Below are 57671 nucleotides of genomic sequence, written 5' to 3'. Positions count from 1 at the left end.
GATTTCTTTATTTCTCCAGCATATTGAGTTCCACCTATTAATATTATTTTTTTATCAAAATTAATAATTACAAAAGCTTCAGAATTCACCCCATCTTCCTTACCTTTAGCTTTACATCCTGGGGCAGCAATAACTGTAAATTCAGGACTAAAATTTTTAAGTTCTTCACTACTAGGTCTTATGAATAATTGATGAACAAATAAGCATTCATAAGCATATTCACATATTATTCTTGTGTGCATAGTATGTTCTCTCATTGCTCCTACAAGTCCATCAAAAATAAATAGCTCCTTATTTTCTAAATATTCCAACACCTTATTGTAAAGCGAATCAAAAACTTGCTCATTAACTGGTTTATTAACCTTTCCCCAGTTTATTTTGCCCTCTGTACTCTTCTGCTTTACTATAAATCTATCTTCTGGCGACCTTCCCGTATACTTACCAGTATTAACTACGATAGCTCCATTTTCGCAAAGTACTCCTTCTTTTCTTTCTAATGACTTTTCTACTAGGGTAGATACAGGAAGATTCCTATATATATCCTTATATTTTTTCATACCCAAGTACTCTAAGTTTACACACATAATAAATCCCCCCACTTTTTTATTCAAAACAATTACTTAACTTCTATTTTATACCATGGCATATTAAAATTAAAGTTCTAAACTATTAACATTTTTTAACTTTTATATTAACATTAGTAAGCTAATTAAATAAAAAAATATACATATAAATTAATCCAACCACTATCTTCTGTTCGTGATATTATGGTGTCTTCTGTAGGTTTTATTATGAGACAGTCAAAAGAATAATTTTATTATATAAAATATATTTTACTTTAACATCTATATTCCTTAAATAATATTTACGAAAGTCAAAAATAGACTTATCCCTAAAGACAAGTCTATTTAACATTTATACATAATATTTAATTCATCATAGTTTTAATAAAATAATATTAATTCAGGAATTTTTAGTTTTTCATTTCCTTTTGACTTTCTATAAACTTCATAAAGTTTCTTAGTTTTTTCGTAGTTTTCTTTTATAGTCTTTTTAGTATACTCATCCATATTACTATCTATAGCCTGATAAGCTGCTTGAAGATTATAAACTCCCCTTTGTAAATCTACGGGAACCATTATATAATAGCACCCTGCATTGTTTAATGTTAAAGGATCATTTTTATCCGCATCATAAGCAAATCTTATTTCTTTTATAGCTTCTTTTGTTTTGCCTTGAAGAAAATATATTGTTCCTAAAGTTCTATGATATTTAGGCACATCATTTCTTAATTTTATACATTCACCTAAAACTTTTATAGCCTCAGTGTCTTTTTTATTTGAAAGATAAATTAAAGCAATATTATATTTTATTTCTGCATCATCAGGTTTTACTATTTGAGCAAATTTATAATATTCTAACGCCTTATTTATATTATCTGTAGTATTACTATAATAACTAGCTATATTTAGCATAATATTGTAATTATAAGGTTCTTTTAACATAGCAGTTCTAAAATAAGGCTCTCCCTCTATACCTTTTCCCTTTTGTCTAAGTATTTCTGGCATTAAAAATGCATAATTATCCGGATATTCCTGGTTTTTATATAGAGACTTTTTACAATATTCCTGAGCTTTATCTAAATCTTTTTTATTCAAATAAAACCAAGCCACTGTATGCAATATTCTATAATCATTCTTATTTTCCTTAAGGATTTTATTTATAGTTTCCTGAGCCTTATCCCCTTGTTTAGTATTATCATAAATTGATGCTTCAATTACATATCTTTCTATTTCACCTAAATCCTTATCCTTTATGGACTCCATAATTTTTGAAGCCTCTGATGCTGTATCCTTTGACATAGAATATATTTTAGCTTGCCACATTTTATAGGCTACATCTTGAGGATTTTTAGAAGAAAGTTTATTAATATCTTGAAGAATTTGATTCTTATCGTACATAGCAATCTGCACTAATGCATCATATATTTTATATTCATCTTTATCTATATCCCAAGCTTTTCTAAGATTTTTAAATCCCTTGTCCTTCTCACCTATTACCATCAACATTCTTCCATATTCTGCTACATCGTAAGACGATTTTTCATCCACAGGATAGAAAGTTAATAATTTTTTAGCTTCTTCATATTTATTATTTGCCATATATACAGCAAACATAGTCTTTATCAAACTTTTTTCTTGAGGATTATCTTTTAATGCCTCTTGTCCATCTTTTAAAGCTTCTTTAAAATCTTTATTCATATATTCTGTAAAAACTATATAATTTAATACTTCTGGCGTTTTTTTGTCTAAACCTTTGCATTCATTAATATATTTTCTCGAATTCTCAATATCACCCTTTACCGAATACACTTGAGCAATCTTTGCCTTCCATAGTGGAGACTTATCTTTATTATAAAGAATAGTATATTCTTCTATAGATTTATTAAAATCTGCAGCATAAAAATACTGTTCGCCTTTGTTTGTTGCTATGCTATATTTATTTTTTGATGTTATTTTATATCCTATCAGTCCTCCACCTATAACCAAAGCTACTAAGACACCTAATATTACATTTTTATTTTTGCTCACAAAAGATTTATATGGAAACTTTTTCATACTATCTATTAATTTATTAGAAGCCTGTCTTAAATTCATTTATAAGTCCTCCTAATCTATTTTAGAACTTTAATTATATATTAATCGTATATATAATTGGCTATAAAAAATAATGAAACCCATTTTTTCTGATTTTTCACTATTTTTTTATCAAATATGATTTTATCAGATATAATAGAAAAAAGCCACAGGTTTTAATTGTATTAAAAAGATAAAATATATTTGAAAATATAACATAATCAAGTATAATTTAAAGTTAAGAGTATAGAATTAGTAATTATAATTGCTAACTTTGGGGGAGGTTTATTATGAGTAAAAAGTTAAAATCAAAAAACATAGCACTTTTATTTATATTGGTAGGGTTACTTATTATGACTGCTACTATTTCTTATGTAATATATTACTCTAAAAACAATTTAAAGAATTCTACAAAAGAAAAAGAAGTAACTGTATCTAAAACTGAGAAAAAAGAAGTCAAGGAGATTCCTAAAAAAGAAGAGCCTAAAAAAGACTTATATTCAGAAGTACTTTTAAGCTTTGCAGGTGACTCCACTATTGGACATGATACTAAATTTGCTTTTGCTAATAGCCTTCCTGATGTTTTAGGGAAAAATAACAATGACTTTTCATACTTTTATAAGAATGTATCGTCAATCTTCAAAAATGATGACATAACCGTCGTAAATTTAGAAACTACCTTTACTAATTCAAACGATAGAGCAGAAAAACAATTTAACTTTAAAGCAGATCCTTCTTATGCTCAAGCCCTACCTTTAGGTAACATACAAGCGGTAAATATATCAAATAATCATATTTATGATTATAAACAAAAAGGTTTTAACGATACAATAGAAGCCCTCAAAAATAATAATATAGGTTATTTTGGAGAAGGTAATGTATGGGTTAAAGAAGTAAAAGGAACAAAATTTGGATTTTTAGGCTATAATGCTTTTAATGATTATGATGAGTTTAGGCAAAAATTAGAAAATGATATAAAAAAATTAAAAGATACTGGATGTATTGTTATAATCAATTTTCATTGGGGAATAGAAAGCAATTATTATCCTATAGAAACTCAAGTAAATCTAGCTCATTTTGCTATAGATAAAGGAGCTGATTTAATCATAGGGCACCATCCTCATGTGATACAAGGTATAGAACAATATAAAGGAAAAGTAATTTGCTACAGTTTAGGTAATTTCTGCTTTGGTGGCAACTTTAATCCAAAAGATAAAGATAGTTTTATATTTCAAGCTAAATATAAGATAAAAAATGGCAAACCTGAATCATATGCAGTAAAGATTATTCCTTGCAGTATATCTTCTGTAAATTATATAAATGACTACTGCCCAACACCATTAGCAGACAAAAATAAAGAGCGTGTCCTAAAAAAATTAAATGACTTATCAAAAGATGCAGGTTTTAAAATATCTGATGAATTTTATAATATAGATGTAAAAAATTAATCTTTTGTATTATAATTATTAAATGTAATGACATTACTCTATACGAAGGATGTGTTTAAAATTAATATAAAATCTTATATTAGTATTATTAGTTCAAAATTAGTAATGAGACTTTCAAGGACTTTATTTAAAGGGGGTACAAATTTCCCAGGAAAAGTAGCATTAAAAATAGATAGGGATATTTTAAAAGTTATAGCTAAAGACTATAAAGTTATATTAGTAACAGGAACCAATGGAAAAACAACAACAACTAGTATGATATATAACATGTTAAAGGACAGTGGAAAAAAAGTCATTACAAATAATACAGGTGCTAACATGTTACCAGGGATCGTATCCTGCTTTATTGAGAATTACAAATTTAATGAAGCTAATACTGGAGAAAAATATGCTGTAATTGAAACTGATGAAGCAAATGTAAAACTAGTAACTGAATATATATCTCCAGAAATTATAACCGTTACAAATTTGTTTAGGGATCAATTGGATAGATATGGTGAAGTATATACTACTTTAAATAAAATACTCGAAGGAATAGAAAAGGTACCCTTCTCTAATTTAGTTTTAAATGGTGATGAATCTCTACTTGGAGATTTACCATTGCCAAATAGGGTAGTATATTACGGCTTCAATTATGCTGTAGAGGAAAATGGTAAAATAGATGTAAATGCAGATGCTAAATTCTGCAAAAAGTGTAAAAACCCTTACAAGTATAATTTTTTAACCTATAACCATTTAGGAGATTTTTACTGTGAGAACTGTGGGTATAAAAGACCTAAACTTAATTATACCTTAGATGAAATAACAGAGCTTACTCCTGAAGGTTCACATGTAATAATTGATTCTCAAGAGTGTTATATAAACCAACCAGGAATATATAATATATACAATGCACTATGTGCTTATTCTATAGGAAGACAACTTAAAATTAATAAATCTGTAATATTCGAATCATTAAAACGCCAAAAAAGTAGTTTTGGAAGGCAGGAAGAGTTAACTATAGACGGTAAGCAAATTAAAATAATATTAGTAAAAAACCCTGCTGGCTATGACCAAGCTATAAATACTATAACATTAGATAAGAGAAATATAAATATTGCTACATTATTAAATGATAACTATGCAGATGGACGAGATGTTTCATGGATATGGGATGTTAAATTCGAAAAGTTATCCTTATTGCAAATAGACAAAATAATGATTTCAGGTATTAGACTTTATGATATGGCAGTTAGACTTAAAATAGCAGGACTACCTTATGAAAAATTCTCTTTATGTGAAACTTATGACGGGCTTTTAAAAGAAATTAAGAACTGTGAAAGCAATACTATATATATTCTTGCTACTTATACTGCTATGATTGATTTTAGAAAATACTTACACAGTAAAAATTATATTAAAGAATTATGGTAAAGGTGGTGAAATAATGGAACTTAATATATGTCACTTATATCCAGATTTATTAAATGTGTATGGAGATATGGGTAATGTATTAATATTAAAATATAGATGTGAACAAAGAGGCATAAAAGTAAATATATTAAATGTCTCCATTAATGAAGATTTTAATTATGAAAACTATGATATTGTGTTTTTTGGTGGTGGTCAGGATTACGAACAATCTATAGTTTCTACAGATTTAATGGAAAATAAAAAAGAAAATATAAAAAAATATATAGAAGATGAAAAAGTTTTTCTTGCTATATGTGGAGGATATCAGCTTCTTGGAAAATATTACACTACACCTAATGGTGAAAAGTTAGAGGGCTTAGGTATTTTAGATTTATATACAGAAGCCGGAAACACAAGATTTATAGGAAATACAGTTATTAAAAATGAAGATTTTAATGAAACTTATGTAGGCTTTGAAAATCACTCTGGTAGAACTTATATTGGTGATTTGAAGCCACTGGGTAAAATTATACATGGTTATGGCAACAATGGTGAAGATGGTAATGAAGGCTGCGTGTATAAAAACACCTATGGAACATACTTTCACGGTTCCTTATTATCAAAAAATCCTGAATTAGCAGATAGACTTATAAAAGTTGCTCTAGAAAAAAAATATGGAGAAGAAATAACTCTATCTCCTCTTGTTGATTCTTTAGAATTTAAAGCTAAAGAATTTATAGTAAATAGAAATAATAATTAAAAACATCAAATTTTTTAATACAGTATTTTTAATTAATTATATTACTATTTTACCTTATGATAAAAAAATTAGAAAGGAAATTTCTTAATGCAGGAAATTAGAAGAACCAATACAAACAATACAATTTTAGGTAACATTACTGCTGGAATTGTTAAATTTCTTAAATATAATTGGCTATTTATGCTAACTGTTCTTTCTCTTTATTTAAAATCTTTAGCTTTTGTAGGATACATTGCTTCTTCCTCTGGAAACTTTATTGCAATAAGTAAAATTCCAATGTATTTAATAAGTTTTATTCTTTATATAAGCATTATAATAGCTTTTGTTTCTTTGGGATATATGTTTAAAGGAAGGAGTCAGTACATTGCCTTTTGGTGTATTAATTTAATATTATCATTATTCATGTTTTTTGACATAATATACTATAGGGGGTTTCAAGGACTTATATCTCCTTATAATTTATCCCAAAAAGGTAATTTAGGTAATTTAGGTGATACAATCATATCAATGATAAGATCATGTGATATTGTATTTTTCATAGATATAATTCTTTTAGCTTTTGTATTTTTTATAGGTAAAGATATCTATAAAACGACTAAAAGAAAAATTATACCTTTCATCTTGATCATGCTAATTGGTAGTGGAACAGCTTTTTATTATCATTATCGTTATGATATTTTAGAAGATGGTAAAAACAAAAGATATTTCTTTATATATTGGGCTCCTATTTATAATGTATCTAATATGTCTCCTTTAGGATTTCATATTTATGATAGTTATTTATATGTTCAGAATTCAAAAAGACTTGTTCTTAATGAAAAAGATAAGAATGAAATAAAAGAATGGTATAACAACAAAAAGGAAAATATACCGGATAACCAATATAAAGCTCTCTTAAAAGGCAAGAATTTAATAGTTATTCAAGTAGAATCTTTAGAAAACTTCTTAATTGGCCAAAAGATTCAAGGACAAGAGATTACACCAAATTTAAATAAACTATTAAAAAACAGTTTATACTTTTCACAAATATATGAACAAGTAGCTGGTGGTAATAGTTCTGATTCAGATTTAATGATTAATACTTCCACTTATCCTGTAAGAAGTGGATCTACATTTTTCCGTTTTCCAGACAACCAATATAATTCTATGCCACAACTTATGAAAGGATTAGGCTATTATACTTCTGCTTTTCATCCTGATGGAGGTGGGTATTGGAATTGGATGCCAGCATTAAATTCCATGGGCTTTGATAAATGTACTGATGTTACTGGATTTAAAGTTGATGAAACCGTAGGTTTAGGACTAAGTGATGGAAGTTATTTAAGACAGTTAGGAGATAAAATCGGTAATCAAAAGCAACCATTTTATTCATTCTTTGTAACATTAACTAGTCATATGCCTTTTAACCTTGAGAAAAAATATAGAGATATGAAACTCACAGAAAGTATTGATAAAAGTGTAGTAGGAGATTATTTTCAAAGCATCCACTATACGGACAAGCATCTAGGAAACTTTATAGATACCTTAGATAAAAAAGGCATACTTGATAATTCTGTAGTTGTAATATATGGAGACCACTGCGGTGTTCATAAATATTATAAAGACAAATTAGGTAATATTCAACCTAGAGAAAATTGGTGGTATGAAGATAATTTACGAATTCCACTTATTATTTATTCAAAAAATATTACTGGTAAAGAACTAAAAACCATAGGTGGACATGTTGATATTATGCCAACAGTTGCTTATCTTATGGGAATAGATGAAAAAAACTATATAAATACTGCTATGGGTAGAAACCTACTTAAAACAAATAAAAGCTTTGTAGTTTTAAGCAACGGAGTGTATATCGGAAAATCCACTAGTGAAGAAGATAAAAAAAGAGCTATTGATGGACTTAATATTTCCGACAAATTGCTTCGAAGCAACTATTTTAAAGATAACAACTAGGTACAGTTCATGAATTTTTGCTAAAAACAGTTCTTCAATTTTAAAAATTGAAGAACTGTTTTTAATATAATTTTAAAATAGATTTATCCATAATAAAATTATCTTCTATTCATTATTCCTGTTTTAATCATAGTACCTCGTTCAAAAGCATTTAAGTCTTCAAATGTTTTAAATTGAAACCCTTTATCCTTTAAATATCTTATTGTATAATTTAATGATTCCACTGTGGTTTTCTTATAGTAGCTATCATGCATAAGCATTACCACAAAATTCTTTTCTTTGCATTGATCAAATATATTATTTTCTATAGTACTAGCAGGTACAGTATCTGCTGTTGCATCTCCAGAACTAACATTCCAATCTACATAGTCTATTCCTTTGGCATTTAATCTGTTTCTTATTGTTCGTAAACTTTCTGGCTTAGAAACTAAATTATCTGATCCACCAGGCATTCTAACATAGGATTGTGGAGTTTTCTTTGTGATTCTTTTTATAACACCTATACACTTATTTAGATCATTAAAGTAACTATCTGGAGTGTTATAAATTGTTTCATAACTATGGGAATAGCAATGTGGCAAAATGCACATTCCACTTCTACTCATTTCTTTTAATATTTCAGAATTAGCTTCAGCCTTTTCACCTACAATAAAGAAAGTAGCTTTCACATTGTTTTCTTTAAGTATCTTTAATATCTGCCTAGTATTATTTGGAGATGGTCCATCATCAAAAGTTAAAAATGCTACTTTGGGTTTGTTAGTGGAATTAATAGCTACCCCATCTCCAGAATCACCTGTTAATGAATTACTATCTAATTTATTACTTTCACTAAACACATTTTGACTAATAATGTTAGTATCTATAAAAGGAGTAGAAAATATAAAAATACAAAAAAAGAGATAAAGGAAATTAACTATTATTTTGTGTAAAGACAACTTTTTCATAAAAAGCACCTTCTTTTATAATTTAAAATATATATCCTTACACTATATAGATTAACCTTTATCTTTTCATTAATTCTTAAAATTATGAGGAAATTTCATGAACTGTCCCCATATTTTCTTTAATTTCCTACATCATACAAACATTTTTCATGAACTGTCCCCTATTTATTTACTCTTTCAATGACTATATTATCACCTTTCATATCTACTCCAACAGTACATCCCTCATAGATATCGCCTTTTATAATTTTCTTAGCTATTTCTGTTTCTAAGGCATTTTCAATATATCTCTTTAGAGGTCTAGCCCCATATACAGGATCATAACCTTCCTTTGCCATAAGTTCCTTTGCAGCTTCTGTTACTATTAAAGAAATATTTCTATCCTTTAGTCTATTAGTTATATCTCTTAAGAATATATCTATTATCTTGGTTATTTCTTTATTTGTCAGTGGCTTAAACATTATGACATCATCTAGTCTATTTAAAAATTCTGGCTTAAATCTACCCTTTAATTCATTCATTACTCTATTTCTTATATTATCATCTACACCTGATTCACTAGTATTTTCTAAAAGATAACTACTTCCTATATTAGATGTCATTATAATTATACAGTTTTTAAAGTCTACAGTTTTACCTTTATTATCTGTAAGCCTTCCATCATCTAATATTTGAAGAAATACGTTAAATACATCCTCATGAGCCTTTTCTATTTCGTCAAAAAGTACTACTGAATAAGGTTTTCTTCTAACAGCTTCTGTTAATTGTCCTCCTTCTTCATATCCTACATATCCTGGAGGAGCTCCTATAAGTCTTGATACTGAATACTTTTCCATATACTCTGACATATCAATTCTTATAATATTTTCTTCACTATCAAAAAGATCTCTTGCCAAAGTTTTTGCAAGCTCTGTTTTACCTACTCCTGTTGGACCTAAAAATATGAATGAACCAATTGGCCTTCTTGGATCCTTCATACCTGCCCTTGCCCTTATTACTGCATTAGATACAGCTCTGACTGCTTCTTCTTGACCTATTACTCTTTGTGATAGTTCTTCTTCTAATCTTAGCAGTTTTTCTTTTTCACCTTCCACAAGTTTTGCTACAGGTATTCCAGTCCATTTTGAAATAATTTCTGATATTTCATTTTCTGTCACTTCTTCTTTAAGCATATTGCCTTCTTGATTTTCATTTATTAAAACTTCTTTTTCTTTTATTTCACTTTCTATGCCTGGAATTACACCATACTTTAACTCAGCTACCTTGTTTAAATCATATTCTCTTTCTGCCTTTTCTAGCTGTCCTCTTACCTCATCTAATCTTTCTTTTAGATTTCTTACTCCTACTATTTGACCCTTTTCCTTTTCATACTTAGCTGTCATTTCTTTATCTTTTTCTTTTAAGTTACTTAATTCCTTTTCCAAACCCTTTAATCTTTCTTGAGACTGAATATCTTTTTCCTTGGATAATGCTTCTTTTTCAATTTCTAACTGAAATATCTTTCTCCTAATCGTATCCATCTCTGTAGGAAGACTGTCTATTTCTGATCTTATCATAGCACCTGCCTCATCAATAAGATCTATAGCCTTGTCAGGTAAATATCTGTCTGTTATATATCTGTGTGAAAGCTTTGCTGCTGCTACTATTGCTGAATCATGTATTCTTACTCCATGATGAATTTCAAATCTTTCCTTAAGTCCTCTAAGTATAGATATACTATCTTCTACTGTAGGTTCTTCTACTATTACAGGTTGGAATCTTCTCTCTAACGCTTTATCTTTTTCTATATACTTTCTATATTCATCAAAAGTAGTAGCACCTATACAATGTAATTCTCCTCTAGCAAGCATAGGCTTTATAAGATTTCCTGCATCCATAGCTCCTTCAGTTTTTCCTGCTCCTACTATAGTGTGAATTTCATCTATAAATAATATTATTCTTCCATCACTATTTTGTACTTCTTTTAAAACCGCCTTAAGTCTTTCTTCAAATTCTCCTCTAAATTTAGCACCTGCAATTAATGCCCCCATATCTAATGAAAAGATTATTTTATTTTTTAGTCCTTCAGGTACATCTCCTCTTACTATTCTTTCTGCTAATCCTTCCACTATTGCAGTTTTACCTACTCCAGGTTCTCCTATAAGCACCGGATTGTTTTTAGTTCTTCTAGAAAGTATTCTTACTACTCTTCTTATTTCTTCATCTCTTCCTATGACAGGATCAAGTTTATGTTTTTTTGCATCTTCAACTAAGTTTCTTCCATACTTAACTAAAGCTTCATAAGTTCCTTCAGGATCTTGAGTATCTACTCTTTGATTTCCTCTAATCTGAGCCAAAACATTTAAAAAAACTTCCTTTGATATACTAAATTTTTTAAGTATATCTCCTACTAATCCTCTTTTATCTACATCCATTACGGCTAACATAACATGTTCTACACTTATATACGAATCTTTGAAATCCTTAGCTATATTCTCTGCCTTTAAAAATACTTCCTCAAATCTTCTAGTTGCATAAACTCCTCCGCTTTGTGCACCTTCCCCTAATACCTTTGGCATCTTATCTAATTCCCTGTTTGTTTCTTCATTCAATAATCTTACACTAATATTCATTTTTCCAAAGATGTTTGGAATTAATCCGTCATCCTGTGATATTAAAGCTGAAAAAAGGTGAATTATATCTATCTGCTGATGATTATATCTTACTGCCACTAGTTGAGCGTCATTTATACATTGCTGAACCTTTAATGTTAATTTTTCTACATCCATTTATATGCACCTCCAATTAATATCTTATATCTTTTTGCATTTTCTTTTGCATATGTAGATATCTAACTTATGTAAGGCATATCTAAGTTAGATGATGCTTTATAGAATATATATTAATACATTGGTCAAAGAAAGTCAAAGTCTATAAAACTTAAATTATTGGAGAAATTTTATCCTTTAAAGAGCAATTTAACAATAAATTATTTTACCGTCCTACAATCCATTTTTTTGTACAATTTTAACCTTGATAAATATATTATTGGCCATATTGATTAATTCATTTATATTTTTATATAATAAATTTAAAACTATTTTCATTTAGGTATTTATTTTGCACAATATAATCATAAATAAAAAATCCTACACTTCTTAAGTATAGGATTTCTTTATTTATATTTTATTATAAAAATTTATTAGTTCGATTAAATTTTCTTTGATAAATTTATAGCTAGATTAAAATATTTTATTGCTTCTCCCGTATTATTCATTTTATAATACATATTGCCCATTTCTAAATATCTTTCATATATTAATTTTTTACTTCCAAATTTCATTAAGGCATCTAAAGATAAGTTCATGTACATTTCTTCTGACTGAAATTCATTCTTTTTTCCTAAAATTAAAGCTTTGCAATGATATGCCTTTTCTATATATTTTATATCATCTAAATCAATAGAATAATTTATAGCTTCATCACTTATTTTTTCTGCTTCATCTATAATATTATTTTTTATTAACTCCTTGATACACGTAATCATAAAACTCGCTAAACTTTCCTCTTTTTCTTTCGGATGACATTTTAAAGCTTTCTTTATATACTCTACACCTTGTTCTTTAAGTCCTACATTAAACATTGCCTCAGCATAAGTATATATTGCATTTGCTTTGCAAATTTTATTTTTGCCATATAAACTATAAGATTTTTCTTCATAATCTTCAAAATAATCTTTTTTCATTTTCAAGGATAATACAGCCATCATACGGTATGAGTCTGCCTTCTTTATATCATCTTTAAAATAATCTACTAATCCTATAAGATATTGAGCTATTTCATAAGCTTTTACATATTCCTCCATCATAATATAGCATGCACACTCATTAAAAGTAGCTTTAGCAAGCACCTCATTTTTCTCTATCTTCTGGGATTCAACTATTACAGTATTATAATAACCAGCAGCTTGACTATATTCATTAGAATTATATAAGTATGTTCCTATATCCATATAATATGTTAGCTGATTTTCTGACACTTTAGATTTTAAACAAATATCATAATACTTAGGAATTAATATTTGAAGTTTCTCAAACTTCCCTTTATCTATATTATGTTTAAAAATCATATGCATTATCTTAAAAGCTTCATCATAGTAACAATATTCCTCTGCAAAAGCTAAATTGTATTCTAAGTCCTCTTCATAAGTTGACTTCTTATTACTTTTCTTTAGAATTTCTATGTTATTTCTGATTTGACTTTTTACATCATTTCTTAAATAATCTATATCTAAATCCAGCTTTTCTGCTATAAATTCTAATATCCAATCTTCTGGTATTACCTTACTATTCTCTATACAACTCATTTTAGAAACTGATATTTTATCTTCACATATACATTTCAATGTATATCCTTTATATATTCTCGCTCTTCTAATTTTCTCGCCTGTAGAAAGTATCTCCATAATTCTTCACCTATCCTAAGACTCCTTTAATATGCCTAATTTCTTAAATGCCTCAACACCATTATTTAAATACTGTGCTGCTTCATTCTCTCTTCCATTATCCATATAGAACTTACCTATCATAATGGATATTTCTGCCGCTTCCTTCAAGTAGTCCATGTTTCTCACAAAATTTAACGCTAATAATAAAGTACCTTCAGCCTCCTTTAAATCTCCTTCAAGCATATGCACCCTATATTTTAAAAGATAATATTGAATTAAAGCTTCATGATCTCCATCTTCAATACTATCTATAATTTCTTCAAGAATAGCTTTTGATTTTTCTACATCTTTTAGCTTTATATAATTTTCACAAATATTTACTAAAGTTTCTATTAACTTTGAATCCTTTATGCTTTTTCTTAATTCCTTAGCTTTATTTAAATGAATAAAAGACTCTTCTATATTCTCAAATTCATAGAAAAGCTTGCCCAAATTATTTTCAATTTGAGCTACATATACCTGATCATCCATCTCTTTAAACAAATTTAATGTCTTTTTAGAATATTTTATAGCATTATCTATATCACCTTTTTTACTATACTGTTCAGCAATCATAAGAAGGGTATTGGCATACTCTTTTTTATTATTAATTTGTTTAAACTTTTCTTTTGCAAGGAATGAATAATTTATAGCCTTATCTAAATTTTCTAATTTAAAATTGGTATAAGCCATATAATAATATATTTCACCTATTAAAAAATCATTTCCTATATCATTATCATTATATACCTTTTCTGCCTGCTGAAAATAACTAGACGAAGAATGATAAGCTTTAAGTTCTAAAGTTATTTTACCAAGATTAACAAAAGTATTTATGGTTTCTTCGTGCTTATTATCCTTTATAAATATTACATTGGCAGATAAGAAAAATTGTTGAGCTAGTGGCATTTCACCTTTTATCATATAGGTTGTGCCCCTTAAATATAAGTTCCTTGCCTTTCTATATTCCAAATTATATTTTTCAGCATAATATAACGCCTTTTCTATATATTGTTCTCCTAAGGAAAGGTCCTTATTCAATGTATATGATTCTGCTATAGTCTCAAAATAGGTGCATATTTTTTCTGCCTGACTTTCCTCAGACTCCATCAAATACTCTACTGATGTATTCAATGCCCCTGCTAAATATTCTAATAAGTCCATACTTGGATTTGATTTTCCTGATTCTACAAGGCTTATCTGCCCAGGAGTAATTCTTTCTCCTGCTAAATCCTTTAAAGTCATATTTAATTCTTTTCTTCTTCTTTTTATCTTTTCACCTAGAGACAATATTTCCATAGTCACTCTTCCTTTACTCTTTAATTCAAACAGTAAACTAAATATATATACTAAATTTAATTGCATTATAATTATTTCATAAATTCTTAATATATTATAACATATTTTTTACTATGTATATTAAAATTTTCAAAATTAATATAAATAATACGTAAATAAATTGAATATATACCAAAAATGGACAGATTATGCTCATCTGCCCATTTTCTATTATTTTATTTATATATTCATTTTTACTTCATCCATCTTAATATATTGTCATAAGTATCTCCTGCCATATTTCTCATTTGCTTATTTGCCCTTTTTATTCTCCTTTGAGTACTTCTATCCATTTCAGGAAGAACTAACATGGTAGCTGCTGCTCCTAAAATCATCCCTGTTAAAAACCTCTTTTGCATAAAATATTCACCTCTCCTAATTTATTCTTATAAATAGATTATGCAATTTAATATTTTTTACTCAAGGAACTTTCCCCAACAAATTCATATAAATTCCTTAATAGAATTTATTATGTAATGAAGTTATTTTCCCAAAATTTCGTCCATAGCTTCATTGGCAAGTGCATCACATCTATTATTATATTCATTATCAGAATGTCCTTTAACCTTTATAAATTTTACTTTATGAACTTTTAGCACTTCTATTAAACTTTCCCAAAGTTCCTTATTTTTGACGGGTTCTTTTGAAGAAGTTCTCCATCCATTTTTTAACCAAGAATCTATCCATTTATTGTTAATAGCGTTTACTACATATGCAGAATCACTATAAAGCTCTACTTCACATGGTTCTTTAAGAACAGATAGAGCTTCTATTACTGCTGTTAATTCCATTATATTATTAGTGGTATTTAAAACAGCTTTTTTTATTTCTTTTTTTACTCCATTATACATAAGTACTATACCATAAGCTCCAATGGTATTTTCTTTTCCATTTCCTCTACAAGCTCCATCGGTATATACAATGACCTTTTTCATCAACCCTTAATCCTCCCTTTTATCCCATTATATTAACATTATCCACATTTACATTATTTATACATTCTTATCTTTACAAGTACCTTCATTCTTATCAGTGCTTGTACACTCTTTATCTTTATCCGTATCTGTATTTAATTCATTACTCTCTTTAACTATTTTCTTTTCTTCTTTATTATTTGGTTTGGACAAGCTTTTAATAGTACTAAGCAACTTAGCCACATTTTCACTTCCAACTATTTGTGATATATATTTTACTCCTTCTCTTACAGTAAGTATAATATTTTTATCTCCTTGCCAGTTTTCTAGTATTATCTCTTCAGGTATATCATTTATTATGGAATTCAAGCCATAAAAAGCTATTGCCACATCATCAATTTTACCTATAAAAGGAATAAAATCCGGTATTATATCAAAAGGCATTGCTAAATAACCTATTACCCCTACAGCCTTTCCCTTGGCAACAACACTTACCCTATTATCTTTAAATATTCTCCATAATAAAGCAATAATATCGGGTATAATCATAGCATACTCTACAAGCATTTCATATTTGTCTGGCACCTTTTCTTCTATATTTTCTCTAAGCTTAGTATAGCAATCTTCTGGAACCTTATATTCCTTATCTTTTTGTTTTATATCAACAGTCTCTTTATCCTCTGCATATACTATATTCTCTATTTCTGCTTCTAATGTTCCTTTATTTATAGTTATTTTATTTAAATTAAAGTAGAAGAATGGTACAAATCTTGAAACCCCATTGAGATCTAAAGATACAGTTTCCTTTTCTACCTTTACACCATACTCTTCAAATTCCTTTAACAATTTTTTCAAAGCAAAATTTTTAATTCCTTTTAAAATACCTAATTTAGCTATACTAACGCTAAATATTTTTACATTTAATATATTATCTTTTATATTTCCAAGTCCTAACTTTACTTTAAATGGTATGTTAATTGCCTTTTTATATGTTCCTTCCAAAATTATAAAATCATCAATAATTAAATTCTCAAAAGACAATCCTTCTACTTTTATATATTCTTGCATTATTCCTAATATATCTTCTTGGGTCAAAACAGTTTTTACTGCAGATATTCTCATAAAATTCCCTCCATTTCTTATATTTAAAGTATACAGTAAAAAATAATTTCTGCAATATAGTTTTTATATCCTTGTTCTGTCATTGGATACCTTTAAATATTCTATCTAATTTTTAATTACCACTTATAATACACTTTCTCAGAAATTACTATAGCAAAATTTATGATTTTTATTGGACTAAGATAAAAGATTATTATAATATTATTGTACACAATAATTACTATTAACTAATCAGCATTTAAGAGTTCGAAAAAATATAAAATTTTGTTTATAATCTTCGCTTTTATTTTTTTAATATTAAATAAACTAAATTTATGGGGGTTAGTTATATGAATAAAATAAAGAAAAAACAAATTTATATTCCTATCATTACAGCAGTAATTTCTTTAGTTTTTCTATTAGGAATAAATTACAATTTCATGGGAACAAAAGATAAAAGTTATGTAGAATTTTTGAATGATATGTCTAAGAAAAAAGTATCTACAGTTTATTTTACAGATACTCCAAAAATAAAAGTTAAATTGTCCGATGGAAAAATATACGAGACAGATAATCCAAGAATAGATAACTTTAAGGAAACTCTTTTAAAACAAGGTGTAGAGGTTTCAGAAACCAGTCCTTCAGATGCTCCATCAATAATATTTATGGCTTCATTTATGATATCAATTATTTCTTTAATGATTGCTCTAATTAGATCTTCTAATATAACTTCTAAAGGCATGCTATCCGTCGACTCCTTAGATGCCTCTGCTATAGAAAATGCTCCATTTACATTTAATGATGTAGCTGGTAATGAAGAAGCTAAAGAAAGTGTAATGGATATAGTAGATTTTCTAAAAAATCCTGAGAAATATAGTTCTTATGGTGCAAGAATGCCTAGAGGAATTATACTTTATGGAGATCCTGGAACAGGAAAAACTCTTTTAGCTAAGGCTGTTGCTGGAGAAGCTAATGTTCCTTTCTACGCTATGTCTGGTTCCGACTTTGTTCAAGTTTATGTAGGGGTTGGTGCTAGTAGAATACGACAATTATTTAAAAAAGCAAAAGGTCATGGAAAAGCAGTTATATTTATAGATGAAATAGATGCTATTGGTAAAAAAAGAGATAATTCCAAAACTGGTGGTTCTGATGAAAGGGATCAAACCTTGAATGCTTTACTTACTGAAATGTCAGGCTTTAATGAAAAAGAAGGCATTATAATTATGGCTGCTACAAATAGATTAGATATGCTTGATGAAGCTCTTCTAAGACCTGGTAGATTTGACAGACATATAGAAGTATCATTACCTGATTTAACTGCAAGAGAAAAAATTCTTAATCTTCATCTAAAAAATAAACCTATAAAAGATATGAATATAAAAGAATGGGCTCAAAAAACTGCTTACTTCTCTGGTGCCAAATTAGAGAACTTAGTAAATGAAGCAGCTATACTTGCCTGTAAAGAAGAAAGTAAGTTTATAGAAAACTATCATATGGATAAGGCTTTTTCAATTGTTGTAGCTGGTTACGAAAAGCAAAATAGGGATTATATAAAAGAGAAAGATAGAAAAATAACGGCTTTCCACGAAGTTGGACATGCTCTGGTATCTTTAAAGATGCTCCCTAATGAAAAAGTATCTAAGGTTACTATAATTCCAAGTACCAAGGGTGCTGGTGGATATACCTTAAGTATACCTGAAGATAGTCTATATCAAAATAAAGACTATCTAAAAAAGAGAATAATGGTACTTTTAGGAGGAAGAGCTGCTGAAGAATTAATATTTGGTGCAGATTACATCACTACTGGAGCACATAATGACTTAAAACAATGCACTAACATTGCTTTTCATATGATAACTCAATATGGTATGGGCGAAACAATAGGTCTTCTAAATATGCAAGAATTAATGAATCTTAATATAAATAAAGATAACATTATAAATGAATGTAAAGAATTAGTAGACAATCTATACGAAGAAACAAAGCAACTTCTAAAAAGTGAAGAAGAATCTCTTAATGCCTTAACAGAAAAACTACTTCAAAAAGAAACTCTCCACTATGAGGATCTAGAAATGTTGGGGACAGTTCATGAAACTTTGGCTTAATTAATTATCCAGCATGAAAAAACTATGGACGGTTCATGAAAAAATTGCATGAACCGTCCCCTTTATTTCCATACTAATGCTGATACAATTACTCCCCCAATTAATCCACCTATATGTCCAAAGTTATCCACATTAGCTACAGAAAAACCTATTATAAGGTTAACAAATATAACGGATATAATATTACTAACAAAATTTTTTCCTACCTGATCTTTTAATTTAAAAGCAATTATTAGATACGCTCCTAAAAGACCAAATATAGCTCCTGAAGCACCTATAGAAATACTATCAGATAAAAAATAACTTAATATAGAAGAAGTTATACCTGAAATAATGTAAATCAAAATATATTTCCATCTTCCATAAATGCTTTCTATTGACGGCCCTAAAGCATACAAGGCATACATATTAAGTCCTAAATGAATAATTCCTCCATGCAAGAAGGTACATGTTAACAGTCTGTAATATTCCCCACTTTGTATTAATGGATTTACCTTCGCTCCTAAAAATACAAGTACATTTATATTACTATCTATTATATTTCCAGATAACAGAGCAGTAATTATATACATAAATATGTTAATACCTATTAATATATATGTTAAAATAGGCCTATTATTTTTTGTACTAATATTCTTTTCCTTCATGTTATATTCATTTAAATAATATCCTATTATGCTTACTAACTCTTCATTTCCGCTAGTATAATAAAGAACTTTACCTACGTTCATATCTAAAAATATGTACCCTTGCATCTGCAAATTATTCATGGACTGTCCTTGAATTATGTTATGAATTTTAATATTTGCTCTTTCTTCATTTTGGGTAAAAACAATCTTTAAAACATTTAAATAATCAGTATTACTATAATCTTTCAAATTAAGTTTTATCCAATAATCATCTATATTTTCATATTCCTCATTACAGAATATTATACATCTACTAATTCCCATGTCCTCTTGTTTAATCAATACCCAAGGACTAATAATGCCCATACAACTATCATTAAACTCTATCAAATTATACCCTAAGCCTCTTGTAGCATTTTCTACAACAAACTTTATAATATTATCTTGATTCATGTGCGTTTCTCCTTTAAATTAATACTAAAAATAATAGAAACCATAAACAGCTTATTATTTTTACTAAAATTATATCATTAATATTTAAAGTTTATATTAATATTCACTAATATTTAATAAATATAATTTATTTTTATAGCGAACTTATTTATTCTATTATAGAAAAGAGCTTTACCTAATAAAAGGCAAGCTCTTTTACTCTAAACAATAGCATTTATGACAAGACTCGGATTTTTTAATAAATCAATCTCATAAAACGGAATTGGCAATCTTGTTTTGCTATCATAAAATATTCTTATAACTGGTCTATCTGGAAAACCTTTATTTTGATTTATAACATATCCCTCTTCACCATTTGAAAGTCTAACACAGCATCCTAAAGGATATATAGCAAAAGTATTTTTGAAATTTCTCACTAAATTTTCATCAAAGCTTGTCCCAGACCCTGCAAGTATAAGCTCATAAGCATCATTAGGATTAAATTTTTTTCTATAGCATCTGTCATTACTTACTGCATCATATACATCACATATACAAACTACCTTTGCAAATTTTGATATATTATTTCCTTCTAGACCATAAGGATACCCTCTACCATCTACCCTTTCGTGATGTTGTTCCACTATATCTATTATTGAATATGGCATTGATACAGTTTTTCTTACTATTTCTCCACCATATATTGTATGCTTTTTAATTTCATTAAATTCCTCTTCTGTTAGCTTACCATTTTTATTTAAAATTTTATTTGGCACCTTAGTTTTCCCAACATCATGAAGTACTGCTCCTACACCTAATTCCTTTAATTCATATTCCTTGAAATTAGATGAAAGCCCCAAAAATGATGTCATTATACAAGTATCCAAGGAATGCATATATGTATAATTATCATAAGTTTTTATATCATAAAGGCTTCTATTTACATCTCCAAGGTCAATTATATATTCAACTAGATCCTCAACACTTTCTAAGGATTGTCTTAATTCTTTTCCATTACAACTATGAATATTTTTAACTATTTTAGACATACTTTTCATTGTAACTTGTTTTAATTCAGTTAACTGTTGATCTTCAACCTGAACATCTTCTAGTCTTTCATCTTCTACATATACATAAAATACTCCTATTTCCTGAAGCTTTGTTATATAGTTGTGTGTAAGTTTTATTCCTGCTTTTAAAAGAATTTTACCATCACTAGTTAAAATACTCTTACCTAGTACGTCGTTCTCCCTTACTCTATTTATAAATTCAAGCCTCATAACAATTTCTCCTTAAACCTAATTTAACATATAATTAACAACCAGATGGTTAAAATATCTAATTATGATAATATCACACTAATAAATAAAATAAAATACCAAAACAACGTACTTAACAGAAATTTGTTATTATTTCAGTAAATATATCATAAAAAGTTAATTTTTATAGAAATCTATATATTTTTCACGAATCATATAATTATTTTATTTATATTCCTCTTGCTTTCCTTGTATTTCTTTAAACACTTTCTCCATCTGTTCCTTAATTAACGTACATATTCGTTGCAATTTTTCTTCCATAACATTTACTTCTTCAATATAATCAAAAGTTATATGCCATGTGGGATTATATTCATTATCTTCATTTTCAATATCATATCCACTCTCAATAAAAGCACTATCATTAAACAAATCAAATATTGCTGTATACTCCCAGTCCTCTACATCTTTTCTTGTATCAAAAAACAAATGTACTTTTTCCCCATCATAGTACATCTTTGTTATATATTCAGCTCCATCATTTACTTGATAACTTCCAAGCTCTTTAACAAATTGATTATTTTCCTTATCTCTTTCCATTAAAACTAATGAAGAAAAATTCATATTCATCCTCCTCTTTATTTCCATATATTTACTATTACATGTTTTTAGTCTATAATTATATTATACTATATTTCATCTTTACATTATTATCGTGAACTTATTACTATTTATTAGAACTTTATCATTATTATAGGGGGAAAAAGATGAAAAGATTGCCTAAATCTAAATTTATATTTATAATATTGCCAGCTATCATAATATTATCCATCGTAATAAGGTATAGAATTATATATTATAAATCACGAGAAATAACCTATGTTGTTGAAAGATATATGACTACAGGTTTATTGAATTCTCATAAATTATTTGATATTAATGACTTTCACTTATCTTTCTCCGATGGAAGATTAGCTATAATGAGAGTTAATGGTTTGCAAAAAAAATCTCCTCATAAAAAAGTTCAATATGATGTTTTCCTAGAAAAAAGTCCAAAAGGAATCTGGAAAGTAAAAAAACTATACCAGGTTCCTTAATCCCAATTATTTATGAACTTTTTTTACAGCACAATCTCTACAAATGCCCTTTAACTTTAAATCCAATTCGTTTTCTGAAATTGTAAAACCAGTTTTATTCTTTATAAGTTCCTCTACTTGGCGAATAGGACAATCAATTTCAACTTCTTTATGACAAACAGTACATTCAAGAATATGTTTATGCTTATCAGGATTTATTATATAATTATATTTTCCATGACCTAAATCAAATTTGTCTACAATATCCTTATTATTAAATAATTCTAAACTTCTATATACTGTTGATAAGTCTAAATTTACATTTCTATTTTTGCATTGTTCATAAATATATTCTACAGTAACCGCTGAATTACATTCCTGCAATATTTCAATTATATTAATTCTACCTTTGGTTACTTTTATACCGTTGTTTCTTAAAAATTCTTCTATATTCATATGATCACCTTACAATATTATTACAATTATTATATCATAAAAGTAGTTAATTAGTTAATTCTAAAAAAATACCATCTTTAACCCAAAAATAATTAATATAATTCCTCCTATATAATCTGCATACTTACATATAATTTCAATTTTCTTTAGATATCTTGCAATAATAAAAGCAAATATACAATTAATAATAGTAATAAAACCTATAAATAATGTATCTTTTAAGATCATATATCCACTTACTATATTGTTTAAAGCTGTAAATCCTACAACCATAGCATCGATACTAACAGAAATGCCTAATATAATCCACATACCTGGTTTTATAAGTGCACATTCTTCTTTATCTTCCAATCCTTCCTTAATCATTAATATTCCAACTAGCATTATTACTATTCCTCCTATTACCTTAGGAACAGAGACAATATATGTATTAAATAAAAAACCAGCATAAGCCCCCAATATAGAAAATAGAAATTGAAAAAATCCGAATGATAAAATACATAATGCCTTATATTTTCTTGTAGCTAGCCTATTCAATCCTATAGAAAGCGATACCCCAAATGCATCTAATGAAAGAGCTAGAGCAACTAAAAATAACGAGTAAAATTTCATATTTAACCTCCAAAATTTCTTTAAAATAATTTTTCAAATCTATTTTTTCATTTTATAAGATAATTTAAATATAATCAACTAATAAATCATTTCTTTTGTTAAGGGACAGTTGATGATTAATAGATAATAATAGATAATAAAATAATAGATAATCACCTAAGTTAAATAATATTGTTTATATTTATAAAATATGTCAATAAATAATAATAACGATAATAATAGTTCATAAGAAAGGATGTTTTAATTGCCTAGAACTGCAAGAGTAAAATGTTTTAATGGAATATATCACATTACCATGAGGAGTTTTAAAGAATTTAACCTATTTAAAAACTCAAGTGATAAAGATAAATTTTTGAATATATTGAAAAAATATAAGGATATTTTTTTATTCAAAGTATTTGCCTATTGTTTAATGGATACACACGTCCATTTGTTAATTCATTCAAATGGCGCTGATATAAGTAAATTTATGCATTCTATTAATCAAAGCTATGCTCAATACTATAATAAGAAACATAATCGCTATGGACATGTTTTTTCTGATAGATTTAAAAGTATTATTGCAGAAAAAGATACAGATATTATATTAATGTCTGCTTATATTCATAATAATCCTAAAGACATAAAAGGTTATAAAAACTGTGTAGAAAATTATAATTACTCTAGTTATTCTACATACCTTGGAAATAAGGATAACATATTTAATTTGATAGATTTCCATCCTATACTTAATTACTTTAATGAAGATTTAATTTTATCACGAAAACGATACTATAACTTTGTAAAAAATAGATTATCTAAGGCTACAAAATTAATAGATATTAAATGGGATGTTAAATCAGATGAACACCTAAAAAACTCTATAGACTATATTAATGAAAAAACTCCTTTAATAAGATCTTTAGAACCTGAAGATGTAATGAACTTTATTTATAAATCTTGTAATATAGATAGTACTATAATTAATATAAAATATAATAAAAAAATTTCTGCTTATAGATCTATTTGTGTCTTAATTATGAGATGTTTTTGCAATTTTACTTTTAATCAGATATCTCAAGTAATTAGTAATTATACTCAATCTTATCTATCTAAACTATGTAGTAAAGGTTACGAACTTATTTCTAATGATCCGGATTATAAAATCATATTAGACAGCTTTTTATATGAATACTCATTTACTTACTAATATATACTATATTGATAAATAAACATATTTCTACTATTATTTTTATAATATCAAGCTTATTTTAAACTTCATCAATTGTATAAGCATATTTCCATATAATAATATTTGGTTTAAATTAAATTTATAAAAGCAAAAATAGCTTATCAACTATAATTATAGCTAATAAACTATTTCTTAATTTTTATCATAAATTTTGGGAATTATTAATTATTCTCTATTAAAAGTTACACTACATGTAGTTAAATCAATTTCTTCTTCTAATAATAATTCTTTCTCAAATACTAAACTTAATATTCTAGCCTTATGAGAACCTATTTCAAAATCCTCTAAATCAAAAATTCCTGAAAGTACTGTCTTTCCATCTGCTGTCTTTATTGTAACTGGAATCTTCTCTAATCTAATAGATTCATTTGTTGCATTCCTTACCAATAAAGTCATAAGCAAATTATTGTTTTTGTACTGAGTTACTGTAAATAAAGACACACTAACTTGTCCGTATTCTAGTTTTGGCAATGAACCCATAAATTCATTAAAGGTAGATATTTCTTCTTCATCCATTCCATCAGGTATTTTTTCTAATTCTATTTTAGAATATCTAACAGCTTTTGCATTATTATTAACAACAACTGTCCAATCATCTTGAGGTATTTCTTTGACAAATAAATTTTCCTTGTCAAAATATACTTTCCAAGGTCTCGCTGAACGTGGAGGAATATCTCCTATTTTACTAAAATCAAAAACTTGATAAGCTAATTGTTCACCTTTAGAATTTATAATATAAAGAGGAACTTCTTCAAAATTTATTGGTTTTTCAAGTCCATTTACAATATATATTTTAACCTCTAATTTGTCATCATCACTAAATGCATAAACTCCAAATACACCTATTTCTCCTTCTTTAATTTCAGGAATAGTTTCACTCATTTCTTCTTCCAAATAGCTTTTTTGTACATCTGATATTCTATCTACTACATCGTTATTTATTGAAAGTTCAATATTTAATGCATCTTTTTTTGCTGCTTCAATTGAACTGTCCCTATTTTTTTCCATACTTTACTCCTCCAATTTTTTATTCTATTACTATAATTTCAAGATCTTCTTCTGATGCTTCTTCAGCTATTTTGTTTAGGGTATTCTCTACACTTTCAGATAAAACTCCCTTACTACCAATTAGAGTAATACCACTATTTTTATTTATATTATCTTTAATGAAGTTTCCAGCTGATGATAGATCTTGTGAACTTGCCATATTTCCACTTAACACTACAGGTGAACCTGATTTTGCTGCTGCTGCTGAAGCTACTAATGCATCTGCAAAATTCTTAACACTATCATTACCACCAGAAGCTACATATACTTTGTCAAAGGAATAATCAGCTTTAAAATAATTTAAAACCGCCATATTTGTCTTAAATCTATCTTTTCCTTGAGCTACCCTTGTCCCCTTAACTGAGCTTACAATGGAATCATTAAGTACACCAGATCCACCAACTGCCATTACTTCAAGTTTAAAATCATCTATAACCTTTTTAACTGCTACATCTAATTTAACTGAATTTGTTATTAATACTGGAATCTCTAGCTTGGCAGCAATAGAAGCTACACTTAAAGCATCAGAATATCCATTTTGGCCATTAACTAATATAGCCTTCTTAGCTCCTGTTTTTGAAATTAATTCTCTAGCTACAACTGCATTAGTATCAAATCTGTTTCCACCATCTTTTGCATAACGTGTTACTTTAAGACCGTTAGCTTTTAACTTATCCGAAATTGCTGTACTTACTACTCCTTCTCCTCCTACTATGTACACATTACTTGCCCCTATTTTCTTTATAGTATCAAGCACACCATTAGGTAATGAATCCTTTTTAGTTAGAAGAATAGGAGCTCCTAATTTCTTAGCTAGTGGAGTAGCGCTTACTGCATCAGCATATCCTTCACCATTTACTAAAACTACATTTTGACTCTTGCCAAATATATCTTCAGCAACACTTCTAGCTGTAGTGAATCTATCCTGACCTCCAACTCTATTAACTGAGGCTGCCATTACATTAATGCTACTAAATGTTGTTGTTAAAAATACAGAAACTACTGCTGTACAAATTATTTTACTAAGTTTCTTATTATTCATGAACTGTCCCCTCCAAAATTTAAAATAATTATAATTTAAATAAATATTTTGTTACTAAATGTTATTAAATACATTGCTCTTTTCTTGTTTTAAATTATTATGGGAATAAAATTATTTTTATAGTAATTAATAAATATGCGTAACAATTATCTATATTATCTACAAAATACATCAAATAAACTATTATTCCATATAATTTAATAGTACCATCAATAGAATGCACTAGTAAAGTATTATAAAAAATAACCTTGATGTAAATTATTCCACAAAATTAAGTCATTAAAACTATTTAATATAATTTTTATACATCATCATATTAAATACTCCTTATATTTTAACATATTATACTAACAGTTAAAACAATTAATCCTAAACTATACATTAAATTTCTAATAAAACCCTACTTAAATAAATAGGGTTTTATATAATATATAATAATATTATTATTTTTGCTATTCTATTGAATCTTAATGTCTAAATTATCCGCTGTTCTACTAACATCTAAAGTTCCTTTACCAATTAGATTATTTCCATCCTCACCATAAAAGTATATTGTAACTTTATCATCATTTACTATACTGAGAGCAGCTTTACCTATATCAAATAAATTATTATTTCCTTCAATTTTAAATTTTTTAATATTAGAATTATTACTGCTTTTTATATTAATCACTTTAAAATTCTTCATAACAGGTGATACCTCTACCTTTGCTATAGCATTAATACTACTTGTACTACTGCCTCCATTACTGCTTCCACTACTACTTCCGCTACTGCTAGTATTATCTTTTACAAAAAAATTTACTATTGCCCCTGACTTTAGTTTGCGACTATTAACAGATTTTATATTATCTTCAACATATAAGATATATTCTTTGTTAATATCATAATTATTAACTGGCGGGTATACCAATATTGTTTTTCCATCATCTGAAAGCTTTAATTTTATATTTATTTTATTTCCTGATAAGTCCTTTACAATAACTGAATTATTAATAGTATTAGAATCTAATTTAATGTTAAATCTTATCATCCAAATCTTATCTTTACTTACCTCTTTACTAGATAATTTACTATTGTCTATAGCAAACACCTTTATTGGAGCAATTAATATCGCTCCAAATAGTAATGTTATCACAATTAGCTTATTTTTTATTTCCTTAAACATAGTTTCCTCCTAAATATAACTTTTTAATAGTTATAATTTATTTAATTTTATTACTTTATATTTCGTTATATTTGATTTCTTCTTAAATTAAATAATCTTGTAATTTATGGCATATCAATAAGCTGTCCCCAAATTTATAAACCTCCTAGATTATAATGTTTAGAAATTACACTAACTCAAGGAGGTTTCTTTTTGGTCATTTATTTTATACCACTTTTATATTCTTAAATATCTTCATCACTTACTTTATCTTGTTCATTTTCTATCTCATCCATGTCTTTGTAAATTTTGGCATAGGAATTTATAGTATTATGTACAATAAACTTAAATAGTTCTTTATTATTAACAACAATTTTTGTATTAGCTTCTCCTTCAAATAATTTCTTTGTTAAATCTACAAAATTATTATATATAGTCATTTCAAGACACTCTATTTCATTAAAATCAAAAATGATTTCTAATGGTTTAATAAATAGTAGTCCCTCCATCACTGTATTTAGCTGTTTTAATGCATCACTATCTATAGATTTATTAATTCTTACTACAAAGACACCACTGTTATTTGTTATAATAAAAGGTTCTTCTTTTACTGTATCCTCTTCCTCAATTTCTTCTGTTTTTTCTTCTATATTTTCTTCCTCAGTATCTTCTGTAATATTTTCTTCTATAATCCCTAACACACTATTTATTCTCTGCAATAATCTTTCTGGAGTAATTGGTTTTAATACATAGTGCTTAGCCCCTGCCTCCAGTGCATCTACTACTTGATTTTTTTGTTCCAATGAACTTACTATTATTATTTTTGCATCTGGATGAGAACTTAATATTTTTTTTGTCGCTTCTATTCCAGTTGTACCTGGCATATTTATATCCATTGTAACTAAATCTGGACGAAACTTTTGATACTCATAAAAAGCTTGAATAGCATTTTCTGCTTCTGAAACAACATTATGTCCAGCTTCAGCTAGAATAGATCTTATATTTATTCTCATAATAGCTGAATCATCAACAACCAATATATTAGCCATAAAATCACCACCTTTGTAACTTTTGGCAAAAAACATCAACTGTTCCTCATTATTTGTTTTGCCATAAATCATGAACTGTCCCTAGTTTTTTGCTAAAAAATCATGAACTGTCCCCTATTTTAAAGAAATAACAGCCTTATTAGATTTACTTACATCTACAGTACTTTCTCCTAAAAGATTTCTATTATCATCATAGAAAGATATCTTAGCGGTATCTCCACCAAATAGTGTGACAGCTTCCTTTTCTATAGAAAATAAATTATTGTTACCTTCAATTTTAAACATTTTTACATTAGCAACCTTACAATCTACAGTTATCTGCTTTAACATAGATAAATAAGGAGATACAAGTACATTTACATCCAACTTAATTTCTTGTGTTACTTTAAAATCTAATAACACATCTCTTTTTATATTTTGATTGTTTTTAGATTTTGCTCCCTTACCAACAGTTATTCTATAAGATTTACCTAATTCATATCCACCAGCTGGAGGCATTATTTTAAATGTTTCGTCATTGTCACTTGGTTTAACTTCCACTTTAACCAATTTTCCTAAACTGTCCCCATTCAATTCTCTTACACCTATGCTATTTTTTATGGAATCAAGATCTCCAGATGAATTAAAATCTACTGACCATACATAATTTGGATCAGTTATATTTTTTAAGCCTAGATTTTTTGAATCATCTACAGCTAAAGCATTACTAGACATTGTACTAAAAATAATCATAAAAGCTAATAGAAAAACTGAAAATGTCATTATTAAGCCATTGTTCCTCTTGCTATTATACTTGTTTCTCAATAATCTCAAAGCAAACACCCTCCATTTATAATCATATTATTTTAGATTTTAAGAACACTAAACAATTGCTACAATATTACAATTTATGTTCTCAATATTATTTATCGTAATTCCCGTCTATTTTTTTACTACAATACTACAAACATTATTAATATCTCAATACTGCAATACTTAACTATTGAACTATAAACTTCATTATAACAGGCTTTGGTATCTTTTCTTTATATATAGATAATACATTCTGAGTAATTATTATATAATAACTCTTTCCTGATTCATAATTATTTGTTGGTGTAATAGTTAAAAGCTTTTTATCTGCATTGTATCCTACAGTTCTTGAAAGTTTGTTAACATTATTCACATAGCTTTCATTATTTATATTTTCTATATTAGTAAACTTATTTTTAAACTCACTTTCTTCAACTATAAACACATTGTTTTCATTTACGCTACTTAAGTCTACTCCCTTTGTAAAATCTATGTTCCACATCTTATTTAACACTACATCTTTTTTCTCATCTATTTGCTTAAATCCACTTAAATCCAACTGATTTTCCTCATTAGGATTGTTTATACTACCCATATCATAAATCGTATAAGCTTCTGGATAATCAGCTTTATTCCAGAAATGATTCTGCCCTATTTGAGCATCTGTTAAATTATAATAATCATACAGAACACGTCCTTTTACATCCGGTATTGGATCATCCCAAGTGCAATCCATTTGATACCATTTCCCATTAAGGTTAACTAAATTCCATGCATGATTTTCAGTACTACTGCCATTATTAGCTTGTCCAACAACTATTCTTGTTTCTACTCCAACTTTATTTAGCATTTTATAAGCAAGCATAGCATAACCTTGGCATACAGTTTCTCCTGAATAAAGCGCCTCATAAGCAGTAAACTTAGTTAAAGATCTATCATAAACTACATGTGACACTATATAATCATGTATTGCTTTCTCTTTCTTATCCTGAGTCATAGATGGAGTTATTATACTACTTAGTATGGAATCTACTTTTGAATCTACAAAATTCTCTTGATCTTTAGTAGTTCTATATTCCATATTAAGTTGCAAACTTATATTACCATCATATCCCTGCCATCTTCCTGAATATGACTTAATAGAATTAGCTAAATAGTCATCACTTTTCTGTATATAATCTCGTATTTCAGGAATTATGTTACGTAAATCTTCAAAATTTCCTGTATAATTTATAGTAAAGCTTTCTTCTCTATTTAGACAATAATCTTTAACTATTGGGAAAATCTGATTTTTAGAAAAACAGCTATACTCAGCATAACTTTTATATACTGGTGTAGTTATAGTCTGATTTTCTTCTGAATAAAGTATATTCTTGTTTAATATCTGAGTACTTTCTTGTCTAAACTTTTTATTGTTATTTCTACTTATGTCCGAACTTGCTGTAACTCCAAAAGGCACTAAAGTTAAGCATATTAGTAATATGATACTGGTTGCTATTTTTTTCATTTTTCCCATAAAACCCCTCCGCATATAGTCAGTAACATTATATTATTATCGTAATATAATTTAAATTATTTATAAATATATTTAGTTATATATTTATTATATACTAAAACACAGGTATACTAAAATCCAGCAATTTTATTTTAAACTGCTGGATTAATTTAACGTATACTTTATTCTATAGTAAATTCCATATTTATATTTCTTTTTAAATTCTTTTCTTCCTTAGATTTTAAACTATTAGATACTTTTAAATAATAAGTTTTCCCTGATTCATATGGTTTTTCTGGAATAATGACTATACACTTTTCTACTTCATTATAAGTTATCTTTACTGGAAATTTATTTCCTTGTTCATCTTGGATTCTAATAAAATTATCTATATTATTCATTTTAGGCTCTTTTGTAAATTCTATATGCCATATTTTATCCTTTTCCACACCTATACGTTTATCAAAACCTTCTGTAGTAAATGCAAAATTATAATCTTCTTTTAATGTGTTTCCTTTATCATCTGTAACAGCATTATTAGGTATACTAACTGAATAAGTAGTTCCATAATTCAAAGCTTTGTTCAATGTAATTTTTAAAGTTTCACCATCTATATTAGCCTTAGTATCAACCTTATTCCCTTTATCATCCTTTAATTCTATACCTGCAAAATTTGCTCCACTTACTATAGATTTATTAAAAGTTATATTTATTGGCTTTGTAATCCCTTGCATATTACTACTATGATTATTTCCTATAATACTTATATAATCTTTTTCATGAATGTCCTGAGATTCTCCTGTAAATACTACTGCATTAGTCATTCCATCAACTATAGACCAAGGAATCTCTATTGCTGCAAAATTGTTATCATCTACCACAGATATTCCCATCTTATATGTATCTTCTGCAAAATATTTGTTTAAATTTTTCTTTAAAACCAGTTCTGAATTTTCTAATTTATACATTTTACTACCAGAGATAACCCATACGTAACCATTAGCATCTTTAGTTAAATTTTTTAGACTACCTACATTATAAGAAGCTACTCTTTCCCCATTTTCATTTAAAGAAATTAAATACTCATTTCCTTGTTCATAATACTGAAATAATACTTTATCATCATCTGTAGGCATTATGAAATCAATCCTTTTATATGCTTCTGCTTCATATATTATTTTATATTTTAAATTTTTATCAACTTTTACTATTAAATCTTTAACGTTCTTTACGCCCGCTCCTCTAAAAACTTGAACTGCAAGATATACATTTCCTTTATTATCACTTTTTATATTCTTAATGCAGTAATCATATATTGAATTTAAATTTTCCATATCTGAAGTTTCCACATCACCATTTTGTGATACTCTAAATAATTTATATTGTGAATTCCCAAAATCAGCAACTTTGAACCACATATTACCTAAAACATCTATATACTTACAATTTACATTAAAATCTTTAGAAAAATTTGTTTTAACATCAATAGTTTCCTGACTTTTTTCTAAAGTATCTATATCAATAACTGTAAAAGCAGGTAATTTAGCATGTTGTTCAACATTTTCATCAAAATAAAGTTTATTCCCAATTTTTCCTATGTAACTATATCCTAAACTTGTATTTTCTAAAATAAGTGTGCTTTTCCCTTGTTTTATTAAGTATGTTCTATAAATACTTTTTCCTTCATTTTCATCCTCAGTAAAAATAAGCCTAAAATCCTTAAACATTTTTATATCATCTATTCTAGAATCAATACCATAAGAATTTTTTTCACCATAGATGTACTCCTCAATGTTTGCATTTTCTACACTATAAGCTTTTACCACATCAGCTGCAAAGCCTAATGGGAACACCATTATGGTAAAAAAATAAATTAACGCAATACTTAAAGTTTTTTTAAACTTCATATTCTTCTTCCTTTCATGTATAAAATTATTTCATTTAAATATCATTACCTTTAAAAATATTGACTACCACTAATATAATTTTCACCGTATAATAAATCCCTCCATAATACTAAACTTCATCAATTATAACAAAGTATAACATTCCATACAATCTTATTCTACATTATTATCCAGTTTATTCTACATTATTATCCAGTTTATTCTACATTATTATCCAAAACCCCTTCTAAAACAAATATATTTTTTATAAATTGTAAGCAAAAACCACGTTAAGTTTTTTGCTTAACGTGATTTTTCATATTACTCTTCTTTTTTATTTTGCCAATATCCTCAAGCATCGTTGACAAGCCTTGGCTGAGCTTTCTAATTTTTCTCTATCTGCACATTAGAATCATTATTTTTATCTACATTTATTGTTGATTCTCCAATTACTTTGTCTCCATCATTATAAAAATAAACCTTTAATGTATCTTTAGCAGTATTAACAATTACATGTGTTCCTATATTGGCTATTTGCTCCCCGTCTTCTACTTTAAATTTTTTCACTTCATTTAAATTTACATTTCCCACAGTAATCTTTTTAAACATAGTAAAAGGTGCTTCACCAACTATCACATTTATCTTTGCATTATATCCACTTACACTTCCATTTCCACTCCCGCTTCCACTACCACTACCACTTTCACCTTCATTTTTAACATTAAACTTCATTAAAACGTCTTTTTTTAGATTGATATTTTTTTTAGATTTAACATTTTTATTTATATATATTTCATAACTATGTCCTTTAACATATCCATCCTTAGGTGGTAATATTATAATGGAATTATCTGTATTTCCTTGTTGTACTCTAACTTCCATATATAAACCGCCAGTTAAATCCTTCACATGAACGTTACCTGAAACAGATTTTGTATCTATAGAATCCTTAAATACTACTGTCCAAATTTTATTTACATCTGTTATATTCTTTTCATCAAACTGCTTAATGTTATTGTCTTCTGCTGCTATTGCCATAGAACAACTAAATACACATAAAAAACATATTACTAAAAATAAAACCATTTTAGAATTACATCTTTTCAACATGATTCCTCCTTATTGTAAATGTGACTCCTCCTTATTTTCTAAGGAGGAGTTATATCTAGCTTTTACTTATTTTTTTAACATAAATTTTGCCGGAGTTACTATACCTTCCTTGTACACTTCAACTTCTGTAGTACCGCCTGGAAGTTTTTCTAAGAATTCTTTTTTAATAGTTATAATATCACCTGTAATTTCATAATCTGATGGAGCTATACTTAATTCTTTTCCTTCATTATTAAGTCTTAAAGTAATATTAGTTAAGTCTGTATCTATATCTTTTCCATCACAATTTTCTTCTAATATTTTTGCGGTTAAATCAGCTGTTAAAGAAGATATATTAAAATCTTTTTCACTAACTCCAGTATCAAATTTAAATCTTGCAATAGATAAAACTTCAAATGTTACCTCTGCTGTTCTATTTGCATCAGATATTACTACAGTATAAGGAGAAGTTGCAGCACTTAATGAGTTCAAATAGCTTTGATTAATTTTAACTTTATCACTTCCAACTATAGTATAATGTGTATTCTTATCTATATAAGTAATAGTGCCTTCCTTTGTTCTTATTCCTACTCTTACTACATTGTTTGCTGCTATACCTGTTAATGCTATGTTCATATCTGACTCAGCTAAACCGTATTTGTATTTAAGTAACTTATCTTCTTGAATTGTTGCAGATATGTGCACTTCACCCTCTTGAACATTTACTATTATATCCCTACTTAAATCTCCAAGACTTGCAGCAATAGCTGTTTCCCCTGCAATTAATCCATTTAGATAATCTTTCTTTAATGTAATTACTTTATTTATATTATCTATATAGTAATCAACACCTTTTGTTAATGTATAGCCACCTTTTTCAAGCTTAACGTTTGAAATATCTATCTTGCTTCTATCTACATTTTTATTATTTTCATCTGTTTGTACAACATCATAAGTTAAATCTCCAGATGAACCTACTATAAATTTGTCTTTACCAGTTTCCCTTAACATAAACTTTAATTCAGCGCCTGACAATACCTTTACATTTAATTTTCCCTCAATTATCTTAGCAGTATCCTTTATTTTACTTCTTATTATAATTTCCTTATCACCACAGGATAATAGGTTTAAAAGTTTTGTAGATAATACAAGCTTACCATTCTCAAATTTATACATAGTACTTGGCATTTTAGTTCCTTCATAGTAGATTCCTTCTATATTATCAAATTCACAATCTTTTCCGTTATCATCTTTAGCATTTAATTTTACTACTATGTCATTTAAAGCATTTCCTGTTTTAAATGAACTATCTCCACTTTCAATTATAGGAGTAAGCTCTGCCTGTGTATCCACTATTTTAAAACCAGTTAATTCATTTAAATCTATATCTTTATTCAGAACATTTATCTCATATTCTCCTGGATCTAATGTATCTAAATAATCCTTATTTAATTTTATAGATGTACCTTCTACCTTATAATTAGTTATTGGTTTTTTATTTACAAATATTACAGAATCCTTTAACTCAGATTCAGTAAATGCTTGTCCATTGATATCTTTTCCAGTTATATTTATTTCCACAAACTCTGGTGAATATCCTTTTGTAAATATGGATGTATTTATAGTTGTTTTAAATTCAGCACCAGAATTTATAACTACTTTAAATATAGATTTAATCTCTTTTGAAGTAGCTTTATCTTTTAATACTACTTCAAAATTATAAGTTCCACATTTTAAAGTATTTAAGAACTCTTTCTTTAAAACTACTGAATTATTATTTTCTATTTCATAATTAAGATTATTCTTATTTAAATTCTCGCCATTAAACATTACATTAACATCATAATTTGTTGTAATATCATTAATTATAGAGCCATTTAAAGCTTTTACATTAAGCTTTGCTTTTACATCTGCTATAGCGTTTGCAGCTTTAAATCCATCCCCTGTTACTTCTGGTGACATAACCGCTGCCTGTGACTCTAATTTAAGCACAACACTCTTTGCATCACTACAATACTTATCTCCAGTAGTAGAATTGCTTCCAACTAAATATATGTCATATTGTCCATTATTTAAAGGAGTTCCCATGCTATCTGTTGTAATTTTATTTGTACCAGTATATGTACCATCATTTTTAGCTATATCCTTAACCCATAAATCATTTTGAGATAAATCATAACTCTTTAATCCTCTAGAATTTGTAAGGTCAGCAACTCTTCCCTTAGGAAAAATATAAACTTCCTTAGAATTAAATCCATTTAAGGAACTCTCATCTATTTGTATAGTTATGTCTCTTCCATCTACACCATTGAATACATCTTCAAAATCATTCACAGATTTTATTTCAGGTACTTTCTGCATTGCACCTATTATTTCTACCTTGTTTTTACTCTCTACTTTTCCATTTTCTTTTCTTGTTGCAGATACTATTGAATTAGATGTAAGTATTAAATTTCTAAATATAACTTTTCCATCTCTATCTGCTGTTTGTTGAGCTATAGGATCATTATTAGTATATATTCTTACTAAATCTCCTGGCTTAATGTTACCTCCACTTAAAGCTAATGTATATGTTCTGTTAAAGTTTCTTATTATATTTATACTAACACCATTTACATCAGCAGTACTTTCACTATATCTATACTGAACCCTAGTTCCGCCTAAAAGTGTTCCTGTATATATAGTCTCATCCCCTGATGGTTGAGGTCTATTAGTATCCCAATAAGCTGGAAGTTTTCCCTGAGTATGGTCATTAAATTCAACCTCTACTTCTTTTGGAAGAACCTCTTCTAAAGGTTTTAAATTATCTGTTGTATTCTTAAGCTGTGTAATTATTCTTATTACAGCTTTAGTATTTTCTTTTGATGTTGGAGTAACTAAAAAATTCATTCTTCCTGAAGGATCCATTGTAATATTTAATTTATTCATTCTAGTTCCCTGAGTAACATAGAAATTTTCACTATCTACGACATATATGCTATCTACAGGGCTAGAAACAACCAGCTCTGAGTTTCCTCCATTTTTGTTTACTCTATAAAGTTTCCCTTCATCATTTATACTCTTGTAATAAATATAATTTCCTATTACATTTATATTAAAAGCTCTATCCTCTTTAGTTGTACTAGAATAATTAGGTACATTTAAAGTTATTTTTTCAAGCTTTCCTCCCTCATATCTATAAACATAACCATCTGTAGTACATAAAATCATATCGGATATATCTTTTCCTATAAAGTTCTTTACAGGTAAATTTACCACCTTTGAAGAAGAAGTTCCTGTACTAATTTTATGAAGCTTATTTGAGTCATTTTTATTTGTATAATAAATACCTGTTCCAATAGCAGATAAACTATCTGCTGGATCATCACTAACCTTAGTTATATTATCCCCTTTGCTTGTCTCTATCTTATATATTTTATTTCTATCACTTATATTTATGAAATACAGATCTTCTTCTGACTTATCAATGTAACTTATTGAGCTATCATACAATTTTTTTCTATCATTACCGTCATCTTTTATTTTATAAAGCTTTCCATCATCAGACATATTACTATAATATATGTAATGATCTATAACACACATATACTTTACTTTATCTTCACTTAAAACCTTATTTTCACTACCATCTTTTTTCATTTTATACAACTTTCCATTATCTGTGCCGTTACTGTAATAAATGTAGTCTCCTTCTATCATAGTTTCTCCAGAGTTCTGTACATTTCCAATTGAAGTTTCTAATTCAGTTTTTACTTCCTTCTTATAAATCTCACAAATCTTATCTGCACTTTCCCCTACATTCATTTTAGATAAATCTATTTGTCCTATTCCTATTTCTCTATCCTTTTCATCTAGAATACTAAAAGGTATTTTTCTATCAGATGTAAAAATAATAAAACTCCTATTACCTGCTAAATCTATTTTATCTAAATCTTGAAATTTAAGATATTTACCAATTATATCATTGCTTCCATTATCTGCTTTATTAAAACCATTGTCGTATGTAATACTTACAATATATTTATTTTTTTCTATACTGCCTAAAGATACTTTAAATTTAGCTTGGGCCCTATCAAAAAAAGAGTATTCTTCTCCTCTCAAAGTGTACTTTATTCCCTGTGGATGTTTATAGGACCTATATTCAATTTCTCCATGCTTTAAATCCTTTTCTTCTACTACAGTTGTAGGTGAAAATATATCCTTTATCTTTCCAGAAGAATCAATGTAATATATATTGTTTATAGCTTTTTCATTTATAGTTTTATTGATTTCTCCCACATGTTCCTTATCAAATACGTAATTAATATCAAAAGCATTCTTATCAATTATTAAGCTACTATTAGGAAGCTTAGCATAAGCTATGGATTGTGATGTTAATAATATAGAAGTAATAGTAGCTACTAAAAATTTAGTTTTCTTCATGCCCGTCCCTCCAAATTTATCAATATAATTCCATTTTACTCGAATAGCGGTAAATTTTCAACTTATGTCATTACATTCCATAATACGACACAAAATCATCTCATTTTAATGTACATTCCCAAAATATGAAAGTAGTTTTTAAAATTAATTAATTATAAGATTAAAAGAAGGATAATCTTCAGATTATCCTTCTTTTAATCTTTATTTGTTAAATTTATTAACATGCTCCCTTGACTCTTTACAAAATCAATGGATTAATAAACTTCATATTAATTATTAAAGTTTACATATAAATTTTTTATATACTCTTCTATTTTATCTGCTGGTTCACTTTCAAATGCCCCATTATTAAATTTAATTGTTAATGAAGTACTATCAAAACTTGTATGTGGTGACGCCTTGCCTTGTAATGTAAATGTCAATGTATTATCTGCTGTTCTAACTACTTTTGCAGTTAATCCACTTGGAACACCAGAAACAGTCACATATCCTTTAGAAACAAACTCGTCACTATTATTTCCTGCAAATTTTCCTCCATCAAGAGTAATTGTTATTGTACTACCTATAGAGCCATCATTTGCAGAAGATTCTACAAAGCCATCATTTGAATAATGTAATTTTGATGGATCTCTAAAATCTATTGTTATTTCATCTGTAGTTAAAGCAAGAGTTTCTCCTACAATCTTACCACTATTTATAGTGAATTTTACCTTTGCATCATCCAAATTAGTATGAGAATTTGCTTTTCCTGAAATAGATATTTTTAAATGAGTATTATCTACTTTTTCTATCTTATAATGTAATCCACTTGGTAAATTGCTTGCCATAACATATCCAGTACTATCGATATCAGTGTCAGTTACAGTTGGATCAACTAATGTTCCATTTTTAACTTCTACTGTTATATCTCCTGTTACAGTTCCATCATTACTATCTGCTTCTTTTAAAACTGTTGGTGTAGTTTTTATTTCTACTGGATCATTGAAGTCTATAGTTATATGTCCTGTATTTAACTTCTGATCTACAGTACCTCCAACTTGGTCTCCAGAAATTTCAAAGCTTAAATCAGTCACATCATCAGCATTAGCATGTCTATTTGCTTTTCCTGAAATAACTATTCCTATATGTTTATCATCTAATTTAACTGCTGAGTAGCTTAATCCTTCAGGTAACTTATTATTTTGTGTTACAACTACTGGATCATTTGGATTTCCTTTTACAGTTCCATTTTCTATTTCTACTACTATAGTTGGATTTCCAGCTCCTCCTACAGTGCTTTGTAAAGTTCCATCATTAGCATCTGCTTCTTTTAATGTTGTTGGAGAAACAGATTTTATGCTTGGTACTAAATCTACACTTACTTGCTTTTTGTTACTTTCTTCTTTTCCTGCATCTGTTCTTGTTACATAAACAAACTTGTCACTAGCTGGTATTCCTCCAGTTATAGTTACAGTTATAGCTCCTGATGGTCCATTATTAGTTTGTGAACCTATTAATCTTCCTGAAGCACTGTATACTTTAATTGTTGATCCAAATGGTACTGTATCATTTATCTTTACAAAATCATCACCTGAAGAGTTATTCTCTACAGATACATTTTGTACATCTGGAGATACATTACCATTATCCTCTATAGTAAATGCAATCTTCTTTTCTACAAAATGTCCATTTATTATATTAGTAGTTTTAAGCTCTAACACATAGTGACCATTAACAGTTAATTCTCCTCCTACTTGTGTTTTACCAGCTTCTGTTGGATTAGTATATTCAGTAATATATCCATCACGCATAATAGTTGCTGTAGTTTTACAATTTGGCTTATCAGTTATAGTTATTCCTGATCTAACATCATGATATACTCCACCCTCATTTACACCTACTACATTTGGTATAATAGCCATATTAATACCATCAACTCTAAATGTCTTTATTACTTCACTTCTTGCTCCATTTTCTCTGCTTGTTGTAACAACTTTAAGTTCATATTCTCCATTTTGAGTTATAGTATTTCCTTTAATAAAGGATACTTCTGCTGGATTAGTTATAGGAGTATAAACTACACTTCCTGGATTTCCTGATGCAGTTTTGGTCATCTTAATAGTAGCTTGACTGTAAGTACCTGCTAAATCCATCCACATTGGAGTAGCTTGGAAATACGTTTCCTCTTCATTTGATGCAAATGTTCCTTTCTTTTCAGCCATAGTAACATCAGCCTTACCTGGAGTAGCTGAATTAACTGTAAATCTAATAACTTTACTATTAGTTGCATCCTTAGGATCCATATTATCATCATGTTTTGTCGCAGTTACAGTAAATACATACTCTCCATTTTCTTTAACTTTTGTCTTTAAGTCTTCTCCATCTGTTACTGCATTAGCTGGACCTCCATCTTTAGATAATGTAGCTGAATAAGTTATACCACTTTCTGTATTATTTGTGTTCCAAGTTACATTTGGGAAAGTATCTGCTGCATAAATCTTACTATCCTCAATTCCTTTTATCTCTGGCATTGGGAATAATCCAAATTTCTTAACATCACTTTCCATAACAGGTCCCACTGCCTTAACCTTAACTTGTACCTGTAATGACATTGTCATAGAAATTGGAGTTGTACTTGGGTTACAATCCTTCCATGGCTCTGTATCCTTATATCTATACTGCATTTGAGCTGAAGTTCCTACAATTCTTCCAAGATTCAAATCAATTGCTACATAATCTGGTACTTTCGCCTTGCTTATCTCTATCATACTTGACGGCATACTATCCTTATTACCAACTGCTACTAATCTAAGCATTTGCTTATTATCTTTATTCTTTTCTATCTTAGTCTTCATATCAACTGTTATTACACCATTATCATCAGCAGTTACTGGTACAAAATCTGCAGGTAACGGTGGTATACTTCCATCAGTAGTTAAGTCATTTATATAAACCTTATATTGTCTTCCTGGTTTTAATCCTGTTACTTTTCCACCTTGTGCGTCTACTGTGAAATCACTTGGTGCTTCTGCTGGAACTGATACTGCTATTTTGCTTCCTTCTGCCTTATCTTTCCTAGTTATAGATACATAAATAACTCCACCATCTGGATTTAAGTTTAATCCAGATACAATAGCATTTCCATTTTTATCTATAGTAGCTGTTTTAATTGGTTTTAAATCACCTGCTTCAGTATAAACACTTACTGTATCTCCTTGATTTAATTTTGCTGCAGTTCCTGTTACTTTTATAGTATCTTTATTTCCTATTTCATTTGTAACTAAAATATCCCTTTCAGGATTTAATGTTCCAGAATCAAGTGCTACAGATAAAGTTACTTTAGTTCCATAACCTAATATATTTCCAGTAAAATTATATATTCCTTTGTTTGGCTTAGGAATAGTCTTATTCCAGCTCACAACCAACTGACGAATTGTTCCATCACTCATAATTGCAGGTACTCTTTCTGGAAAATTAAATTTATTTATATCATCAGTAGTAAGTATTGGAAGAGTCTCTATTTTTACTACTTTTTCATTTAATTTAGGCTTTGTTACTGCTGTTCCCTTTATAGAACCATCTGCATCTTTAGGAACAACATAGGCCTTTCCTAATCTAGTATAATACAGTGAATCTCCTACTATATTAATATAGTCTGCTGGTGAATCTACTACCTTATAACCATTTCCTGTATTGTCCAACTTATATATTTTTCCGCCATCCACATAACTTATGTAATAAATATTATTATCGTTTACTGCACATATATTAGTAGCCTTATCCATTACTCCTTTCATATCTCCAGGATTACTTCCTGACTTTTGAGGGATATTGGTAATTAGTGGAAGAGGCACTGGGTTAGCCATTACAGAATTAGTGGATCTGTAAAGTTTTCCATCCTTACCTGTATAAAAAATCAAGTAGTCTCCTGCTGCACTTATAAAAGCAGTATTTATATCACTTAGTTTTGCTTTTCTATTACTTAGTAAATCATAACTATACAATTTATTTTCATCTGAAGCATTTGCATAGAATAAGAAATTATCTCCCACACTTAAGAATTTAGCTGAATCTGATATAAGTTGTCTTCTTCCTTGTGAATCAATAATATATATTCTTCCTCTATCAGAATTATTTATATAGTATATTTTATCTCCTACTACATTTACACATGATGCCATATCATCACTTACTTTTTGTTTTTGGGTTCCATCTGTTCTTACCTTATATATCTTTCCGTCATCACCATAGTTAGTATAATAAGCCCAATCCCCAACTATATTTATAAATCCAACACTATCATCACTTATAACATAATCTTCTACACCAGTTACACTTTTTCTATAAAGCTTATTCTTATCTGCTGTATTTTGATAGTATATCCATCTATTATTTTTATCTATAGTGGCAAAACCATTATTTGTTATATTTATAGCAGTATTTCCATGAGTTGTTTTATCTGTTGGATCCTGTGACGCTGTTGGAGTTAAAATAACAGAAATGTTTTGGCTTCCTCCAACGTTACTATCCTGTTTTATATTTACATAACCATTTGCAAGCTCAGTTAATCCATCACTAGCATATATAGAAAGTAGACAACCTCCTGCTGTAGCCCCTGCAAAATATGTTACCATATCTGTAATTGGAGTAATAGAACCATCCCCCATTTTAAAATAAGATGCATTAGATATACCAGAAATCTGAGTAACTCTAGCATTATATATATTTAATCCTGGTGTAAGAGGTTTATAATTTACATTTACTATAGCAAACATATCTGTATTAACATTTGTAGGCTTTGTGTATTCATTATTTGCATCTGCAACTATTTTTTGAATTGTTCCTGTAGGAGTGTAATAAGTTAATGTACTTCCTATCTTACCGACTAATTGACTATCCTGAATTGTAGATCCCGTAAAAACATCTTTTGCTTTTCCTGAATCATCAACAAAATATATTAAACCTAAACTATTCATTAATTGATCATTTACAGTTGCCAAATTACCCGGATCCATAAGATATCCTTGACTATACACATTACTTCCAACAATTATTGAACTCTCAGGTAACTTAGCTTGTACTGATGATCCAAGTCCCAATACAATGGCAGCTGTTACTACCAGCATTCTGGTCTTTTTCATTTATCCTTACCTCCGTTTATATATTAAATTATCACTTTATGATCTAAATATATGCCTATATTAGTGAAAAATTTTTTCCTTCTATACTATATTCGTATAATAATGTCAAAATTTTATTAAAAGAGAACATAAAATTATGTTCTCTTTTAATTTTATTTATTCATTTTATCTTTGCACCTTTAAAGTTACTATAATTGGGGTATTATAATGACTTATAGTTGCTCTTACATAATAGTTTTGGGAATCTCCTACATCAATATATGGTGGATCCCAAAGAAGGACTTTAACTTTTTTAGGCACTTTAGTACGTCCATCTTTACCTATTATCACTGCTCTTAATTTATCTGACGCCTTATTCATATCGTATACTCCATTACTACTTATAGGTATAACTATTGGTACTATATTTGGGAAGTTATTTTCAGTGGTTATTCCTATAATCTTAGGAATTATTCCAATAGTTGCTTTAACCTTCTTGCCATTGGTTCCTCCTATAGTTCCTTCTAAAGTTACTTTTGAAGCTCTACAATCATCTATATATTCTGCATCTATAAAATCAGTATTGATATTAATAGCCTTTGTCCAAGTAACTTGAACAGGTTTATTGGTAACTGGATCTATTACAGTAGATGGATATGATTCTCCCTGCATTATAGCTCCTAATTCTCCTAAATCTCTAATAGCATCTCCTGGCTCACTTGGATTATTAGGATCTACTGGGTCACCTGGATAATTTGGATCACTAGGATCTACTCCATTTTCATCTGTAACAATTAACATAAGTTTAACCTTACTGCTATATCCATTTACTATTCCTTCATAAGTATAAACACCTTCATGGTTAGGATATTTCTTTTCAGATCCCCAAGTTACTCTTACATCTTTCTTGGAATTATCCTCCATAGTAGCTATAACAGTACTTGGTAGATTATAATCAGATTTTTTCTTAACTATTACTTTTATATTGTTTATAGTCTTTATAATCTCACTGCTTGACTTATTAGTAACATTTAATGTTAGTTTAACCTTTTTACTATAATGGTCTACTGTTCCATAAAACACATAAGTTCCTGGCTTACTCTTTTGTTGAGTTCCATAATCCCAAGTAACTGAAACATTACTTATACTGCCATCAGTCATTTTAGCTGATACAGTTTTAGGAAGAATGTAGCTATATCTACTTTCTGCCTCTGCAACAATATCATCAATTTTATCTGGAATAGGTTTTACTATAAGAGTTAAATTAACATTTTTATCATAACCATCTATAGAACCAACAAAGTTATAAACTCCCGGCTTTGTAGTGTCTACTCTTGTTAAATTCCAATTTACTTTACTTTCCTTTTTAGTTCCATCACTAGCAGTTACCACTATAGTTGATGGTGGAGTAAACTTTTCATTTTGATAAATGTCTTTTTTAATATTCTCAGTATCCGCTACTTCTAAAGGTAAATACTTTAAAGTTACCTCTGTACTGTAACTTATAGAACCATTTCCACCAAGTACCCCTAAGTTATTTATTATTTTTCCTTGAATGAAACTTTTAGTATAGCCATTTAAAGTTTTGTCTACAAAAATTATTGGTGATGCAGTTTTAGGAGCAATAGAAGATGCAGAAAGTGCATCTGCAAAATCTCTACCAGAAGCTACATAAACCGTACTAAAATTCAGTTCATTTTGGAAAGCATTTACTACATCTATATTTCTTTTATAGTAATCTCCACTTCCAATTCTTATTGAATTAGGGATACTTTTCAAAACCTTGCTGCTTATTTGATCTTCTCCACCAATTACATAAATTTGGTCAGATTTCTTATTAGCATTCAAATATTTAGCTACTGCTGGTGGAACATAATTCTTGTCCACTAAAACTATTGGCATTCCCTTTAAAGCAGCTATTGGTGCTATAGATGTAGCATCGTGAAACTCATGTCCATTTACTACAGCAATTTGACTATTCTTTCCAACCTTTGCTGCTACCTGTAACGCTGTATCATATCTGTCCTTGCCACCTAGTCTTGTAACCTTAATACCTCTAGCTTTTATTCCATCTTCTACATTTTGAGAAATAACTCCCTTTCCGCCTATTAAATATACATTTTTAACTTTAAGTCTATTAAGCTCAGCAGAAGTATAAATATTAAGTACGTTACTATTTGTTAAAAGTATTGGTGCATTATTTTTCTTTGCAAGAGGAGCTGCACTTATGGCATCAGCAAAATTTTCTCCATTAACAACTACTGCCCAATCACTGGTTTCCGTCCATCCTTGTTGGCACACTTTAGCTGCAGTTTCGTATCTATTTGCCCCTTCAAATCTTTTAGTTGTAATCTCAGCTGCACTTACTATTGGAGCATTTAAGGTTGTTGTAGTAATTACAATAGATAACATAACCTGCAATTTTTTCTTAAAATTCATTACCTAAAAGCCTCCTTATTCTGAAAGTAAGGAATCAACTACTGCAAAGAAGTTCCTATAATTAGAATATTTTTCATAATTATTCTTTATTATATCATATTCTATCCTTTTGTTCCTTAATTCTCCTTCAAGTTCTCTTATTCTCTCATTATTAGCATAACTTCCATCAAGTTTTAATCCTTCTATTGTTCCTTGAATTTCTTGCATTTTTCTTTCACAAACATAATTTGCATTTTTATAAAAATCAAATCTATAATCCGCATAAGTATAGTTTATATTATTTCTTACTTTTCTCTTTTCTTTTTCACTAAGACTTGTCTTTAAGTTCATCTCTAAAATTTTAACTTTTTCATTCATCTGATGATTTTTTTCTAGCATTGAATATTTAAGTACTATATCTTTAAAGTCTTTTTTAATCATAGCCTTGGTTTCAACGGAGTAACTATTATCCTTCATATAATTATCTAATTCTAATTCCCTTTGAATAAAGTCATCTATGTTTTCTGTATATCTATCATCCAAATAGGAAGTATATATTATCTCTTGAGGATTATATGTGTGACCATACATTCTTTCAAAACTGATAAGTTGTTGTTTTAAATCATTAGACTCTTCATCTTCTAGTTCTCTTTCTCTAGAATCATTTTCATTAGACTCTACATTATCATAATAATTATTTGGATCAGCATAATCTCCTAGATAAGTATCTTTATAATACTTATACTTTACTGATAAAATTGTTAAGTCATCTTTATTACTACTATTTAACAATTCATTATCTATAGTTAGCTTTTCAAGACTGGTCAAATTTTTTAAGTCCTTCACATCATCTATTTTGTTTTTCCAAAGATTTAATTCCTTTAAATTTTTTAAGTCTTTTAAATCTTCAATGTTGTTTATAGTATTATCATTTAAATACAATGTTTTTAATTTTTTTAGTTTAGCCAAATCACTTACACTACCTATATTGTTCTTAGATAAATCTAATTCTGTTAAATTTACTAAATCCTTAAGAAAACTTAAACTAGATATTCTAGTATGACTAAGCTTAAGTGAAGTTAAATTGGTTAATTTAGAAATATTACTTAATCCATTTAAAGATGTATTATTGCTTAAATCTAAAAACTCTAGTCTAGTTAACTTTTCTAATTTTGAAACGCTACTTACATCATTTACTGATAAATTTAAATATTTCAATCTAGTGTTTTTCTCTAAATAATCAATATCCCTTACATTATTTTTTGATAAATTTAATGATTCTAAATCATACAATCCTTCTAATTTTTTTATATCTCTTATTTTATTCTTTGACAAATTCAAATTTTGAAGGCTTGTCATGTCTTTTAATGGAGAAATATCTTCTATTTGATTATTACTTAAATTTAGCTCTTTTAGGCTAGTAAGATCGCCAATACCCGTTAAATCTTTTATACGATATCCTGTTAAATCAAGAGAAGTTATACCTTTAACATCAGATTTATAAATCTTCTTATTTTTATTCTCTATCCCTAACTTTTCTCTTACTGCATTATTTAAGTTTTCATCAGTAAATGCTATTTCTTTGTCTTTAAAGTATCCATTTACTTCACTAAGGTATCCATCAGGCATTACACCTTGTCCACCAATTATGTTCATATTTTGAATATCATTATATTTTTTAGATATAAAACTTTTTAAAAGATTATTATCCTTTGGATTAGCTATTATAATAGGACTTTCTTTTTTAGCTGCTAATGCACTTACAGAAAGAGCATCTGGGAAATCCTTTCCAGAAGTTACATAGATATTTTTATACAAATTCAGCTCATCTTCAAATTTAGCTATTAAATTCAAATTTCTTTCATAAACATCATTAGATTTTTCATTTTGGCTACTACCAGGTATTCTTTCTATATTGCTTTCGTAATCCTGAACTACATCTTCAAACTCTCTCAATACATTATCACTTATTATGTTAGAACTTCCTACTACATAGATCTTATTAAATTTTTTTCTCTTAACATATTCTTTAATGGAGTTTGGAGTATAATTCTTAGGTACTAATAATATAGGAAATCCTTTTTTTGCTGCTATAGGTCCAACTGATAATGCATCTGTATAATAATCTGAAGTAACTAAAAATATTGAACTAGGATTGCCTAATTTATTAGCAATTTTTACACAGGTTTCATATCTATCTTTTCCGCCTAATCTTTCTATGGAGATTCCCATAGCTTTTATTGAGTTTTCTACAGTATAACTTACTGAACCTAATCCACCTATAATAAAAACCTTTTTAACATTCATTCTTTTAAGTTCTTTTTCAACATTAAAATTAAGGTAATTTTGATTAGTCAATAAAATTGGTGCATCATACTTTTTTGCTAAAGTAACTGCACTTAAAGAATCGGGAAAATTTTGTCCTGAAGCTATAATAGCATATTGTGATGTGTTCCATCCTTCTTCTGCAACCTTAGCAGAAGTTTCGTATCTATCTAAACCATAAATTCTATTTTTTTCTGGAGACGCATAAACCTTGGAACTTGAAAGTGTACTTATCATTGCTGCACACATAAGTCCCATAAGCCATTTATTATTTTTTATCATAAAATCACCCTTTTTTAGATAAAATTATTATCCTTTTTATATGGTTTTCGTAGTTTTTTTTCAATTCTTTAATTTAATATCATTTGTTTTTGGGATAATTAAAATTTTAATTACAAAAATTAACCTAAAAGAATATTATAACAGATTGATAAAGTTTTTACATACAGTTAAAGGCATATTTTAAATATCTTCATATATTTTGTTTCCTCATACATATTTTGATATAATCAAATAGAATATCAAACAATATTTTACTTTTACTGACTAATTTTTATACTTAATAGGAGGTGGTTTCTTTTGAGAAACAAATATATTGTAAAAATAATGTCTTTATTAATTTTTTCTATTTTATTTATAGTTTCTACAGACAAAGCTTATGCAACAAGCTTTACTAAGAAAGGTACATTTACAAACCTTGGCCCAACAGAACAAGTCTTCCAAATTAACAAAGGTTTTATGTATCATAACAAAAATAATGAACAAGTATTATATGGGGGAACTATTGTAATGGGTGGAAGTGGTTGTACTTTCTTTTCTTTTAATACTTCTACCAAAAAAATCGAAAAAATGATTCCTATTCCTAACTCTGAAGGTATAATATCCATGACAGCAGATGAAAACTTTATATACTTTGGAACATATAATAACGCTAGTTTATATAGATATGATATAAACACCGAAAAATTAGACAAGCTTGCAGATATAAAAAATGATAATTATGCTTGGGATGTTAAAGCATATGGTAATAGAGTCTATATCGCAACTTCTCCTAGAAGTCGTATTTATAAATACTATTTAAAAGAAAAAGTATTAGAAGATCTAGGGTCATTTTCTAATGATCAATATGCAAGAGCAGTTGAATATCATAATGGTAAAATATATGCAGGTATTGGTTCAAAAGCAGCATTAATTGAATATGATGAAAAAACAAAAACAAAGAGAAATTTATTGCCAGCTAAATATAAGGATCAGTTTGTGCATTACTTAAAAATTGTAGACTCTAAATTATTTGCTGTAGTATATCCTTCCTATGCAGTAATTTCATATGATTTTAATACTAAAAAAGTTACTGAAAGAATGGATAAAATAAGTAATAGATTCTACGATTATTATCCTCAATTTAATAATAATTTTGTAACCTTCCAAGGGGTGGACGGATATATATTTCACTATGATAAGGCTAATGATACTCTAAAATGTTTACAATATAACGGTAATAACTTAACATGTTCTGGAGTAGTAAATAATAATCGTATAGCAGGTATAAATCAAGATGGATATTATTATGAAAATGACCTAAATGGCCATAATCCAAATAAAATTGATTTAGTAGCTATGGGTTTAAAAGGTGGCGTAGCAAAACCAATATATATGTATCCATATAATGACAAAATATATTTTGGTGGAAAAAGATTATCAATTTATGATGTTAATAGCAAGACATCAATGTTTAGAAATGTGCAAGGTGAAGTAAAATCTATAAGCATTTTAAATAACTCATTATATACAGGAAACTATCCAGAAGCAAAACTATGGAAATATGATAAAACTGCTATAGATGATCCAAGCTCAGTTGATTTTACAAACAATACATATTTTCTAAAGCAAATACCAATAGAACAGCATCAAAATAGACCATCAAAAATGATATCAAATCCAAAGTCAAGTACAGTAACAGTTCTATCTGAACCTTTGCCCGGGCAATATGGAGGAACAGTAACTACTTATAATGAAAAAACAGGTAGCTTTTATATTAGAAAAGATGTTGTCCCTAATCAATATATACACAGTATAGCTTATGATACTGAAAAATCTCAGATTGCATATTTGGGAAGTTCTTCTATCTATGGTTATGGCTCAAAATCATTAAACGATAATGCTCATTTAGTTAAATATGATGTAATAACACAAAGCAAATTATTTGATATGATTCCTGAGGCTGGTAATAGAAGAATTATGTCTGTAGCTCATTCTGGAAACAAAGTTTATTGTGTAACTCATAATGGTACTTTAGTATGTGTAGACAGCAACAACGGAAAGATAGTTAAAAAGGTAAATAATTTCTGGTACAGGGAAATCTTATCTTCCGTAGATGGTAATTTATATGGAATAACCAATAAAGGTTTTTGGAGAATTGATAAAAACACATTAAATGCTACTTGTATTAAAAACAATTTATCAGATCCAACAAGATTATGTGAAGATCCTGTAACTGGCAAAATATATTTTTATCATAATTTAAATCTTTGTTGTTACCAATAAAATTTACTAACAATTATAAAATATAAAAAGGAAAGAAATTTACTTTTGTAAAGCTTCTTTCCTTTTATCTTTATTTATAAATTTTATTTGTAGATTTTATATCTATAATTCTTCCCTCTTTTTAACTTCATCTTCCTGAATTTATAATATAAAACCATTCCAAACACTCCTCCAGTGAAATCAATGAGAACATCTTGTATCGAGGAAGTTCGGCCTTTAACAAATAATTGGTGATATTCATCAGTAACAGCATAAAAAAGGCATATAAATAAAATATATATAATAGCATCCTCTGGCTTTATGCGAAAAGAATAAAAGGCATTACCTAAAAGCATTGCTAATATAAGATATTCAAAAGCATGGGCATTTTTCCTTAAAAACAAGTTAAACTTTTCATTTCTACTATATTTGTTATCTTCATTTTTACTTTTAGTTATCTTTTTTTCTACTACATTATTTACTTTTTTCTTTTCTTCATTTATATTATTTTCATAGACTTTTGTGGAATTGTTCTTTACTTTATCCTCTACTTTGTGATATATAATCTTTATATCGTTTAATATCTGATAACTTTTTTTATTTGATTCTAATCCTGTATTAGATGAATTATAAAATATAAGTCCCATCCAAAATAAACATAAAATTATAGAAATAATCTTCCTCAAATTATCACCCCTTCGGTTATATAGGTATATTTTAAACTATATTTGTCCCTAAGTAAAAAGTATTCGTATTAAAATACGATAATATATATAGTTAAATATATTTTCAAATCACATTATCATTATTGAAACAACTTTAAAAGTGTTGTATAATTATAACTGTATTTAAAATTTAATAATATCTATAATTAAATTTATAATAAAGTTATAAAAATGTTGAATTTTGTTAAAATTAGGCATAATATTGTATTTATATATTATTTACTCTATAATTATTTTATATTTAAGAGGTGAGTTTCAGTGCAGCAATTAAGTCCTATTGAAGCAAGAAAAAAGCATTTAAAAAAAGTTACTTGGTTTATTTCTATATTATCTATAATAATAGTAACAGGTATTATTACTATTATATCCTACCTATAAAAAGAATCACTTTTGATTCTTTTTTTATTTTATATGTAACATCTATACATAAAAACATTTAAATTCAAATACTTAAAAGGAATTTACGATATTTATATAGAATAGTACAAGTAGGTTAAAAAATGTAAATTATACAAGAAAGGACTTGAAAAAATGAGAGTAAAAAAAGCTGTAATTCCTGCTGCAGGCTTAGGAACAAGATTTTTACCTGCTACCAAAGCTCAACCTAAAGAAATGCTTCCTATAGTAGATAAACCTACTATACAATATATAATAGAAGAAGCTGTTGCTTCTGGTATAGAAGAAATACTTATAATAACAGGAAGAAATAAAAGAGCTATAGAAGATCATTTTGATAAATCTGTAGAATTAGAAAAAGAATTAGAAGAACATAATAAAGTAGAATTACTATCTATGGTACAAGACATATCTAAAATAGCTAATATATATTATATAAGACAAAAGGAACCTAAGGGTTTAGGACATGCTATAAGTTGTGCAAAGACCTTTGTTGGAAATGAACCTTTTGCGGTTATGCTAGGCGATGACATAGTTGATAGTTCCACTCCTTGTTTAAAACAGCTTATAGACTGTTATGATGAATATAAAACTTCAATTTTAGGAGTTCAAGAAGTTCCAACAGAAGATGTATCAAAATATGGTATTGTTAAAGGTCTTCATATAGAAGATAGAGTTTATAAAGTAAAAGATTTAGTAGAAAAACCATCTACTGAAGAAGCTCCATCAAATATTGCAATACTTGGTAGATACATAATCACTCCAAAAATATTTAATATACTAGAAGAAACTACTCCAGGGAAAAATGGTGAAATTCAATTAACAGATGCTCTTAAAGCCTTAGTAAAAGATGAAGCTATGTATGCTTATAATTTTGAGGGCAAAAGATATGATGTAGGGGACAAGCTTGGTTTTCTTCAAGCTACTGTTGAATTTGCTTTAAAAAGACATGATATAAGAGAACCTTTTTTAAAATATCTGTCTACTTTAAATGAAAATCAATTTTATAAAGAAGCTTGTGCATGTTTGAATTTGGAACAGAATACTGAGGAATAGAGGACAGAGGACAGAGGACAGAGGACAGAGGACAGAGATAATTTTACTATATAAGATTATTTCTGTCCTTATTTATTCTTTTCTATTTTTTATTTTCTCTATGCACTTTAGTATGAGAACTACTAATAGACCTCCTGAGGTGTCTATTAGTACATCTTTGAATCTACCACTTCTTCCTGGAACAAAAAGTTGGTGAAATTCATCACTACATGCATATAAAAAAGTTATTAATATTGCAAACTTCAAAGTTTTATTTAAATTATAATTTTCTTTTAAAGCATTGATAAGTAATAAAGAAAGTATAAAATACTCAGTAAAATGTGCTACTTTTCTTACTATGAAATTAGTTAAATTTCCAAGAATACCATTAACATCTACTCCCAAGGAAGTTAATAGCTGAATAACTAATCCACTCTTTCCATCTGAAACATCTGCTGGATCAGCTGAAAACTTAAAAATTGCACTCATCCACAATAGAACTAACAAATATTTAAATAAAATTTTATAGTTTAATTTTTTCATAATGTATTATCATCCTGATACTTTTCCATCTTCTATTTGTATAATTCTATCACATTTTTTAGCTATTCTATCGTCATGAGTTATTATTATGAAAGTAGTTTTAAATTTTTCATTTATGTCTCTAAATAATTCATATACTTCCTGTGATGAATGGGAATCTAAATTTCCCGTTGGCTCATCTGCAAGAATAATTTTGGGGCTATTCATAAGAGCTCTTGCTATAGCAACTCTTTGTTGCTGCCCTCCTGATAAATCATATATAGATCTCTTTTTAAGAGAAGCTAATCCTACTAAATCTAGTAATTCCTCTGCTCTATTTTTTGCCTTTCTCCCACTAAAAAGTCTTTTTATAGTATTAGGCATCAAAACATTTTCCATAACATTAAACTCTGGAAGTAAATAATGAAATTGAAATACAAAACCAATATTTTTATTTCTAAGAGAAGCTAAAGTCCATCTTCCCATTTTATCAGTTCTTTTTTCATTAATATAAACTTGTCCATTTGTTGGTTTATCTAAAGTACCAATTATATTTAAAAGAGTGGTCTTTCCACTACCAGAAGCTCCTATAATAGAATTAAAAGATCCTTCCTCAATACTTAAATTAACATCGTGTAGTACTTGAGTTTTTACTCTTCTTCCATATATTTTATTTATATTTTTAAGTTCTATGACATTATCCATTTTTTATTACCTCCACTGGACTTAGCTTAAAAGATTTTATAGCCGGAAAAAATGCTGCAAAAGTTGAAGCTATAATATCTATACCTGCAGAGATTAATATAAATCTTTTATTTATTATAATACCTACCAATGGCTTTCCTTCTGGGGTAAGTATATATTTATTAAACTCTTTTATGTATACAAAATTAAGCCCTACACCAATTAAAGTTCCTAAGACTCCTAACATAAATGCTTGAAATAAAAATATCGAAGAGGCAGACCCATCTTTTATTCCCATAGCCTTTAGGATGCCTATCTGTTTGTATTTTTGAACTACGCTTATACCCAATATACTTATTATGCTCAAGACTGTAGCTAAGAGTATAAAAAATTGAATTATAATAGTACAAATCTTTTGACCAGACATAGCACTAACCAACATCTTATTTTGTTCTTTCCAATTTTCAAATTTTAGATTTTTGTCTGCTAATATTTTTTCTAATTTTTTTGCCGTTATATCCGCACTATACGGATCCTTTAATCCTATTTCTATTGCATTAATTTTATTTTCTGCCCCTGTTAATTTTTGAACTGTAGCTAAATTTGATATAACCCAACTACTATTAACTTTTACAGCTCCTATATCATAAAATCCAGTTACTACTACCTCCAAATTATTACCATCCGAAGTAAGTAAAGTCACCTTATCCCCAATATCTACTTTTAACTTTTCGTTTAAATCTTTTCCAATAATAACTTCATTATCTTTATATGCCATCTTACCCTTATAAATTTTACTTTCCATGTCATACAGTTTATTAATTCTGTCCCTCATAAACCCTCTAAGATATATTCCTTCACTTTTATACTTATTTGCTTCATTCTTATCTTGAACATTATATTTGGCTTTATCATCATTATTTTCCACTTTTATAACAGCACTTTTATTTAATTCAGGACAAATAGTAGAAACTCCATCAACACTTCTTATTTTATCCTCAATTATCTTGTAATTAGATATATCGCTATTCTTAGCATATATACCTATATGTGTAGCACTTCCAGCTACTTTACTTAACAAGCTCCCCTCTAATCCCTTACTAAGCAATCCTATAAATATCTGAACAGATACCCCTATAGCAATACCTAATATTATAATAAAACTTTGAAGCTTATCTTTTGTTAAAAATCTAAAAGCTATTTTTATTGAAGTAAACATTTTAAACACCCGCTTTATAAATATCACACTATTAAATAATTATTTTCCTAATCTATGTTTTATCTCCTTTGCTTTAACTACATCTACATAGTTAAAGACTTGATTTTTAAACTTTGCCTTATCTTGTGGAGATAATGTATCATATATGGACATTACTCTTTCTACATCTGGCCAATAATTATAAGAAATATTTGAGTCTAGCTTTGATATAGTGCTATTCATTATGGATATCATTTCACTTTGTTTTCCACCTAAAGAATCACCTTGATTACCAGATGAAGATTTATTCTCTGCTTTATTAGTAGTTGAATTAGAATTTGGTATATTAGAATTTAACTTTTCTTCTATTTTGTTTCCAACTTCTTTGCCTTCAACTTTCTTTATAGCTTTGTCTACTCTATCTGCTATTTTTTTAGCATTATCTTTAATCTTACCAACAAATTTGCCATCTTCTATACTAAGGATATCAATTTTTTGAGTAAACAAATTTGAGCTAATTATAAATTTACCATTTTCAATTTTTAACTTATCATTGGACATTCTCTTTATATACCCTAAAACTTTTTCTTTAGGAAGTGATATTTTTCCTACCTTAAAATATTCCGGTGTATATACTAAATTATTATTTTCCAATTGTAATTTACCCTGACTTGATACCATCAAAGGTAAAGATTTATATTTTACAGGAACTAAAACCTTAATTTTATCCTTAGAAATATCAGCATTAAATCCATTTATAGTTATATTTCCTTTTTTTATTCCTGCCTTTAAATAATTTGATGCTATAGAATTTATAGTTTCTTCGTTTATATCTATTTTATCTTTTCCATTAGCAGTTTCTAAAAGAAGATCTATTAAATTTGCAAAGGATTCTCCACTGTTATATTCTTTGTATCCATTTTTAGAAAACAACATGTAAGAAAATATTCCTACTACAAATATTAGTGTTGAAATTATTATAATTGGCTTTTTGTGTGTCATATTTATACTCTCCTTCTTTTTTTTCCTTGTACACTCTAAAATCAACTTTCTCATTAATTATAACATTTTTCTCTTATTACTGTTATACATAACTCTATATCTAATATATTAATTCTTTATTAACACATTTAAAAAATAAAACCACATTAAATTTTTACCAAACTAAACCGCTCCCTGTCAAGTAGACAGAAGAAAAAATAAAAAAGATTTGTTTCTCCAACCATGTTTGAGTGGTTGGAGATATTTTTACGCTACTTTGTTCTTTAAGTAATCTCTATATTCTAACGGGGTCATGCAATTAAGACGTTTTTGATAATGGCAATTATTGTAGTAATATATATAATCGATGACAGATTGTCTCAATTCATCGTATAAATTGAATTTTTTCAAGTAGTACATTTCTGACTTTAGCATTCCCCAAAAAGCTTCCATTGGTCCATTATCTATACATCTAGATACTCGCGACATGCTTTGGGTCATTCCTGCCTTATCAAGCTTCTTCTTGAAGGTCTTGGTGGTGTAATCGACTAAGAAAAAGGGATTACTCCCTTTCCCTCGTCTAAGAACCGTACGTGAGAGTTTCCAACTCATACGGCTCAAGCATTTCTTCACCTTTTCAGGCGGCAACAAGTGTATGCAGTTTCAGCTTTCTTAAGTCAAAGTAATGTTTGTCTAAGAAAGGTGTTCTTGAAATCTGTAGTTTCGGGTGTCTGACGATTTTTATCCGTCTCAAATTTATGAGACTGTAATCATTTGTCATGAAAAGCCATCTTTTCCCGTTTTTTTCATGCCAGTATTTATTTAGCCTCCACCATTTGTTTTTGTTCGGATGCCTGTGCTTTGCCCATTGCTGTAATAAATGATAAAGAGTGTTATTAATGTATGAAAAGACCTTACTTGCGACGACGTGCTTGTGATAATTTGTCCAACCTCTAATAACTTGATTGAGTCTCCGTATCAAGTCTGATTGGGTACTTGCTTTTCCCTCTCTTAAGATTATTGTAGAGCATTTCTTGATTAGGCTTTT

At 28.0% G+C, this 57671-nt stretch carries 42 protein-coding genes (1 of these 42 running past the window's edge); 9 read left to right on the top strand and 33 right to left on the bottom strand.

The window, feature by feature from the left end:
• A protein-coding gene (gene pckA / locus T514_RS0118940; protein ID WP_027626193.1) for a phosphoenolpyruvate carboxykinase (ATP) crosses the window boundary here: on the bottom strand, window positions 1–584 show its 5' portion. It extends 988 nt beyond the left edge of the window; 584 of the gene's 1572 nt are visible here — the first part of the coding sequence; the start codon lies at window positions 582–584; its stop codon lies beyond the left edge, outside the window.
• A gap of 360 nt (window positions 585–944) precedes the next feature.
• Window positions 945–2657, bottom strand: coding sequence for a tetratricopeptide repeat protein (locus T514_RS25000; protein ID WP_051542168.1), 1713 nt, complete (start codon window positions 2655–2657; stop codon window positions 945–947).
• 269 nt (window positions 2658–2926) lie between these two features.
• Here T514_RS25000 and T514_RS0118930 point away from each other — a divergent pair, with 269 nt between their 5' ends.
• The 4 genes from T514_RS0118930 (at window position 2927) to T514_RS0118915 (ending at window position 8186) form a co-directional block, all read left to right on the top strand.
• On the top strand, window positions 2927–4084 hold the full coding sequence (locus T514_RS0118930; protein WP_027626192.1) for a CapA family protein: 1158 nt from the start codon (window positions 2927–2929) through the stop codon (window positions 4082–4084).
• Window positions 4085–4135: 51 nt separating this feature from the next.
• Window positions 4136–5497: a Mur ligase family protein gene (locus T514_RS0118925; RefSeq protein ID WP_027626191.1), complete on the top strand. Its 1362-nt coding sequence runs from the start codon at window positions 4136–4138 to the stop codon at window positions 5495–5497.
• A 13-nt stretch (window positions 5498–5510) separates the two neighbouring features.
• Window positions 5511–6236 (top strand): type 1 glutamine amidotransferase, encoded by a 726-nt coding sequence (locus T514_RS0118920; protein ID WP_027626190.1) that lies wholly within the window; start codon window positions 5511–5513, stop codon window positions 6234–6236.
• Between the two features lie 87 nt (window positions 6237–6323).
• On the top strand, window positions 6324–8186 hold the full coding sequence (locus tag T514_RS0118915; RefSeq protein WP_034869654.1) for an LTA synthase family protein: 1863 nt from the start codon (window positions 6324–6326) through the stop codon (window positions 8184–8186).
• Window positions 8187–8284: 98 nt separating this feature from the next.
• Here T514_RS0118915 and T514_RS24995 read toward each other — a convergent pair whose 3' ends face one another.
• The 7 genes from T514_RS24995 to T514_RS24990 all read right to left on the bottom strand — a co-directional run bounded on the left by T514_RS24995 (window position 8285) and on the right by T514_RS24990 (window position 16969).
• Window positions 8285–9130 (bottom strand): polysaccharide deacetylase family protein, encoded by an 846-nt coding sequence (locus T514_RS24995; protein ID WP_084284743.1) that lies wholly within the window; start codon window positions 9128–9130, stop codon window positions 8285–8287.
• 161 nt (window positions 9131–9291) lie between these two features.
• Window positions 9292–11898, bottom strand: coding sequence for an ATP-dependent chaperone ClpB (clpB, locus tag T514_RS0118905; RefSeq protein ID WP_027626188.1), 2607 nt, complete (start codon window positions 11896–11898; stop codon window positions 9292–9294).
• Between the two features lie 422 nt (window positions 11899–12320).
• Window positions 12321–13574: a helix-turn-helix domain-containing protein gene (locus T514_RS0118900; protein ID WP_027626187.1), complete on the bottom strand. Its 1254-nt coding sequence runs from the start codon at window positions 13572–13574 to the stop codon at window positions 12321–12323.
• Between the two features lie 15 nt (window positions 13575–13589).
• Window positions 13590–14894: a helix-turn-helix domain-containing protein gene (locus T514_RS0118895; RefSeq protein ID WP_027626186.1), complete on the bottom strand. Its 1305-nt coding sequence runs from the start codon at window positions 14892–14894 to the stop codon at window positions 13590–13592.
• A gap of 233 nt (window positions 14895–15127) precedes the next feature.
• Window positions 15128–15292 carry a YtxH domain-containing protein gene (locus T514_RS26765; RefSeq protein WP_156940010.1) on the bottom strand — a complete coding sequence of 55 codons (165 nt, stop codon included), beginning with the start codon at window positions 15290–15292 and terminating at the stop codon, window positions 15128–15130.
• 123 nt (window positions 15293–15415) lie between these two features.
• Window positions 15416–15868 (bottom strand): ribonuclease HI, encoded by a 453-nt coding sequence (rnhA, locus tag T514_RS0118885; protein WP_027626185.1) that lies wholly within the window; start codon window positions 15866–15868, stop codon window positions 15416–15418.
• A 57-nt stretch (window positions 15869–15925) separates the two neighbouring features.
• Entirely contained in the window at window positions 15926–16969 is a 1044-nt protein-coding gene (locus T514_RS24990) for a YkvA family protein (protein WP_051542166.1), read from the bottom strand.
• A gap of 329 nt (window positions 16970–17298) precedes the next feature.
• On the opposite strand from T514_RS24990, the gene ftsH reads away from it, so the two are divergent.
• Window positions 17299–19053, top strand: coding sequence for an ATP-dependent zinc metalloprotease FtsH (gene ftsH, locus T514_RS0118875; RefSeq protein WP_027626184.1), 1755 nt, complete (start codon window positions 17299–17301; stop codon window positions 19051–19053).
• A gap of 62 nt (window positions 19054–19115) precedes the next feature.
• Here ftsH and T514_RS0118870 read toward each other — a convergent pair whose 3' ends face one another.
• The 3 genes from T514_RS0118870 to T514_RS0118860 form a co-directional block, all read right to left on the bottom strand.
• Window positions 19116–20135 carry a rhomboid family intramembrane serine protease gene (locus T514_RS0118870; protein WP_027626183.1) on the bottom strand — a complete coding sequence of 340 codons (1020 nt, stop codon included), beginning with the start codon at window positions 20133–20135 and terminating at the stop codon, window positions 19116–19118.
• 200 nt (window positions 20136–20335) lie between these two features.
• A complete protein-coding gene (locus tag T514_RS0118865; RefSeq protein ID WP_027626182.1) occupies window positions 20336–21394 on the bottom strand; it encodes an HD-GYP domain-containing protein in 1059 nt (352 codons plus the stop codon).
• A gap of 204 nt (window positions 21395–21598) precedes the next feature.
• On the bottom strand, window positions 21599–21997 hold the full coding sequence (locus T514_RS0118860) for a DUF6762 family protein (RefSeq protein ID WP_027626181.1): 399 nt from the start codon (window positions 21995–21997) through the stop codon (window positions 21599–21601).
• 143 nt (window positions 21998–22140) lie between these two features.
• Here T514_RS0118860 and T514_RS0118855 point away from each other — a divergent pair, with 143 nt between their 5' ends.
• The gene (locus T514_RS0118855; RefSeq protein ID WP_034869652.1) at window positions 22141–22470 is read left to right on the top strand and encodes a hypothetical protein; all 330 of its coding nucleotides are present in this window, start codon (window positions 22141–22143) and stop codon (window positions 22468–22470) included.
• Between the two features lie 6 nt (window positions 22471–22476).
• Here the strand turns inward: T514_RS0118855 and T514_RS0118850 are convergent, their stop codons facing one another.
• Entirely contained in the window at window positions 22477–22905 is a 429-nt protein-coding gene (locus T514_RS0118850; protein ID WP_027626179.1) for a Fur family transcriptional regulator, read from the bottom strand.
• Between the two features lie 60 nt (window positions 22906–22965).
• Window positions 22966–23517 carry a manganese efflux pump MntP gene (locus T514_RS0118845; RefSeq protein ID WP_027626178.1) on the bottom strand — a complete coding sequence of 184 codons (552 nt, stop codon included), beginning with the start codon at window positions 23515–23517 and terminating at the stop codon, window positions 22966–22968.
• 244 nt (window positions 23518–23761) lie between these two features.
• Here T514_RS0118845 and T514_RS0118840 point away from each other — a divergent pair, with 244 nt between their 5' ends.
• Window positions 23762–24706 (top strand): transposase, encoded by a 945-nt coding sequence (locus tag T514_RS0118840; RefSeq protein WP_027626177.1) that lies wholly within the window; start codon window positions 23762–23764, stop codon window positions 24704–24706.
• 207 nt (window positions 24707–24913) lie between these two features.
• Here T514_RS0118840 and T514_RS0118835 read toward each other — a convergent pair whose 3' ends face one another.
• The 12 genes from T514_RS0118835 to T514_RS25890 all read right to left on the bottom strand — a co-directional run bounded on the left by T514_RS0118835 (window position 24914) and on the right by T514_RS25890 (window position 48841).
• Window positions 24914–25756: an SLAP domain-containing protein gene (locus tag T514_RS0118835; protein ID WP_051542164.1), complete on the bottom strand. Its 843-nt coding sequence runs from the start codon at window positions 25754–25756 to the stop codon at window positions 24914–24916.
• Window positions 25757–25775: 19 nt separating this feature from the next.
• Window positions 25776–26837, bottom strand: a complete 1062-nt coding sequence (locus tag T514_RS0118830; protein ID WP_034869651.1) for a cell wall-binding repeat-containing protein — start codon at window positions 26835–26837, stop codon at window positions 25776–25778.
• Window positions 26838–27294: 457 nt separating this feature from the next.
• The gene (locus T514_RS25895; protein ID WP_027626174.1) at window positions 27295–28005 is read right to left on the bottom strand and encodes an Ig-like domain-containing protein; all 711 of its coding nucleotides are present in this window, start codon (window positions 28003–28005) and stop codon (window positions 27295–27297) included.
• A 224-nt stretch (window positions 28006–28229) separates the two neighbouring features.
• A complete protein-coding gene (locus T514_RS26305) occupies window positions 28230–29033 on the bottom strand; it encodes a response regulator (protein ID WP_084284748.1) in 804 nt (267 codons plus the stop codon).
• A gap of 114 nt (window positions 29034–29147) precedes the next feature.
• Entirely contained in the window at window positions 29148–29846 is a 699-nt protein-coding gene (locus tag T514_RS0118815; RefSeq protein ID WP_027626173.1) for a hypothetical protein, read from the bottom strand.
• 166 nt (window positions 29847–30012) lie between these two features.
• Window positions 30013–31341 carry a transglutaminase domain-containing protein gene (locus T514_RS24975; protein WP_051542162.1) on the bottom strand — a complete coding sequence of 443 codons (1329 nt, stop codon included), beginning with the start codon at window positions 31339–31341 and terminating at the stop codon, window positions 30013–30015.
• 161 nt (window positions 31342–31502) lie between these two features.
• Window positions 31503–33227, bottom strand: coding sequence for an Ig-like domain-containing domain (locus tag T514_RS0118805; protein ID WP_027626172.1), 1725 nt, complete (start codon window positions 33225–33227; stop codon window positions 31503–31505).
• A gap of 363 nt (window positions 33228–33590) precedes the next feature.
• The gene (locus T514_RS0118800; protein WP_027626171.1) at window positions 33591–34313 is read right to left on the bottom strand and encodes a hypothetical protein; all 723 of its coding nucleotides are present in this window, start codon (window positions 34311–34313) and stop codon (window positions 33591–33593) included.
• 69 nt (window positions 34314–34382) lie between these two features.
• Window positions 34383–38717 (bottom strand): DUF5050 domain-containing protein, encoded by a 4335-nt coding sequence (locus T514_RS0118795; RefSeq protein ID WP_027626170.1) that lies wholly within the window; start codon window positions 38715–38717, stop codon window positions 34383–34385.
• 269 nt (window positions 38718–38986) lie between these two features.
• Window positions 38987–43837 (bottom strand): DUF5050 domain-containing protein, encoded by a 4851-nt coding sequence (locus T514_RS24970; protein ID WP_051542160.1) that lies wholly within the window; start codon window positions 43835–43837, stop codon window positions 38987–38989.
• 165 nt (window positions 43838–44002) lie between these two features.
• Window positions 44003–46255, bottom strand: coding sequence for a cell wall-binding repeat-containing protein (locus tag T514_RS0118785; RefSeq protein ID WP_027626169.1), 2253 nt, complete (start codon window positions 46253–46255; stop codon window positions 44003–44005).
• A gap of 15 nt (window positions 46256–46270) precedes the next feature.
• Window positions 46271–48841, bottom strand: a complete 2571-nt coding sequence (locus T514_RS25890; protein WP_051542158.1) for a cell wall-binding repeat-containing protein — start codon at window positions 48839–48841, stop codon at window positions 46271–46273.
• A 297-nt stretch (window positions 48842–49138) separates the two neighbouring features.
• Here T514_RS25890 and T514_RS0118775 point away from each other — a divergent pair, with 297 nt between their 5' ends.
• Window positions 49139–51103 (top strand): PQQ-binding-like beta-propeller repeat protein, encoded by a 1965-nt coding sequence (locus tag T514_RS0118775; protein WP_027626168.1) that lies wholly within the window; start codon window positions 49139–49141, stop codon window positions 51101–51103.
• 83 nt (window positions 51104–51186) lie between these two features.
• Here the strand turns inward: T514_RS0118775 and T514_RS0118770 are convergent, their stop codons facing one another.
• Entirely contained in the window at window positions 51187–51768 is a 582-nt protein-coding gene (locus T514_RS0118770) for a VanZ family protein (protein ID WP_027626167.1), read from the bottom strand.
• 570 nt (window positions 51769–52338) lie between these two features.
• Here T514_RS0118770 and galU point away from each other — a divergent pair.
• The gene (gene galU, locus T514_RS0118760; protein ID WP_027626166.1) at window positions 52339–53259 is read left to right on the top strand and encodes a UTP--glucose-1-phosphate uridylyltransferase GalU; all 921 of its coding nucleotides are present in this window, start codon (window positions 52339–52341) and stop codon (window positions 53257–53259) included.
• Between the two features lie 72 nt (window positions 53260–53331).
• Here the strand turns inward: galU and T514_RS0118755 are convergent, their stop codons facing one another.
• The 6 genes from T514_RS0118755 to T514_RS24960 all read right to left on the bottom strand — a co-directional run bounded on the left by T514_RS0118755 (window position 53332) and on the right by T514_RS24960 (window position 57662).
• Window positions 53332–53781 carry a VanZ family protein gene (locus T514_RS0118755; protein WP_027626165.1) on the bottom strand — a complete coding sequence of 150 codons (450 nt, stop codon included), beginning with the start codon at window positions 53779–53781 and terminating at the stop codon, window positions 53332–53334.
• A 9-nt stretch (window positions 53782–53790) separates the two neighbouring features.
• Window positions 53791–54465: an ABC transporter ATP-binding protein gene (locus T514_RS0118750; RefSeq protein ID WP_027626164.1), complete on the bottom strand. Its 675-nt coding sequence runs from the start codon at window positions 54463–54465 to the stop codon at window positions 53791–53793.
• Complete coding sequence (locus T514_RS0118745) at window positions 54458–55663, bottom strand: ABC transporter permease (RefSeq protein WP_027626163.1); 1206 nt, start codon at window positions 55661–55663, stop codon at window positions 54458–54460. Before T514_RS0118745 ends, T514_RS0118750 begins: the two co-directional genes overlap by 8 nt.
• Before the next feature lie 39 nt (window positions 55664–55702).
• Entirely contained in the window at window positions 55703–56644 is a 942-nt protein-coding gene (locus T514_RS0118740; RefSeq protein WP_027626162.1) for a hypothetical protein, read from the bottom strand.
• A 246-nt stretch (window positions 56645–56890) separates the two neighbouring features.
• Window positions 56891–57124 carry an IS3 family transposase gene (locus tag T514_RS27035; RefSeq protein ID WP_278246538.1) on the bottom strand — a complete coding sequence of 78 codons (234 nt, stop codon included), beginning with the start codon at window positions 57122–57124 and terminating at the stop codon, window positions 56891–56893.
• 136 nt (window positions 57125–57260) lie between these two features.
• Window positions 57261–57662, bottom strand: coding sequence for a group II intron maturase-specific domain-containing protein (locus tag T514_RS24960; RefSeq protein ID WP_278246539.1), 402 nt, complete (start codon window positions 57660–57662; stop codon window positions 57261–57263).
• Between the last annotated feature and the right edge of the window lie 9 nt (window positions 57663–57671).

Origin of the sequence: Clostridium lundense DSM 17049, assembly GCF_000619945.1 — a bacterium.
Lineage (GTDB): Bacteria > Bacillota > Clostridia > Clostridiales > Clostridiaceae > Clostridium_AO > Clostridium_AO lundense.
This window is presented reverse-complemented; position numbering and strand designations above follow the sequence as displayed.

Bases quoted from the DNA above. Each gene is read 5' to 3' on its own strand.
- T514_RS0118835 (WP_051542164.1), bottom strand. From the start codon at position 25,756: ATGGAAAAAAATAGGGACAGTTCAATTGAAGCAGCAAAAAAAGATGCA.
- T514_RS0118795 (WP_027626170.1), bottom strand. From the start codon at position 38,717: ATGAAGAAAACTAAATTTTTAGTAGCTACTATTACTTCTATATTATTA.
- T514_RS0118900 (WP_027626187.1), bottom strand. From the start codon at position 13,574: ATGGAGATACTTTCTACAGGCGAGAAAATTAGAAGAGCGAGAATATAT.
- T514_RS25895 (WP_027626174.1), bottom strand. From the start codon at position 28,005: ATGTTTAAGGAAATAAAAAATAAGCTAATTGTGATAACATTACTATTT.
- T514_RS24990 (WP_051542166.1), bottom strand. From the start codon at position 16,969: ATGAGAATATCTGCAGTAAAAACTGTTTTGACCCAAGAAGATATATTA.
- T514_RS26305 (WP_084284748.1), bottom strand. From the start codon at position 29,033: ATGGCTAATATATTGGTTGTTGATGATTCAGCTATTATGAGAATAAAT.
- T514_RS0118920 (WP_027626190.1), top strand. From the start codon at position 5,511: ATGGAACTTAATATATGTCACTTATATCCAGATTTATTAAATGTGTAT.
- T514_RS0118785 (WP_027626169.1), bottom strand. From the start codon at position 46,255: ATGAATTTTAAGAAAAAATTGCAGGTTATGTTATCTATTGTAATTACT.
- galU (WP_027626166.1), top strand. From the start codon at position 52,339: ATGAGAGTAAAAAAAGCTGTAATTCCTGCTGCAGGCTTAGGAACAAGA.
- T514_RS25000 (WP_051542168.1), bottom strand. From the start codon at position 2,657: ATGAATTTAAGACAGGCTTCTAATAAATTAATAGATAGTATGAAAAAG.
- T514_RS0118805 (WP_027626172.1), bottom strand. From the start codon at position 33,227: ATGAAGTTTAAAAAAACTTTAAGTATTGCGTTAATTTATTTTTTTACC.
- T514_RS0118895 (WP_027626186.1), bottom strand. From the start codon at position 14,894: ATGGAAATATTGTCTCTAGGTGAAAAGATAAAAAGAAGAAGAAAAGAA.
- T514_RS24995 (WP_084284743.1), bottom strand. From the start codon at position 9,130: ATGAAAAAGTTGTCTTTACACAAAATAATAGTTAATTTCCTTTATCTC.
- T514_RS25890 (WP_051542158.1), bottom strand. From the start codon at position 48,841: ATGATAAAAAATAATAAATGGCTTATGGGACTTATGTGTGCAGCAATG.
- T514_RS0118750 (WP_027626164.1), bottom strand. From the start codon at position 54,465: ATGGATAATGTCATAGAACTTAAAAATATAAATAAAATATATGGAAGA.
- rnhA (WP_027626185.1), bottom strand. From the start codon at position 15,868: ATGAAAAAGGTCATTGTATATACCGATGGAGCTTGTAGAGGAAATGGA.
- T514_RS0118755 (WP_027626165.1), bottom strand. From the start codon at position 53,781: ATGAAAAAATTAAACTATAAAATTTTATTTAAATATTTGTTAGTTCTA.
- T514_RS24975 (WP_051542162.1), bottom strand. From the start codon at position 31,341: ATGGGAAAAATGAAAAAAATAGCAACCAGTATCATATTACTAATATGC.
- T514_RS0118915 (WP_034869654.1), top strand. From the start codon at position 6,324: ATGCAGGAAATTAGAAGAACCAATACAAACAATACAATTTTAGGTAAC.
- T514_RS0118850 (WP_027626179.1), bottom strand. From the start codon at position 22,905: ATGAATATAGAAGAATTTTTAAGAAACAACGGTATAAAAGTAACCAAA.
- T514_RS26765 (WP_156940010.1), bottom strand. From the start codon at position 15,292: ATGCAAAAGAGGTTTTTAACAGGGATGATTTTAGGAGCAGCAGCTACC.
- T514_RS0118845 (WP_027626178.1), bottom strand. From the start codon at position 23,517: ATGAAATTTTACTCGTTATTTTTAGTTGCTCTAGCTCTTTCATTAGAT.
- T514_RS27035 (WP_278246538.1), bottom strand. From the start codon at position 57,124: ATGACCCAAAGCATGTCGCGAGTATCTAGATGTATAGATAATGGACCA.
- T514_RS0118855 (WP_034869652.1), top strand. From the start codon at position 22,141: ATGAAAAGATTGCCTAAATCTAAATTTATATTTATAATATTGCCAGCT.
- T514_RS0118745 (WP_027626163.1), bottom strand. From the start codon at position 55,663: ATGTTTACTTCAATAAAAATAGCTTTTAGATTTTTAACAAAAGATAAG.
- ftsH (WP_027626184.1), top strand. From the start codon at position 17,299: ATGAATAAAATAAAGAAAAAACAAATTTATATTCCTATCATTACAGCA.
- T514_RS0118865 (WP_027626182.1), bottom strand. From the start codon at position 21,394: ATGAGGCTTGAATTTATAAATAGAGTAAGGGAGAACGACGTACTAGGT.
- T514_RS0118870 (WP_027626183.1), bottom strand. From the start codon at position 20,135: ATGAATCAAGATAATATTATAAAGTTTGTTGTAGAAAATGCTACAAGA.
- T514_RS0118740 (WP_027626162.1), bottom strand. From the start codon at position 56,644: ATGACACACAAAAAGCCAATTATAATAATTTCAACACTAATATTTGTA.
- T514_RS0118930 (WP_027626192.1), top strand. From the start codon at position 2,927: ATGAGTAAAAAGTTAAAATCAAAAAACATAGCACTTTTATTTATATTG.
- clpB (WP_027626188.1), bottom strand. From the start codon at position 11,898: ATGGATGTAGAAAAATTAACATTAAAGGTTCAGCAATGTATAAATGAC.
- T514_RS0118860 (WP_027626181.1), bottom strand. From the start codon at position 21,997: ATGAATTTTTCTTCATTAGTTTTAATGGAAAGAGATAAGGAAAATAAT.
- T514_RS24970 (WP_051542160.1), bottom strand. From the start codon at position 43,837: ATGAAAAAGACCAGAATGCTGGTAGTAACAGCTGCCATTGTATTGGGA.
- T514_RS0118830 (WP_034869651.1), bottom strand. From the start codon at position 26,837: ATGAATAATAAGAAACTTAGTAAAATAATTTGTACAGCAGTAGTTTCT.